Source organism: Parageobacillus galactosidasius (genome assembly GCF_002217735.1).
GTDB classification, from domain to species: domain Bacteria; phylum Bacillota; class Bacilli; order Bacillales; family Anoxybacillaceae; genus Parageobacillus_B; species Parageobacillus_B toebii.
Genome location: NZ_NDYL01000002.1, coordinates 1,323,359 through 1,381,029, shown reverse-complemented (window position 1 = coordinate 1,381,029; position 57,671 = coordinate 1,323,359). Strand labels below are relative to the sequence as shown.

The 57,671-nt window shown below is 42.4% G+C and carries 56 protein-coding genes, 3 pseudogenes, 1 riboswitch and 2 other annotated features (2 of these 62 running past the window's edge); of the genes and pseudogenes, 42 read left to right on the top strand and 17 right to left on the bottom strand.

The genetic code is table 11. The features are described from left to right. The 3 genes from B9L23_RS16520 to ytkD form a co-directional block, all read left to right on the top strand. Positions 1-388 carry the 3' portion of a phage holin family protein gene (locus B9L23_RS16520; protein ID WP_089098035.1) on the top strand. It extends 8 nt beyond the left edge of the window, so 388 of the gene's 396 nt are visible here — the last part of the coding sequence; its start codon lies off the left edge, out of view; its stop codon occupies positions 386-388. A 70-nt stretch (positions 389-458) separates the two neighbouring features. Further along, entirely contained in the window at positions 459-794 is a 336-nt protein-coding gene (locus tag B9L23_RS16515; protein WP_062755062.1) for a hypothetical protein, read from the top strand. Between the two features lie 86 nt (positions 795-880). Further along, positions 881-1,342 (top strand): RNA deprotection pyrophosphohydrolase, encoded by a 462-nt coding sequence (ytkD, locus tag B9L23_RS16510; RefSeq protein ID WP_015864877.1) that lies wholly within the window; start codon positions 881-883, stop codon positions 1,340-1,342. A 14-nt stretch (positions 1,343-1,356) separates the two neighbouring features. On the opposite strand, the gene B9L23_RS16505 is transcribed toward ytkD, so the two are convergent. The 3 genes from B9L23_RS16505 to B9L23_RS16495 are packed head-to-tail and all read right to left on the bottom strand — an operon-like array spanning position 1,357 to position 3,939. Beyond that, entirely contained in the window at positions 1,357-2,166 is an 810-nt protein-coding gene (locus tag B9L23_RS16505) for an ABC transporter permease (RefSeq protein WP_089098034.1), read from the bottom strand. Then, positions 2,150-2,923, bottom strand: a complete 774-nt coding sequence (locus B9L23_RS16500; protein WP_015864875.1) for an ABC transporter ATP-binding protein — start codon at positions 2,921-2,923, stop codon at positions 2,150-2,152. The genes B9L23_RS16505 and B9L23_RS16500 overlap by 17 nt, the downstream gene beginning before the upstream one ends. 17 nt (positions 2,924-2,940) lie before the next feature. Beyond that, on the bottom strand, positions 2,941-3,939 hold the full coding sequence (locus tag B9L23_RS16495; RefSeq protein ID WP_089098033.1) for an ABC transporter substrate-binding protein: 999 nt from the start codon (positions 3,937-3,939) through the stop codon (positions 2,941-2,943). 104 nt (positions 3,940-4,043) lie between these two features. Between B9L23_RS16495 and B9L23_RS16490 the strand changes: the two are divergent. After that, positions 4,044-4,833, top strand: a pseudogene (locus B9L23_RS16490) (alpha/beta hydrolase family protein). Positions 4,834-4,862: 29 nt separating this feature from the next. After that, a complete protein-coding gene (locus B9L23_RS16485; protein ID WP_015864872.1) occupies positions 4,863-5,105 on the top strand; it encodes a DUF2584 domain-containing protein in 243 nt (80 codons plus the stop codon). A 30-nt stretch (positions 5,106-5,135) separates the two neighbouring features. On the opposite strand, the gene pckA is transcribed toward B9L23_RS16485, so the two are convergent. Further along, positions 5,136-6,722 (bottom strand): phosphoenolpyruvate carboxykinase (ATP), encoded by a 1,587-nt coding sequence (pckA, locus tag B9L23_RS16480; RefSeq protein ID WP_062755056.1) that lies wholly within the window; start codon positions 6,720-6,722, stop codon positions 5,136-5,138. 185 nt (positions 6,723-6,907) lie between these two features. Beyond that, positions 6,908-7,022: riboswitch (SAM riboswitch) on the top strand. A 180-nt stretch (positions 7,023-7,202) separates the two neighbouring features. Between pckA and metK the strand changes: the two genes are divergently transcribed. Both metK and asnB read left to right on the top strand, forming a co-directional pair. Further along, complete coding sequence (metK, locus tag B9L23_RS16475) at positions 7,203-8,414, top strand: methionine adenosyltransferase (RefSeq protein ID WP_015864870.1); 1,212 nt, start codon at positions 7,203-7,205, stop codon at positions 8,412-8,414. Positions 8,415-8,616: 202 nt separating this feature from the next. Then, a pseudogene (gene asnB, locus B9L23_RS16470) lies at positions 8,617-9,994 on the top strand (asparagine synthase (glutamine-hydrolyzing)). Positions 9,995-10,169: 175 nt separating this feature from the next. Here the strand turns inward: asnB and B9L23_RS16465 are convergent. Next, positions 10,170-10,688, bottom strand: a complete 519-nt coding sequence (locus B9L23_RS16465) for a gamma carbonic anhydrase (RefSeq protein ID WP_062755052.1) — start codon at positions 10,686-10,688, stop codon at positions 10,170-10,172. 90 nt (positions 10,689-10,778) lie between these two features. Here B9L23_RS16465 and B9L23_RS16460 point away from each other — a divergent pair, with 90 nt between their 5' ends. Then, positions 10,779-11,570: an alpha/beta hydrolase gene (locus B9L23_RS16460; protein WP_089098032.1), complete on the top strand. Its 792-nt coding sequence runs from the start codon at positions 10,779-10,781 to the stop codon at positions 11,568-11,570. A gap of 29 nt (positions 11,571-11,599) precedes the next feature. Beyond that, on the top strand, positions 11,600-12,700 hold the full coding sequence (locus tag B9L23_RS16455; protein WP_062755048.1) for a tetraprenyl-beta-curcumene synthase family protein: 1,101 nt from the start codon (positions 11,600-11,602) through the stop codon (positions 12,698-12,700). 13 nt (positions 12,701-12,713) lie between these two features. Here the strand turns inward: B9L23_RS16455 and mnmM are convergent, their stop codons facing one another. Next, complete coding sequence (gene mnmM, locus B9L23_RS16450; protein ID WP_089098031.1) at positions 12,714-13,286, bottom strand: tRNA 5-(aminomethyl)-2-thiouridylate-methyltransferase MnmM; 573 nt, start codon at positions 13,284-13,286, stop codon at positions 12,714-12,716. Next, positions 13,283-14,245 (bottom strand): tRNA modification radical SAM protein MnmL/YtqA, encoded by a 963-nt coding sequence (gene mnmL / locus B9L23_RS16445; RefSeq protein ID WP_089098030.1) that lies wholly within the window; start codon positions 14,243-14,245, stop codon positions 13,283-13,285. The genes mnmM and mnmL overlap by 4 nt, the downstream gene beginning before the upstream one ends. A 159-nt stretch (positions 14,246-14,404) precedes the next feature. Here mnmL and B9L23_RS16440 point away from each other — a divergent pair, with 159 nt between their 5' ends. From B9L23_RS16440 to B9L23_RS16415, 6 genes are all read left to right on the top strand, one after another. Then, entirely contained in the window at positions 14,405-14,668 is a 264-nt protein-coding gene (locus B9L23_RS16440; RefSeq protein ID WP_062755042.1) for a YtzC family protein, read from the top strand. 14 nt (positions 14,669-14,682) lie between these two features. Continuing rightward, a complete protein-coding gene (locus tag B9L23_RS16435; RefSeq protein WP_062755040.1) occupies positions 14,683-14,850 on the top strand; it encodes a hypothetical protein in 168 nt (55 codons plus the stop codon). A 99-nt stretch (positions 14,851-14,949) separates the two neighbouring features. Further along, entirely contained in the window at positions 14,950-16,143 is a 1,194-nt protein-coding gene (locus B9L23_RS16430) for an MDR family MFS transporter (protein ID WP_089098029.1), read from the top strand. 206 nt (positions 16,144-16,349) lie between these two features. Continuing rightward, positions 16,350-16,582 (top strand) — a binding site (T-box leader). Between the two features lie 72 nt (positions 16,583-16,654). Then, entirely contained in the window at positions 16,655-19,072 is a 2,418-nt protein-coding gene (leuS, locus tag B9L23_RS16425) for a leucine--tRNA ligase (RefSeq protein WP_062755036.1), read from the top strand. 49 nt (positions 19,073-19,121) lie between these two features. Beyond that, the gene (locus tag B9L23_RS16420) at positions 19,122-19,439 is read left to right on the top strand and encodes a rhodanese-like domain-containing protein (RefSeq protein WP_062755034.1); all 318 of its coding nucleotides are present in this window, start codon (positions 19,122-19,124) and stop codon (positions 19,437-19,439) included. A 254-nt stretch (positions 19,440-19,693) separates the two neighbouring features. After that, positions 19,694-19,873, top strand: coding sequence for a sporulation protein Cse60 (locus B9L23_RS16415; RefSeq protein WP_015864857.1), 180 nt, complete (start codon positions 19,694-19,696; stop codon positions 19,871-19,873). 9 nt (positions 19,874-19,882) lie between these two features. Here B9L23_RS16415 and B9L23_RS16410 read toward each other — a convergent pair whose 3' ends face one another. Then, complete coding sequence (locus B9L23_RS16410; protein WP_089098028.1) at positions 19,883-21,157, bottom strand: BaiN/RdsA family NAD(P)/FAD-dependent oxidoreductase; 1,275 nt, start codon at positions 21,155-21,157, stop codon at positions 19,883-19,885. Positions 21,158-21,281: 124 nt separating this feature from the next. Here B9L23_RS16410 and B9L23_RS16405 point away from each other — a divergent pair, with 124 nt between their 5' ends. Next, positions 21,282-22,910 carry a putative polysaccharide biosynthesis protein gene (locus B9L23_RS16405; RefSeq protein ID WP_015864855.1) on the top strand — a complete coding sequence of 543 codons (1,629 nt, stop codon included), beginning with the start codon at positions 21,282-21,284 and terminating at the stop codon, positions 22,908-22,910. Between the two features lie 20 nt (positions 22,911-22,930). Here B9L23_RS16405 and B9L23_RS16400 read toward each other — a convergent pair whose 3' ends face one another. Further along, positions 22,931-23,143: a hypothetical protein gene (locus tag B9L23_RS16400; RefSeq protein ID WP_015864854.1), complete on the bottom strand. Its 213-nt coding sequence runs from the start codon at positions 23,141-23,143 to the stop codon at positions 22,931-22,933. A 111-nt stretch (positions 23,144-23,254) separates the two neighbouring features. Between B9L23_RS16400 and B9L23_RS16395 the strand changes: the two genes are divergently transcribed. After that, positions 23,255-23,977: a pseudouridine synthase gene (locus B9L23_RS16395; protein ID WP_089098027.1), complete on the top strand. Its 723-nt coding sequence runs from the start codon at positions 23,255-23,257 to the stop codon at positions 23,975-23,977. A gap of 180 nt (positions 23,978-24,157) precedes the next feature. Here the strand turns inward: B9L23_RS16395 and B9L23_RS16390 are convergent, their stop codons facing one another. Then, on the bottom strand, positions 24,158-24,379 hold the full coding sequence (locus tag B9L23_RS16390) for a DeoR family transcriptional regulator (RefSeq protein ID WP_015864852.1): 222 nt from the start codon (positions 24,377-24,379) through the stop codon (positions 24,158-24,160). 263 nt (positions 24,380-24,642) lie between these two features. Between B9L23_RS16390 and pepV the strand changes: the two genes are divergently transcribed. The 7 genes and pseudogenes from pepV to B9L23_RS16355 all read left to right on the top strand — a co-directional run bounded on the left by pepV (position 24,643) and on the right by B9L23_RS16355 (position 32,210). Beyond that, positions 24,643-26,055 carry a dipeptidase PepV gene (gene pepV, locus B9L23_RS16385; RefSeq protein WP_081188744.1) on the top strand — a complete coding sequence of 471 codons (1,413 nt, stop codon included), beginning with the start codon at positions 24,643-24,645 and terminating at the stop codon, positions 26,053-26,055. Between the two features lie 83 nt (positions 26,056-26,138). Next, positions 26,139-27,317: an MFS transporter gene (locus B9L23_RS16380; RefSeq protein WP_015864850.1), complete on the top strand. Its 1,179-nt coding sequence runs from the start codon at positions 26,139-26,141 to the stop codon at positions 27,315-27,317. A gap of 16 nt (positions 27,318-27,333) precedes the next feature. Then, a complete protein-coding gene (gene thpR / locus B9L23_RS16375) occupies positions 27,334-27,888 on the top strand; it encodes an RNA 2',3'-cyclic phosphodiesterase (protein ID WP_089098026.1) in 555 nt (184 codons plus the stop codon). Between the two features lie 35 nt (positions 27,889-27,923). After that, positions 27,924-28,877 (top strand): nuclease-related domain-containing protein, encoded by a 954-nt coding sequence (locus B9L23_RS16370; RefSeq protein ID WP_081188742.1) that lies wholly within the window; start codon positions 27,924-27,926, stop codon positions 28,875-28,877. A gap of 255 nt (positions 28,878-29,132) precedes the next feature. Continuing rightward, positions 29,133-29,270, top strand: a pseudogene (locus tag B9L23_RS21200) (RNA-guided endonuclease TnpB family protein); the annotation flags it as partial. Positions 29,271-29,323: 53 nt separating this feature from the next. Beyond that, positions 29,324-31,171, top strand: coding sequence for a type I pullulanase (pulA, locus tag B9L23_RS16360; RefSeq protein ID WP_245842438.1), 1,848 nt, complete (start codon positions 29,324-29,326; stop codon positions 31,169-31,171). A 253-nt stretch (positions 31,172-31,424) separates the two neighbouring features. Next, entirely contained in the window at positions 31,425-32,210 is a 786-nt protein-coding gene (locus B9L23_RS16355; RefSeq protein WP_062755018.1) for a phosphotransferase family protein, read from the top strand. On the opposite strand, the gene B9L23_RS16350 is transcribed toward B9L23_RS16355, so the two are convergent. Continuing rightward, positions 32,181-32,450 carry a YtzH-like family protein gene (locus B9L23_RS16350; protein ID WP_041269962.1) on the bottom strand — a complete coding sequence of 90 codons (270 nt, stop codon included), beginning with the start codon at positions 32,448-32,450 and terminating at the stop codon, positions 32,181-32,183. The genes B9L23_RS16355 and B9L23_RS16350 overlap by 30 nt on opposite strands. A gap of 210 nt (positions 32,451-32,660) precedes the next feature. Here B9L23_RS16350 and trmB point away from each other — a divergent pair, with 210 nt between their 5' ends. Both trmB and B9L23_RS16340 read left to right on the top strand, forming a co-directional pair. Then, complete coding sequence (gene trmB, locus B9L23_RS16345) at positions 32,661-33,323, top strand: tRNA (guanosine(46)-N7)-methyltransferase TrmB (RefSeq protein ID WP_015864844.1); 663 nt, start codon at positions 32,661-32,663, stop codon at positions 33,321-33,323. 78 nt (positions 33,324-33,401) lie between these two features. Then, the gene (locus B9L23_RS16340; RefSeq protein WP_089098025.1) at positions 33,402-34,247 is read left to right on the top strand and encodes a YtnP family quorum-quenching lactonase; all 846 of its coding nucleotides are present in this window, start codon (positions 33,402-33,404) and stop codon (positions 34,245-34,247) included. Positions 34,248-34,308: 61 nt separating this feature from the next. Here the strand turns inward: B9L23_RS16340 and B9L23_RS16335 are convergent, their stop codons facing one another. Continuing rightward, the gene (locus B9L23_RS16335) at positions 34,309-34,605 is read right to left on the bottom strand and encodes a PepSY domain-containing protein (RefSeq protein WP_015864842.1); all 297 of its coding nucleotides are present in this window, start codon (positions 34,603-34,605) and stop codon (positions 34,309-34,311) included. Positions 34,606-34,735: 130 nt separating this feature from the next. On the opposite strand from B9L23_RS16335, the gene B9L23_RS16330 reads away from it, so the two are divergent. From B9L23_RS16330 to ccpA, 13 genes are all read left to right on the top strand, one after another. Continuing rightward, complete coding sequence (locus B9L23_RS16330) at positions 34,736-35,812, top strand: M42 family metallopeptidase (protein WP_089098024.1); 1,077 nt, start codon at positions 34,736-34,738, stop codon at positions 35,810-35,812. A gap of 61 nt (positions 35,813-35,873) precedes the next feature. Next, positions 35,874-36,392, top strand: coding sequence for a DUF84 family protein (locus tag B9L23_RS16325; protein WP_015864840.1), 519 nt, complete (start codon positions 35,874-35,876; stop codon positions 36,390-36,392). A gap of 42 nt (positions 36,393-36,434) precedes the next feature. Next, on the top strand, positions 36,435-36,749 hold the full coding sequence (locus tag B9L23_RS16320) for a thioredoxin family protein (RefSeq protein ID WP_015864839.1): 315 nt from the start codon (positions 36,435-36,437) through the stop codon (positions 36,747-36,749). 16 nt (positions 36,750-36,765) lie between these two features. Next, the gene (locus B9L23_RS16315; RefSeq protein ID WP_089098023.1) at positions 36,766-37,563 is read left to right on the top strand and encodes a DUF1444 domain-containing protein; all 798 of its coding nucleotides are present in this window, start codon (positions 36,766-36,768) and stop codon (positions 37,561-37,563) included. A gap of 17 nt (positions 37,564-37,580) precedes the next feature. Beyond that, the gene (gene ytpR, locus B9L23_RS16310) at positions 37,581-38,186 is read left to right on the top strand and encodes a YtpR family tRNA-binding protein (RefSeq protein ID WP_062755008.1); all 606 of its coding nucleotides are present in this window, start codon (positions 37,581-37,583) and stop codon (positions 38,184-38,186) included. Positions 38,187-38,260: 74 nt separating this feature from the next. Beyond that, positions 38,261-40,474: a DNA translocase FtsK gene (locus B9L23_RS16305; RefSeq protein WP_089098022.1), complete on the top strand. Its 2,214-nt coding sequence runs from the start codon at positions 38,261-38,263 to the stop codon at positions 40,472-40,474. A gap of 47 nt (positions 40,475-40,521) precedes the next feature. Then, on the top strand, positions 40,522-41,631 hold the full coding sequence (locus B9L23_RS16300) for a nicotinate phosphoribosyltransferase (RefSeq protein WP_015864835.1): 1,110 nt from the start codon (positions 40,522-40,524) through the stop codon (positions 41,629-41,631). A gap of 180 nt (positions 41,632-41,811) precedes the next feature. Continuing rightward, positions 41,812-43,113, top strand: coding sequence for a UDP-N-acetylmuramate--L-alanine ligase (gene murC, locus B9L23_RS16295; RefSeq protein WP_062679259.1), 1,302 nt, complete (start codon positions 41,812-41,814; stop codon positions 43,111-43,113). Between the two features lie 326 nt (positions 43,114-43,439). Further along, entirely contained in the window at positions 43,440-43,889 is a 450-nt protein-coding gene (locus B9L23_RS16290; protein ID WP_015864833.1) for a DUF948 domain-containing protein, read from the top strand. Then, a complete protein-coding gene (locus B9L23_RS16285) occupies positions 43,876-44,271 on the top strand; it encodes a YtxH domain-containing protein (RefSeq protein ID WP_081188737.1) in 396 nt (131 codons plus the stop codon). Before B9L23_RS16290 ends, B9L23_RS16285 begins: the two co-directional genes overlap by 14 nt. 5 nt (positions 44,272-44,276) lie before the next feature. Next, on the top strand, positions 44,277-44,609 hold the full coding sequence (ytxJ, locus tag B9L23_RS16280; protein ID WP_062755000.1) for a bacillithiol system redox-active protein YtxJ: 333 nt from the start codon (positions 44,277-44,279) through the stop codon (positions 44,607-44,609). A gap of 357 nt (positions 44,610-44,966) precedes the next feature. After that, complete coding sequence (locus B9L23_RS16275; RefSeq protein WP_015864830.1) at positions 44,967-46,049, top strand: bifunctional 3-deoxy-7-phosphoheptulonate synthase/chorismate mutase; 1,083 nt, start codon at positions 44,967-44,969, stop codon at positions 46,047-46,049. A gap of 414 nt (positions 46,050-46,463) precedes the next feature. Further along, positions 46,464-47,459: a catabolite control protein A gene (ccpA, locus tag B9L23_RS16270; RefSeq protein WP_062754998.1), complete on the top strand. Its 996-nt coding sequence runs from the start codon at positions 46,464-46,466 to the stop codon at positions 47,457-47,459. Positions 47,460-47,520: 61 nt separating this feature from the next. Here the strand turns inward: ccpA and B9L23_RS16265 are convergent, their stop codons facing one another. From B9L23_RS16265 to B9L23_RS16255, 3 genes are read right to left on the bottom strand one after another with little or no spacing between them, the layout of a single operon-like run. After that, positions 47,521-48,711 (bottom strand): acetoin utilization protein AcuC, encoded by a 1,191-nt coding sequence (locus B9L23_RS16265; protein ID WP_015864828.1) that lies wholly within the window; start codon positions 48,709-48,711, stop codon positions 47,521-47,523. Beyond that, positions 48,708-49,352 (bottom strand): acetoin utilization AcuB family protein, encoded by a 645-nt coding sequence (locus B9L23_RS16260; protein ID WP_062754995.1) that lies wholly within the window; start codon positions 49,350-49,352, stop codon positions 48,708-48,710. The genes B9L23_RS16265 and B9L23_RS16260 overlap by 4 nt, the downstream gene beginning before the upstream one ends. Before the next feature lie 34 nt (positions 49,353-49,386). Continuing rightward, a complete protein-coding gene (locus tag B9L23_RS16255) occupies positions 49,387-50,019 on the bottom strand; it encodes a GNAT family N-acetyltransferase (protein WP_015864826.1) in 633 nt (210 codons plus the stop codon). Between the two features lie 173 nt (positions 50,020-50,192). Between B9L23_RS16255 and acsA the strand changes: the two genes are divergently transcribed. Next, the gene (acsA, locus tag B9L23_RS16250; protein ID WP_062754993.1) at positions 50,193-51,908 is read left to right on the top strand and encodes an acetate--CoA ligase; all 1,716 of its coding nucleotides are present in this window, start codon (positions 50,193-50,195) and stop codon (positions 51,906-51,908) included. Between the two features lie 31 nt (positions 51,909-51,939). Here acsA and B9L23_RS16245 read toward each other — a convergent pair whose 3' ends face one another. After that, positions 51,940-54,696, bottom strand: a complete 2,757-nt coding sequence (locus tag B9L23_RS16245; RefSeq protein ID WP_089098021.1) for a transglycosylase domain-containing protein — start codon at positions 54,694-54,696, stop codon at positions 51,940-51,942. Between the two features lie 167 nt (positions 54,697-54,863). Beyond that, positions 54,864-55,084 (top strand) — a binding site (T-box leader). 48 nt (positions 55,085-55,132) lie between these two features. On the opposite strand from B9L23_RS16245, the gene tyrS reads away from it, so the two are divergent. Beyond that, positions 55,133-56,392: a tyrosine--tRNA ligase gene (tyrS, locus tag B9L23_RS16240; RefSeq protein ID WP_089098020.1), complete on the top strand. Its 1,260-nt coding sequence runs from the start codon at positions 55,133-55,135 to the stop codon at positions 56,390-56,392. Between the two features lie 91 nt (positions 56,393-56,483). Here the strand turns inward: tyrS and rpsD are convergent, their stop codons facing one another. Further along, positions 56,484-57,086 (bottom strand): 30S ribosomal protein S4, encoded by a 603-nt coding sequence (rpsD, locus tag B9L23_RS16235; protein ID WP_015864821.1) that lies wholly within the window; start codon positions 57,084-57,086, stop codon positions 56,484-56,486. A 341-nt stretch (positions 57,087-57,427) separates the two neighbouring features. On the opposite strand from rpsD, the gene B9L23_RS16230 reads away from it, so the two are divergent. After that, on the top strand, positions 57,428-57,671 hold the 5' portion of the coding sequence (locus B9L23_RS16230) for a sensor domain-containing diguanylate cyclase (RefSeq protein ID WP_089098019.1). The gene runs 1,634 nt beyond the window's last position; only the first 244 of its 1,878 coding nucleotides appear in the window; its start codon is at positions 57,428-57,430; the stop codon falls past the right edge of the window.

Below are 57,671 nucleotides of genomic sequence, written 5' to 3'. Positions count from 1 at the left end.
GTATGCGTCGATGTTTGGCATTTCGTTAGTTGGGTCGTTCGTTTCATTTCTAATTGGAAGCATGGACTCATTGGTAATGATTTTACTTTGTTTTGTGATAGCAGACTATGTAACAGGACTGATCGCTAGCGCTATTGAAGGAAGATTGTCAAGTCAAGTCGGATTTCGCGGCATTGTCCGTAAGCTGCTTATTTTTGTTTTAGTGGCTGTTTCCCATTTATTAGAGATCGCGATTGGCTGGAACAATCATTTTATTCGTGATGCGATTATCTTTTTTTATATCACAAATGAATTCATCTCCATTGTTGAAAATGCAGGAAGAGCAGGTGTTCCGATTCCATCCTTTTTAAGGAAAGCGATCGAACTTTTTAAAGACGAGATGAACTAATTTTTAGCATAATTTTTTTCCATTCACCCACACTAAACATAAAGAAAGTGATCATAAGGAGATGACAAGTGTGGCGGAACAGCAAAAAAAAACCTATTATGTGTCGATCGCGACGGGAGAAATTTCGCAAGTAAAAACCGCTTCCCCTTGGGATTTTCAAATTGAAGCTACAGATGACGAAATTATTCAATTGCGTGAGTACTTTGATCAAAACTATTCTACAGATTGGCAAGCGTTTTGGCGCGCTCACGTTCCATATGTTCAATATCATTATGATCGTCAAAACGATGCTTATGATGAAACGCTAACGAAAATTTATCAACTCATTTATAAGCTTGGCAACGAAGAAGCAAAGGAACATATTCGTTCGCTTGGCATTCTCTCGGAGGAGACAAAAGATAAATGAGCTGCCAACCATGTTGGCGGCTTTTTTTGTTATGTCATTTGTCAGTATAATAAATAGAGAGAAAAATGGAATGAGGGTATGGAATCATGTATACGTTTTTGGATTACTACGGGAATCGTGTTTGGTTATCGTTTGCTGATCATCCATTTTCCCCATCCCCCGGCCATGTGTGGATGGTTTGCCGCTATCAAGGGCAATGGTTGTTGACGAATCATTCACAGCGAGGATTAGAGTTCCCAGGCGGGAAAGTGGAAAAGGGAGAAACGCCGGAACAAGCTGCGGTTCGTGAAGTGAAAGAAGAAACGGGGGGAATTGTCGGTTCGTTAACGTATATTGGCCAATATAAAGTAGAACCGTCCATCATAAAAAATATATACTTTGCGGAAATTGCAGCGATGGTTAAGCAGCCTTCTTATTTAGAAACAAACGGTCCGGTGTTGTTTCCGGAGTTGCCGGAACATATTCGGTCGGACGATCGGTTCAGCTTTATTATGAAAGATGATGTGTTGCGCTTAGTGTTAGAAGAAATAAAGAGACGTTCTTTATAACGCGGTGAACGTCTCTAGCGATGTTTCATTAATTTTTTTTCGATGATGCTGACAGCTTGATACATAATGGTCGATAAAAGCGCAATGACAAGCAGGCTCATTAAGACAAGCGTAAAGTTAAAAACTTGGAACCCGTAAATAATCATATAGCCAAGCCCTTGTTTCGAGACAAGAAATTCGCCGGTAATGACTCCGACCCACGATAAACCGACATTGACTTTTAACGTAGAAATAATGGTAGGAAACGATGACGGCAATACCGCTTCTTTGAAGCATTGGTAGCGGGTAGCGCCGAATGTTTTTAGCACTTTGAGATAGTTGGCATCCACTTCTTGAAAGGCAGAATAAACGACGATCGTCGTGATGATGACAGAGATAATGACTCCCATTGCGATAATCGAAGTAAATCCCGGACCGAGCGCGACGATGAGAATGGGAGCGAGCGCTACTTTTGGCATGGCATTAAATACGACTAAATATGGATCGAGCGTTTTCGATAGGCGCGGAAACCACCATAGGAGAGCGCCCAAGCATGCGCCTGCCAACGTGCCGATAATAAATCCTAATACGGTTTCAAACAACGTGACGAGCGTATGGGTAATAAGAGAGTGATCCGCAATCTTTTGAGCAAATAAGTTCCAAATCGCTGACGGAGAGCTGAACAAAAGCGGGTCGACCCAGTTATATCTGCTTGCCGCCTCCCATAGCAGGAAAAAGGAGACAAAGATAATGAACTGAAAAAAGCGGATGAGCCGCTTTTCTTTTTTCAATGTGGCGATGTACTGCTGATGAAGAGAACGAACGTGTTCATTTGTTTGTTTCAAGTTGATCAAGCTCCTTCCAAATGGATTGGAATAGCGAGGAAAATTGCGGGTGCTGACGTGCCGCAAATGGAGATAAACGGCGCAATTCATCGGGAACAATAAAGATGCGCGCGATTCGCCCTGGTTTTGCGGAAAACAGAAAAATACGGTCGCTCATCGCAATCGCTTCACTGATATCATGCGTAACAAGAAGCGCAGTTTTTCCGTAATCCTTTAGTGTTTGCCACACTAACTCTTCCAGTTTTAATTTCGTTTGGTGATCGAGAGCGGAAAACGGTTCATCCAAAAGTAACATTTTTGGGTCTGTCGCAAGAGTTCTTACGAGTGCGACGCGCTGACGCATACCGCCTGAGAGCTGATTTGGATAATGTGTTTCGACCCCTTTTAAACCGATGTAGGCAAGCAAATCCAGCGCCCGTTTTTTTGTTTCTTCCGTCAATGTTCCCATGATTTTTAAGCCAAGCAAAATGTTTTCCTCAATCGTTTTCCAAGGAAATAAATAGTCTTGCTGCAACATGTATCCAGCTGTTGGATGAGCGCGGTCCAATTCTTTTCCTTCGACGAAAACCGCTCCTTCTGTCGGCTGGATTAATGCGGCGATAATCGAAAGCAACGTTGTTTTGCCACAGCCGCTAGGGCCGAGAAAGGAGACAAATTCCCCTTTCTCTACTGTAAACGATATATTTTCAAGGGCGATAACGGCTGTTTTTTCCGTAAAATATGTGTGGGAAACGCGGTCAACGGCTAAAAAACTCATATTTTCACCCGCTTTCGTTATTTGGACATCACTTTTTCCGCGAATGAATTATCGACAAGTGTTTCATGATCGATGCGTTTTGGCAATTCACCCGCTTCGTCCATAATGTTTTGCAAATTATTCCATTCTTCTTTGTCAAGAATCGGATTTGTCGCATATGTCCCTTGGCTTTTATAACGATCGACGACTTTTTCGATAATTTGAATATCCGTATCTTTAAAGTAAGGCTGAATTGCTTTTGCCACTTCTGCTGCGCTATGTGTTTCCACCCATTGCTCGGCTTTATAAAGTGCGCGTGTGAATTTTTCGATCGTATCTTTGTTGTTTTTAATAAAGCTTTGTTTTGCCATAAAAGTCGTATACGGGACGTGGCCGGATTCCGTGCCAAATGATGCGACAATATACCCTTTGCCTTCCTGTTCGAAAATGCTTGCTGTTGGTTCAAATAGTTGGACGAAATCACCTGTACCGCTGGCAAATGCGTTCGCGATATTAGCAAAATCGACGTTTTGAATTAGCTTTAAATCTTTATGTGGATCGATGCCATGCTTTTTCAAGACAAACTCTCCGACCATTTGCGGCATACCGCCTTTGCGCTGGCCAAGAAATGTGCTACCTTTAAGTTGGTCCCAAGTAAAGTTTTCAATTTTATTGCGGGAGACAAGAAAAGTTCCGTCCGTTTGCGTCAACTGCGCGAAGTTAATGACTGGATCATTTGTTCCTTGGCTGTAGACATAAATGGATGTTTCTGAACCGACGAGGGCGATATCGGCTCCTCCCGAAAGAAGAGTTGTCATCGTTTTATCGCCGCCCCATGTTGTGGTGAGTTCGACCTTTAATCCTTCGTTTTTAAAAAATCCTTTCGATAGGGCAACATATTGCGGGGCATAGAAAATCGAACGAGTTACTTCCGCAACACGTACTGTCTTTATTTCTTCCTTCGTTTGCTTGTTGCAAGCAGCTAGCGGAATAATAAGAAGGAAGAGAAAAAGCGATATCATAGCAATCTTTTTCATGCAGGGAACCTCCTTGGAAAGGTGAAATGAAACTTACTTCACCTTATCGTATGCGCAAGACAAAAATGTGTGAATGCCTAATGGAAAGGAAGAAATATATGGAGATGGACGGATATATCGTGGATCAATATAGATTTCCTTCCCCCAACCCGCATGTGGATGTATTTCTCGTCACGTATTTATGTCAAGGGCTGAAAATTAAAGGTTTTTTGGCCCAGCCGAAAACACCTGGAATATACGATGGTTTTTTATACTTGCGCGGCGGAATTAAAAACGTCGGGCAAGTGCGCCTATCTCGCATTACACAGTTTGCTTCGTACGGATTTGTTGTCATGGCGCCATTTTATCGAGGAAATCAAGGGGGAGAAGGAAATGAAGATTTTGTGGGGGAAGATCGGTATGACGCCCTCGCAAGTTTCCGCCTTTTGCAGCAGCATCCCTGGGTGAATACAAAACGCATTCACGTATTTGGCTTTTCTCGCGGCGGAGCGATGGCGCTTCATACAGCGATTTTGGAGCCTGCGGTTTGTTCTGTCGTCGTCTGGGGCGGAGTATCTGATATTGCATTGACATATTGGGAGCGAGAAGATTTGCGGAGAATGATGAAACGGGTAATAGGCGGAACGCCAACGAAATATCCAGAGCGCTACCGGTGGCGAACCCCCATTGTATGAGATCGAAAAGATTCAAGCCCCTGTGTTAATCATTCATGGAGAGAAAGATCGAAACGTTTCGATTGAACACGCGTATCGCCTTGAAAAAAGACTAAAAGAGGCAAATAAACAAGTGACGGCATGGTATTTTCCAAACTTTACTCATTACTTTCCACCGAAAGATAACCGCGAAACAGTTCGTCGGTTAACGGAATGGATGAAACGACAACCAAATGTATGATACGATAAAAAGAAAAGGGGTGTGTTTCAATGGGCATGCCGCTGGAATTTCAAACACTCATTGTGACAAAAGGCAAGGAAAAGCGAGTGAAAGACAATCTATTTATTCTAGAAAAGGAAGGGTATCGTATTTATCCGATCGATATTCCGCTTGAAGTGAGAAGAACGTTGCAAAGCGAAGCGAGCGGCCAAGCAGTGGTAAAAAAGTTGGAACTTGCCAACAATCAGACGATTGTAACGTATGAGCTGATTTCGTTGCATTCGATAAACTAAAAAAGGAGGGAATGATTCCCTCCTTGGAAGTTATACGATTGGACCGCCCAGCGCTTCGATTTCCGGAGCGATATGTTTAAACTTTTGAAAGTTTTCCCGGAATTTTGCGGCAAGTTCTTTTGCTTTTTGTTCATATGCTTGCTTATCGGCCCATGTATTTTTTGGCTGCAGCACTTCATCTGGTACACCAGGAATATGAATCGGAATTTCTAAACCGAAAATAGGGTCCTTCACTGTTTCGACATTGTCGAGTTCTCCTTCGACAGCTGCTTGCACCATTGCACGGGTATAGGCAAGCTTTATGCGGCTGCCGACTCCGTATTCTCCACCTGTCCATCCTGTGTTAACGAGGAACACTCGCACGTTATGTTCAACGATTTTTTTACCGAGCATTTCCGCATATTGCACAGCTGGAAGCGGTAAAAACGGAGCTCCAAAGCAAGTAGAGAATGTCGCTTGCGGAGAAGTGATGCCGCGTTCTGTACCCGCCAGCTTGCTCGTATAGCCGCTTAAGAAATGATACATCGCTTGTTCGCGCGTTAGCTTGCTAATCGGCGGCAATACTCCGAATGCGTCTGCCGTTAAGAAAATAATCGTCGACGGATGACCAGCGATGCTCGGATCAACGATATTGCTAATCGCTTGAATAGGGTAAGCAGCGCGGGTATTTTCCGTTAACGTAGCGTCATCATAATTAGGCAGTCTTGTATGCTCATCGATAATAACGTTTTCGAGCACCGCACCGAATCCGATCGCATCAAAAATTTGCGGTTCTTTTTCCCGTGATAAATTGATGCATTTTGCATAGCAACCGCCTTCGATATTAAAGATGCCGCGGTTGGACCAGCCGTGTTCGTCATCACCAATAAGACGGCGGTTTGGATCGGCGGAAAGCGTCGTTTTTCCCGTGCCGGATAGACCAAAGAATAATGCGACATCCCCTTCTTTACCGACGTTTGCCGAACAATGCATCGATAAAATTCCTTGTTCTGGGAGCAGATAATTCATCACAGTGAAAATCGATTTTTTCATTTCGCCAGCATATTCTGTGCCACCGATTAACACGATCCGCCGTTCAAAAGAAATAATGATAAATGTTTCCGATCTTGTTCCATCAACGGCAGGATCTGCTTTAAAGTTTGGTGCGCAAATAACGGTGAATTCCGCTTTGTGTGTTTGCAGTTCTTCCGCTGTTGGGCGAATAAATAGTTGATGTGCAAATAAATTTTGCCACGCAAATTCATTAATGACTTGGATAGGTAAGCGGTATTTGGGATCAGCGCCGGCAAATCCTTTAAAAACAAATATTTCATCTTTTTTCATTAAATAGTCAATTACCTTATTGTATAAGTTTTCGAAAACTTCTTCAGAAATCGGCTGGTTCGTCGTCCCCCAATCGATTTTTGATTTCGTCGAAGCTTCTTCTACAATGTATTTATCTTTTGGAGAGCGACCTGTATATTTTCCTGTCGTTACCGCAACTGCTCCGGTAGCTGTCAACCGACCTTCATTTCGTTGCAACACTTTTTCTACAAGCTGTGCTACCGATAAATTATGAAACACATTTGGCTGTTGTAATAATGTGGTAAGTTTACTTGTCATATTAGCGACTCCCATGTACAAAACCTTCCTTTTTATTGAAATGGTCTCCTTAAAATAGTATAACACATTTTTATTATTAGTCCATACTATTTGTGACAATTTCTTTTCTTTTATTTTTCTCATTTTTGTTCATAAAAAAATTGTCTAATTTTGTTGACTTTCTTTATTTAATTACGATATGATAACTCATTGAACGGATACTCTTATCCCGAGCCGGTGGAGGGACAGGCCCGATGAAACCCAGCAACCGTCACAACTGGAAATGTGTGAAATGGTGCTAACCTGTGGCAAGGCAACGTCCTTGAGCGATAAGAGTGAAAGGAGCAATATGATTGCAATGACCTTTCCTCAAAATTACAGGAAAGGTTTTTTTATATGTCTATGTGTCAAGATATATAAAAGCTATAATAAAAGGGAATGAGTACCGTATCATCTGCAGTTTGCAAGAATACAATATTTAGACGTTCGATTATGAAAAGAGGAGGAAACTGACGAATGTCAAAAAAAAGACGTTTATTTACTTCGGAATCTGTAACGGAAGGTCATCCTGACAAAATTTGTGACCAAATTTCCGATGCCATTTTAGATGCCATTTTAGAGAAGGATCCGAATGCTCGCGTCGCATGCGAAACGAGCGTTACAACAGGGCTTGTGCTCGTAAGTGGAGAAATTACGACATCAACATATGTAGATATCCCGAAAATCGTCCGCGATACGGTTCGCGAAATTGGCTATACTCGTGCGAAATATGGTTTTGATGCCGATACTTGTGCTGTATTGACATCGATTGACGAACAGTCTCCAGATATCGCAATGGGAGTCGATAAGGCGTTAGAAGCCCGCGAAGGTCAGATGACTGACGAGGAAATTGAAGCGATCGGTGCTGGAGACCAAGGGTTAATGTTTGGATTTGCTTGCAATGAAACGAAAGAATTAATGCCGCTTCCGATTTCGTTAGCGCATCGTTTGGCACGCCGTTTGTCAGAAGTGCGGAAAGAAGCCATTTTGCCATATTTGCGTCCAGATGGTAAAACACAAGTAACAGTAGAATACGATGAAAATGGAAAACCAGTGCGTATCGATACGATCGTTGTATCAGCGCAACATCATCCGGAAATTACACAAGAACAAATTGAGCGCGATATTAAAGAACATGTCATTAAGCCGATTGTACCAGCAGAACTGATCGATGAAAACACAAAATATTTTATTAACCCGACAGGCCGTTTCGTCATCGGCGGACCTCAAGGCGACGCTGGCTTAACAGGACGGAAAATTATCGTTGACACATATGGCGGTTATGCTCGCCATGGCGGCGGTGCGTTTTCTGGTAAAGATCCGACAAAAGTAGACCGCTCCGCAGCCTATGCAGCGCGTTATGTAGCGAAAAACATTGTTGCTTCAGGACTTGCGGATAAATGTGAAGTGCAGTTGGCATATGCGATCGGTGTTGCAAGACCAGTTTCCATTTCCATTGATACATTCGGGACCGGAAAAGTATCCGAAGATATTTTAATTGAAGTGGTGCGCAACAATTTTGATCTTCGTCCTGCTGGCATTATTAAAATGTTAGATTTGCGCCGCCCAATTTATAAACAAACAGCGGCTTATGGCCATTTCGGACGCACGGACATCGATCTTCCATGGGAGCGCACTGATAAAGCGGAAACATTGAAAGAGCAAGCTCTTGCGTTAGCAAAGCAATAACAAACAGAAAAGGGAGTTACGTTATGTAGCTCTCTTTTTTTGGCAAAATCAAGGGCAAACGCAACGAAAAAGCATCTGCTTCGACTGATCTACAGAAAAGATTGGCAACAATTTGTTTCAAAAGAGTAAACGAAATGTTATATTCCTATTATGTATGGTATAACCAATAGGGTAAATATAAAAGGAACAGGTGAAACAAAACATGTGTGGGTTTATCGGATGCGTTCATGATGAGCCGAAAATGCCAGACGAACAATGGCAGAAAACGTTCGAAGAGATGAATGATATGATTACACATCGTGGTCCGGACGATCATGGATACTATTTTGATGAATATGTCCATTTCGGGTTCCGCCGCTTAAGCATCATTGATTTAGAAGCAGGTCATCAGCCGCTTTCTTACGAAAATGAGCGGTATTGGATCTGTACGCGTACATATGCGCAGTGATGTGCCGGTTGGTTCATTTTTATCGGGCGGAATCGATTCTTCGCTGATTGCTTCGATTGCGAAGCAGTTTCATCCGAACATCAAAACTTTTTCGGTTGGTTTTGAATGGGAAGGGTTTAGCGAAATTACTGTTGCGGAAGAAACAGCGGAAAAATTAGGTGTCGAAAACATTAGCTACGTCATTTCACCAGAAGAGTACATGGAAGAATTGCCGAAAATTATGTGGCATATGGATGATCCGCTTGCCGATCCAGCAGCTGTTCCGCTTTATTTCGTCGCCCGTGAAGCGAGAAAGCATGTAACGGTTGTTCTTTCTGGAGAGGGAGCAGATGAGTTATTTGGAGGGTACAATATTTATTGCGAACCACAGTCATTAAAAGTGTTTGAACGGATCCCTAACCCGGTAAAATCCGCATTGCGCGTCATTGCCCATATGCTTCCAGAAGGTGTCAAAGGAAAAAGCTTTATCGAACGCGGATTAACTCCGATGGAAGAACGTTACATTGGAAATGCGAAAATGTATAGTGAAGAAGAAAAGCAAGGTTTGTTGAAATCTTACAAACATGGGTTGGAATATACGAAGATTACTCGTCCGTTTTATGAAGAGACAACCCATTATCCACCGATGAATCGGATGCAATATATTGATATTCACACATGGTTGCGCGGAGATATTTTGTTAAAGGCCGACAAAATGACGATGGCCCATTCGTTGGAATTGCGCGTCCCATTTTTAGACAAGGCCGTCTTTGAAGTGGCGGCAAAAATTCCGCCGGAAATGAAAACGGCTAATAATACGACGAAATACATTTTGCGCAAAGCGGCAGAAGGCATTGTTCCCGATCATGTTCTTCACCGCAAAAAGCTTGGCTTCCCAGTGCCGATTCGCCATTGGCTTAAAAATGAAATGCATGATTGGGCAAAAACAATCATCAAGGAAAGTGAAACCGATCATTTATTCCATAAAGATGTGTTATATCGCTTGTTAGAAGAGCATTGTGCCAATAAAGCGGATCATAGCCGCAAAATTTGGACGGTGCTAGTATTTATGATTTGGCATCAAGTCTATATTGAAAAAAAGTATGATTTTTTTCACCTATATAAAAAAGACAGGCATTCCCAGCTTATCTAATCAAGCTGATAGGGTGATGCCTGTCTTCCTATTTGCCTCCCAACATCTTAAAAAATCGACTTTGGATGCTTTTTTATTTCATCAGTCAGCGGACCGGTGAAATAAATATCATCTTGGTCATATCCCATAATAACAACGACGTAATGTTAACCGGTCTGCTCGGCGTTTCCTATTATCATTTATCTTGCTGCAGCGATTTATAATATTGCCCTTTCTCCACATACTCGCGGCGAATTCGCTCCATCTCGCGGACATCTTCGTCAGTTAATTCACGAATGACTTTAGCGGGACGGCCAAATGCGAGCGTGTGCGGCGGAATTTTTTTTCCTTGTGGGACAAGGCTTCCGGCACCGATAAACGCTCCTTCGCCAATTTCCGCACCATCGAGAATAATCGAGCCCATGCCGATTAAAGCGTTTTTTCGGATGATGGCGCTATGTAAAATGACTTGATGGCCGACGGTTACACCATCTTCAATGATAAGCGGATTGTTTGGACTTTGATGTAAAATTGAGTTATCTTGGATATTGACGCGATTGCCGATAATCGTTGGAGCGACATCTCCGCGAATAACAGTATTAAACCAAATGCTTGTTTCTTCCCCGATAACCACATCACCGGTAATGGTGACATAATCGGCAATGAAGGCAGATTCAGCGATCTTTGGAGACTTTCCTTTGTACGGATAAATCATACGCTTCTTTCCTTTCATTTTATAAAATGGTTCAGTATTATTTATTATTGTACAGATAGTGGCACGATTCGTAAACGGAGGAGATTGACGATGTGGAAATGGGAGGCAAATGAAGGAAAAGGAACGGTTGTGATTGTCCACGGAGCCGCGGAGCACCACGGGCGCTATCAATGGTTGATCGAGCAGTGGGTGAAAAGCGGTTATCATGTTGTAGCAGGAGATTTGCCTGGACAAGGGCGGACAACGAGAAGAAAACGTGGACATATCCAATCGTTTGATGAATATATTAATGAGGTGTCCGATTGGATCACGGAAGCCAAACAATTTCATGTACCGGTATTCCTTCTTGGACATAGCATGGGAGGGCTTGTTGTTATCCGTACATTGCAAGAAAAACGCCCTTCTGTACAAGGGGTTATTTTATCTTCGCCATGTTTAGGACTTGTATCGTACCCATCGAAAGGGCTTGATATGTTATCAAGAGTATTAAATTATATCGCGCCATCCCTTTTGATCGATTCAGGATTGTCTGTCGAACTGGCAACAAGAAATAAAGAAGTACATGAGACGGATAAACATGATGAGCTTTATGTGACGAAAGTATCTGTCCGCTGGTATCGTGAATTAGTAAAGGCGATGGAATTGGCTTCTCGCCGTATTCAGAAATTCCCTGATATCCCATTGCTGCTCATGCAAGGCGGGGACGATAAAATTGTCGATAAAACAGCTGTAAAAGAATGGTTTGACCGTTTGCCGATATCGGAAAAAATGTATAAAGAATGGAACAAATTATATCATGAAATTTTTAATGAACCGGAGCGGGAAGATGTTTTCTTATATGCAAAATCGTTTTTAGATACACAATGCCGACTATATCGCTAGACAATGTAAACATATCTGAGGTGAGCCTGTTGAAAATCCCGACACATCCGATCACTCTTATGAAAAAAGTCTATCGCGACGTCTTTCCGGTAGTGCATCGCGAATTAGCCTATTGGAAACAAAGAGCACAAAATATTCCAGACCCGGAACTTCGAAAACAAGCGTTGGCAAGTATTGAAACAAAAACGTTTCACTGTGAAGGAGGCTCCATTTTATCGTTATTAGCAGGGAAGGAAATGGAAGAGTGTATTCGTTTTATTGTCGCTTATCAAACGATCAGCGATTATCTTGATAATTTATGTGATCGAAGCACTTCATTAGATCCGCTTGATTTTCGAGCCCTTCATGAATCGATGCCTGACGCGTTATCGATTGATGCCGAAGTTTCGAATTATTACCGCCATCGTCAAGAACAAGATGACGGTGGCTATTTGCATGACCTTGTACGAACATGTCAAAGTGTTTTAAAGAAAGTGACACATTACGATAAAATTGTTCCGTTTTTGCATGAATTAGCTGGATATTATTGTGATTTACAAGTACATAAACATGTGCATGTAGACGAGCGAGTACCGCGTCTTGAGAAATGGTTTAAACAATATAAAGATCAGCTTCCACCAATGGAATGGTATGAGTTTTCTGCTTGCTCCGGTTCTACGCTGGGCATTTTTTGCTTAGTTGCCTATGCGTTTACAGAAACATTTCATGAGGAAATGGCAAAACAAATACGCGACGGTTATTTTCCTTATATTCAAGGGCTGCATATTTTGCTTGATTATTTTATTGATCAAGAAGAAGATCGTTTAGGAGGAGATTTAAATTTTTGTTTTTATTATCCCGATCAGTCCGTTTTGTTAGAGCGGCTTTGCCATTTTATCGAAGAGGCGGACCGCCATGTGAATCAATTGCCGCATGGGGAGTTTCATCGTCTCATTCATCGAGGACTTCTTGGTTTATATTTATCGGATGAAAAAGTAAAGAAACAAAAAGAACTCCGCCGCCTTGCGAAAAAGCTTATTCGTTTAGGCGGAATCAATTCTTGGTTTTTCTACTGGAACGGGAGAGCGTATCGTCTGTGGCAAAACAAGCTTTTATCATCTTCCAAACAAAAGAGGCTGTCTCTTTCCTAAAGGGACAGCCTTTTTATCGTTTTTCGATGGCAATAATAAAAGGAGGATTGTTTTTTTGATTGATGAATTCATATTTTAATACGTGAGCGCTCTTTTGATCCATTGACTTTACATAATGAAGAAGCGCATCCCGTTCGATGGCGCCTTCCGGATGGCCATGATAAACAACGAGAACGATGATCCCTTCTTTCGCCATAATTTGCATCAATTGCTCAATGGCGCGGATCGTTGAATCAGGTTTTGTTACGATTCGCTTATTACCGCCAGGCAAGTAGCCGAGATTAAACATTGCTCCGGTGATGCGGCCATGATAAATAGAGGGAATTTTTTCGATCAGTTGATCGTGGCTTGCTTGAAATAACGTTACTCGGTTTAACATATTGTGTTCTTGAAGGCGGGCCGATGTTTTCGCAATCGCCTCTTTTTGAATGTCAAACCCAAATACGTGTCCAGATTCTCCAACGCGCTGGGCTAAATAAAGCGTGTCATGCCCGTTTCCGACCGTGGCGTCGACGGCGATATCTCCTTCATTCACCGCAAGATCCATCAATGTTCGGGTAAAAGGAAGGATTTTGGCCAATTTCATTGTTTCATCACTTCTTTTTTGTAATATTTCCCTTGATAGCTGTCGCGGCGTTCAAGTTCCGCATCAATTGCGTTTAATACTTCCCATTTATTGACGCTCCACATTGGACCGATCATTAAGTCGATTGGGCCGTCCCCTGTAATTCGGTGCACAATCATTTCTGGAGGTAAAATTTCTAACTGATCACAGACAAGGTTCACGTATTCTTTAAATGACAAAAATTTGACTAGCCCTTTTTCATATTGCTTTACCATCGGTGTTCCTTTTAACAAATGAAGCAAGTGAATTTTAATCCCTTGAATGTCCATGCTTGCCACTGTTTTTGCTGTTTCCATCATCATATCGTAATCTTCAAGCGGAAGCCCGTTAATAATATGAGCACAAACGCGAATGCCATGTTTGCGAAGTTTTTCAACTCCTTTTACAAAGCATTCAAAATCATGTGCACGGTTAATAAGCATGGCTGTCTGTTCATGAACGGTTTGCAAGCCCAGTTCGACCCATAAATAAGTGCGCTCGTTCAATTCGGCCAAATATTCGACCACATCATCAGGGAGACAATCCGGGCGAGTCGCAATGGACAATCCTACAACTCCGTCTAAGTTAAGGACGGTTTCGTATTTTTCCCGCAATACATCTACGGGAGCGTGTGTATTCGTAAAAGCTTGGAAATAAGCTAAATATTTCCCATCCTTCCACTTTTTATGCATTTTTTCCTTAATGTTATTAAATTGAGTCACAAGGTCATCAGCACGATTGCCCGCGAAGTCGCCAGAACCTGCCGCGCTGCAAAACGTACATCCGCCATAAGCGACTGTCCCATTGCGATTCGGACAATCAAAACCGCCATCAAGAGCGACTTTAAATACTTTATAGCCAAACGTTTGTCGTAAATGATAATTCCATGTATGGTAACGTTTATGATCGTTTGTATATGGAAATGGGTTGAACTGTTTCAAAACAAACAGCCGCCTCCTTATTTAAAATAACATCATTTCAGCATTGTAACATGATTAGCGGGAAAAATCGACTATTGCCAATCATTAACGTGATATTCGCAAAATGAAATGTGCACATTAAAAGATGAAACAAACGATTATACGCTTGGAGGGAACATAATGGCAACGCGGCAATCGGTCGATGAATTTTTGCAGCATTGCGAAGATGTCATTCGCTATGCAAAAGAGCAATATACAGAGGCGCAAAAGCAAGAGCATTATAATGACCTTGAATATACACAAGCACAGCAAATGTTAGAGAGCGCAATCAATGATTTGGCGCATTTAGCGCTTAGCTGTAATGCGCAACAGCGCGAGCAGCTGCATCGGATGCGTTTGCAGCTTCAACAATTGCAAAATGAAATGATTTTGTTTAATCATTAAGGAGGGCGTACGTCGTGAAAAAACGTTCCAAACAAAACAATCCTGAGCAAAAGACGAGAAACGGCATCAACAATCATGATATCGAATTAGGAAAAGATGTTGATCCGGTGAAACAAGCGAAAAAAGCGTACGAACAAACAGGCGGGCAGCCGCAAAAATCGAAACAGCACGTCGAAGAGTAAAAAAGCTTGTCGACAAAGTCGACAAGCTTTTTTATTGCCTTTTTTCATCCATCTACATACAATTTACTTTGTTACTCAAATATTGAAGGAGGATTACATATGCCCCGTGCGCTTTGGATATTAATGATCGGCATGGCCATCAACGTGACAGGGGCTTCTTTTTTATGGCCGATGAATACGATTTACGTTCATGAGCAGCTTGGCAAATCACTCTCTGTCGCTGGAATGGTGCTCATGCTCAATTCCGGAGCAAGCGTGGTTGGAAACTTAGCCGGAGGGCTATTGTTTGATAAAATTGGCGGTTTTAAGTCGATGATGATCGGAATTGTCGCGACGATGTCCGCGCTTGTTGGCCTTGTTTTCTTTCATGGCTGGCCGCATTACGCCATCTTTTTAACGATCATCGGGATGGGAAGCGGGATTGTATTTCCAGTAGCGGCTGCGTATGCGGGAGCAATTTGGCCAGAGGGCGGAAGACGGGCATTTAACGGGCTTTATGTCGCGCAAAATATTGGCGTGGCAGTTGGTTCGGCGCTTGGCGGCGTAGTCGCGTCGTATTCGTTTACGCTTATTTTCCTTGCCAATTTATTGCTATACGCCGTCTTTTGCTTGCTTATCGTGTTTGGATTGCGTCATGTCCGCGCTGTCAAAGCGGCAAAATCAAAGGAGGCCGAAGCAGTGAAAGGAGAGGCGCGGGCCAATTGGTACGCGCTAGTGACGCTTTGTATCGGTTATTTTTTATGCTGGATCAGCTATGTGCAATGGCCGACGACGATTGCTGCTTATACGCAGACACTTCATATTCCGCTGCGGCAATATAGTCTCCTTTGGACAATCAACGGCGCGCTGATTGTATTGGTGCAGCCGCTCTTGTCTGTCGTGATCCGGCGATGGATGCCTTATATCAAGAAGCAAATGCTGGTCGGGTTTGCGATTTTTGTCGTTTCGTTTGCTTTATTGCTAGAAGCAGATTCATTCGTGGAATTAGCCGTTGCGATGGTCGTCTTGACGATGGCGGAGATGATCGTCTGGCCGGCGATTCCAACGGTGGCAAGCGAGCTCGCTCCTGCAGGGAAAGAAGGGTTTTACCAAGGATTTGTCAACAGCACGGCTACCGCAGGGCGGATGGTCGGTCCGGTGCTTGGCGGGTTGATCGCTGATTACGCTGGCATGAAACCACTGTTTTCCGTACTTGTTTTCTTTTCCGCACTTTCGCTTGTCACGACGTTCTTCTATGACCGGAACTTGCCAAAGAAGCAAAGCAAAGGGAAACAAACGCTTACAGTAGGGTAGACATGTTCTCTGCTTCATTTTTTATCTGAAAAAATATGGAGGTTGACAATCCTCATCGAAAACGGCATATATGAGCTGAATCCGCGGGAAATGTGGCATAGAATAGATGAATAACACAAGCGACGCGCGGATATTGACAATCTCTATTTTCCCTACTTGCAATAAAACGACAAATTTTTTAAAATATTATACACGAACAATATCGGTAAATAACGGTGAAAAGGAGTAGTAGTGAACAAAACGGACTGCAGAGAGTTGACGGCTGGTGCGAGTCAACCGAAGTTTGTTCACGAACTCGCCTTGGAGTTGCGAACATGAGCGGCTGTGTGGTTGCCTCGTAATGTTCGCCGTGAATCTGCGTTAACGATATTGAGTGAGCATGCGCTGATGCATGCTAAGAAGGGTGGTACCGCGGGAATTTTCACCTCTCGTCCCTTTTGGGATGGGGGGTTTTTTCATACGTATTTTCGTTAACAATGATGGATATGAAAAAAGAATAGGAGGAAAGACAATGAGCTTTAATCATCGGGAAATCGAAAAAAAATGGCAAGAATACTGGGAAAAAAATAAAACGTTTAAAACGGTCGATGACGATGACAAACCGAAATTTTATGTGCTAGATATGTTCCCGTATCCTTCGGGAGCTGGGCTTCACGTCGGACACCCGGAAGGCTACACAGCGACGGATATTTTAGCACGAATGAAGCGAATGCAAGGATATAACGTGCTTCATCCGATGGGATGGGACGCTTTCGGATTGCCTGCTGAGCAATACGCTCTTGATACTGGAAATGACCCTGCGGAATTTACGGAGAAAAACATTAATACATTCCGCCGCCAAATTAAATCGTTAGGATTTTCGTACGACTGGGACCGAGAAATTAATACGACCGATCCGAATTACTATAAATGGACACAATGGATTTTCTTAAAGATGTATGAAAAAGGATTAGCTTATATGGATGAAGTTCCGGTCAACTGGTGCCCGGCGCTAGGAACGGTGCTGGCAAATGAAGAAGTAATTGACGGAAAAAGCGAACGCGGCGGCCATCCAGTCATCCGCAAACCGATGAAACAGTGGCTGCTTCGCATTACAGCGTATGCGGATCGCCTTTTGGAAGACTTAGAAGAGCTAGATTGGCCGGAAAGCGTTAAAGAAATGCAGCGAAACTGGATTGGGCGCTCAGAAGGGGCAGAAATTCGTTTTGAAGTTGATGGCCATGATGAAACGTTCACTGTCTTTACAACTCGCCCAGATACGCTGTTTGGCGCAACATATACCGTGTTGGCGCCTGAACATCCTCTTGTCGAAAAAATTACAACTCCGGAACAAAAAGCGGCAGTAGAGGCATATTTAGATACAATTAAAAGCAAAAGCGACCTTGAGCGTACGGATTTGGCGAAAGAAAAAACAGGAGTATTCACCGGTGCATACGCGATTCATCCGGTCACTGGCGAGAAGCTGCCAATTTGGATTGCTGATTATGTGTTAATGAGCTACGGTACGGGCGCGATTATGGCCGTGCCAGCACACGATGAGCGCGACTATGAATTTGCGAAAAAATTTAATTTGCCAATCAAAGAAGTGGTCGCCGGCGGCGATATTGCGAAAGAAGCGTATACGGGCGACGGAGAACATATTAACTCCGATTTCTTAAACGGTCTCAACAAAGAAGAAGCGATCAAGAAAATGATTGAATGGCTAGAAGCCAATGGAAAAGGGCAAAAGAAAGTCACATACCGCCTCCGCGACTGGTTGTTCAGCCGTCAGCGCTACTGGGGCGAACCGATCCCGATCATCCACTGGGAAGACGGTACCATGACGCCGGTGCCGGAAGAAGAACTTCCGTTAAAGCTTCCAAAAACGGATCAAATTAAACCGTCGGGTACAGGAGAATCGCCGCTTGCGAACATCGAAGAATGGGTGAATGTCGTCGATCCGAAAACAGGAAAAAAAGGACGCCGTGAAACGAATACGATGCCGCAATGGGCAGGAAGCTGCTGGTATTATTTGCGCTATATTGACCCGCATAACGATAAACAGCTTGCCGATCCGGAAAAATTGAAAAAATGGCTTCCGGTTGACGTGTATATCGGTGGGGCGGAGCATGCTGTACTCCACTTATTGTATGCGCGCTTCTGGCATAAATTTTTATACGATATTGGCGTTGTACCGACAAAAGAGCCGTTTAGAAAACTATTTAACCAAGGAATGATTCTTGGGGAAAACAATGAAAAAATGAGTAAATCAAGAGGAAATGTCGTCAACCCGGACGATATTATCGAAAGCCATGGCGCCGATACGCTCCGCTTATACGAAATGTTCATGGGGCCACTTGAAGCGTCCATCGCATGGTCAACAAAAGGGTTAGACGGGGCGCGCCGTTTCTTAGACCGTGTTTGGCGCTTGTTTGTCGGTGAAAATGGCGAGTTGAATCCGAAAATCGTTGACAATCCAGAAACAGATACACTAGAGCGAGTGTATCATCAAACGGTGAAAAAAGTAACGGAAGATTATGAAGCGCTTCGTTTTAATATAGCGATTTCGCAATTGATGGTATTCATTAATGAAGCATATAAAGCGCCGGTATTGCCAAAAGAGTATATGGAAGGATTTGTGAAACTATTATCACCGGTTTGCCCGCATATTGGGGAAGAACTATGGCAAAAACTCGGCCATAATGATACGATCGCATACGAACCATGGCCAACATATGATGAGTCAAAATTAGTTGAAGAGGAAGTCGAAATTGTTGTTCAAGTAAATGGAAAAGTAAGAGCAAAACTGCGTGTACCTGCAGATCTATCAAAAGAAGAGCTTGAACAGATGGCTATGCAAGACGAGAAAATTCAAGAACATATTGCAGGAAAAACAGTGCGTAAAGTGATTACTGTACCGGGAAAATTGGTGAATATCGTCGCAAACTAATCGCCCCTCCTTTTCTTGAGGGAGAAATGTTTGAAAAGGGGATTGGATGATGGGAGAAGTTAAAGAAATTACAGCAGCAGAAGTAAAAGAAAAACTCGAACGCGGTGAAAAACTAAATTTAGTCGATGTGCGCGAAGATGAGGAAGTGGCGCTTGGCATGATCCCTGGCGCCAAACATATCAAAATGGGGGAAATTCCAAGCCGGCTCGATGAATTCAATAAAGAGGAAGAATATATTTTCGTCTGCCGTTCCGGCCGGCGCAGCGAAATGGTTTGCCGCTATTTGCAGGAGCTAGGCTACCATGTCCGCAATATGGTGGATGGGATGCTGGCATGGGAAGGGGATACCGTTCCGAAAAAATATTAAAGGTCATTGATTATTTGTGAAGATATAAAAAAAGCGTTTGGCTATTTGGTCTGGAAATAGCTGAACGCTTTTTTCTTTAATTGTTTACGTGAAATATAACGATATAACAAATCTTAATGCGGCAGAATGTATGAAAGGTTAGGGAGAGTTCTTTCGCTGATATTCTATTTTTAGGAAAGTGAAGGAATTTCTCTTTGTAAATGGAATGAGTAAATGAGGGGAAACCATAATGGGGGAGGAAGGGAAATAAAAAAATGTATAAAGTAAAATTATTTGATGAAGAGCATGAAAAAGATTTAGAACGCGCGGTGAATGCGTTTTTGGCAGGACTAAAAGAAGGGCAGCTGATTGATGTGAAATATAATGTTGCGATGATGGAATCCGAAGGAGAGCAAATTTATTGCTTTTCAGCAATGGTTATTTATCGGACCTAACGCCATCCGTTAGGTCCGTAAAGCGATTGCGTGGTTGGCTGCGTTTACTCCGGCAAGTCTTCCAGTGACAAGGGCTGCTGTGATGTTATATCCCCCTGTATAGCCATGAATGTCCAAAATTTCTCCGCAAAAGTAAAGCCCCTCCATCAATTTAGAAGCCATTTTTTTCGGATGAATTTCTTTAACGGAAACGCCTCCGCCAGTGACGAACGCTTTTTCTAGCGGCAATGTGCCGTGAACGTGAAACGTAAATTGTTTACAATGTTGAATGAACGTTCGAATTTTTTCGTGCGAAAGCATTCCGGCCGGTGTTTGCGGATCGATATGGCTTTGTTCGAGTAAAAATAATATATATCGCTCCGGTAGCAAGCCTTTCAACACGTTTTTGATCGCTTTTTTAGGCTCTTCCTTGCATAGATGGGCAATGTGCTGAAACAGCTCTTCCTTATTTTGATCAGGAAGTGCGTCAATGCTCATCATAACCGCGTCTTTGCCATGCTTTTTCAGCTCTTTTACGACAAATTGGCTGCAGCGAAGGGCGGCGGGACCGGAAATGCCGAAATGGGTAAACAGCATGTCCATTCGATGGGTAATGATCGGTTTTCCGTTTGGTTTCAGGACGCTTAAAGCGACATCGCGCAACGACAATCCTTGCAGTGTCCGCTCTTGAATAAACGGTTCATTTGATGTAATCGGAACCTCGGTTGGAAATAGTTCGGTGATCGTATGTCCTGCCTTTTCCGCCCAAGCATAGCCATCGCCGGTAGAGCCTGTTTGCGGAATCGATTTGCCGCCAACGGCGACAACAACTGCTTTTGCGCCAATAAATTCGCCTGTTTTTAGCGTTACGCCGATCGTTTTTCCATGCTCGTATTCGACGTTGGCAACCGGTGTGTTGAGCCGAATGTCTACATGCAGCCGTTTTAATTCGTTTACTAACGCTTGTACAACAGATTGCGCGTTATCGGTCACCGGAAACATGCGGCCATGATCCTCTTCTTTTAACTGTACGCCTAACCGTTCGAAAAAGCGGATAATATCTTCATTATTAAATTCAGAAAAAGCGCTGTATAAAAACCGTCCATTTCCTGGAATATGTTTAATAATTTCCTCCACTGGAAGGCGGTTTGTTACATTGCATCGCCCACCGCCGGAAATGGCAAGCTTCCGCCCGAGCTTGTTCCCTTTTTCAATAAGAAGCACTTTTGCGCCCTGTTCCGCAGCGCCAATTGCCGCCATTAATCCCGATGGCCCTCCCCCAATAACAACAACTTCATATGTCATCTTCTTCACTATCCTTTCCTTCTGGATTATAATGGAGCGGGGGAAATTTTCTCGACCTGACCAAAAATATGATAAAATAACATAGTTATTATTTTCAATGTGATCAAATTAGGGAAGGGATGGTATGTCTACCTCAAAATTATTGCGCGGGACGTTTATTCTGACAGCTGGTGTTATGATTTCCCGGATTCTCGGTTTAATTTATGTCATTCCTTTTTATCATCTTGTAGGGGAAGAAGGCGGTGCGCTTTACGGATATGGATATGTGCCGTACCAAATTTTTCTCAGCCTTGCTACAGCAGGACTGCCACTGGCGGTTTCCAAGTTTGTGTCCAAATATAACGCTTTAGAAGAGTATCGTGTCGGTTATGTGCTATTTCGATCGGGATTACGATTAATGATCGTTACCGGCATCGTTTCTTGTGTTGTTTTATATACCATTGCTCCATGGATTGCTCCGTTTGTGATTGATGAACGTGCGAACGTCAATTCTACTGATGACGTCGTAACTGTTATTCGCGCGGTAAGTTTTGCGCTTATTATCGTTCCGGTCATGAGCTTAATCCGCGGTTTTTTCCAAGGCCATGAATCGATGGGGCCGACAGCGCTATCACAAGTAGTTGAACAAATCGTCCGCATCACCTTTTTGTTAATCGGTTGTTACGTTGTGTTGCGCGTATTTGAAGGTTCTCTCGTTACGGCAGTCAGTGTGGCAACGTTTGCTGCATTTGTCGGCGCACTCGGTGGGCTCGCTATTCTTATTTGGTATTGGTGGAAACGAAAGAAGTATCTGGATGATTTATTAGAGAGAGATCGTGGACAAGTCACGCTTTCCTTGAAAGAAATGTACAAAGAATTGTTTCTGTATGCAGCGCCGTTCGTTTTTGTTGGGCTGGCGATGCCGCTTTACCAGTTAATTGATCAGTTTACCTTTAACCATGCGATGGCGAACATAGGGCTTGGGAAAATTTCTGAGCATGCTTATTCTATTTTTAATATATGGGCGCAGAAACTTGTCATTATTCCGGTAACGCTCGCGACATCGTTTAGTTTGACGCTGATTCCAACGATTACAAAGGCGTATGTAGAAAAAGACCGGAGATCGTTGCGAAAATATTTAAACCAAACGTTTCAAGTCGTCATGTTTTTAACATTGCCTGCCGTTGTCGGCATGGCACTTCTTGCAGAACCAGTTTATGCCGCGTTTTATAGCTATGATCCGCTTGGAGAGCAAGTGTTGCGCTGGTATGCGCCAACCGCCATTTTGTTCGCATTGTTTTCCGTGACAGCGGCGATGCTGCAAGGCATTAATCAACAACGTTTTTCGGTCGTCAGCTTAACGATGGGACTTTTTGTGAAACTGTTACTCAATACGTTTCTTATCACAAAATTGGCGACGATTGGCGCGATACTTGCGACGATGTCTGGTTATTTTGTTTCGGTTGTATTTAATTTATGGATTATTAAAAAATACACCAACTACCAATATCAGTTTGTCATGCGCCGCACGATTTTTATTGGAATATTAACGGCGCTTATGTCAGGATTTGTTGCGATTGTGCAGCTGCTTTTGAAATCAATGCTGCATTATCATGGCGGAAGAGTGGAATCGATCGTGATTGTTGCGATTAGTGCGCTTATCGGCGCTGGGGTGTATTTCTTTTTCAGCGAACGGTCTGGGCTGCTTGCCTCGCTGTTTGGAAATCGATTTGCGTTTTTGCAGCGCAGAAAGGAAAAGAAGGCGGTCTCTTAGCCGCCTTCTTTTCTAAAAGATTAAAATTGTTCAAAAGGAAGCCCAAGTCGGCGCTCGACGCGTTGCAAACGGCGGTTAAGGCGATTGAGACGATCTTCATGACGCTGTAACGTCCGTTCGATCCGATTCAGTTGCTGTTGAATGTTTCCGAAACCTCCTGGGAAGCCTGGGCCAAAAGGTTGAGTAGGTTGTTGACGATAATCATCTGTCACTGGAAGATAATAATAATTCATTATGGGCAAATCTCCTTTCTTCTTTTTTCTTTCATAGTGTATGGAAATAGGAAGAATGCGGACTAGACAAACGCCTAATTGAAGCAAATTTTTTAAAAGGTGGTGAAAACATTGGGATTGCGTATTGATAAAATGCTCGCCAACATGGGGTACGGGACAAGAAAAGAAGTAAAAAAATTGCTGAAATCAGGAGTCGTCAAAATTGACGGGGTTGTGGTCAAAGATCCGAAAACACAAGTCAACCCGACGGAGCAGGTCGTGACAGTGCGGGGAAAAGAAGTGGAGTATAAAGAATTTATTTATTTAATGATGAACAAACCGCCGGGAGTCGTTTCGGCGACGGAAGATGTGGTGGAAGAAACGGTTGTTGACCTGCTAGAAGAGGAAGATCGCGTGTTTTCGCCATTCCCAGTTGGGCGTCTGGATAAAGATACAGAGGGGCTTTTATTGTTGACGAATGATGGGCAATTAGCTCATCAGCTGCTTTCCCCGAAAAAGCATGTGCCGAAAACGTATTTTGCCGTTATTGAGGGGGAAGTGACAGAGGAAGATGTGGCGGCATTCCGCCACGGGGTGGTGTTGGATGATGGTTATGAAACAAAGCCAGCGGAACTGGTGGTTTTAAAATCGGGACTTCGTTCGGATGTGGAGGTAACGATCACAGAAGGAAAGTTTCACCAAGTGAAGCGAATGTTCCGGGCGATAGGTAAACGGGTCGTTTACTTAAAACGGATTCAAATGGGGCCTCTTGTGCTTGATCCGTTGCTAGATCTTGGTGAATATCGAGAATTGACGGATGAGGAAGTGGAGATGTTAAAACAATTTCGCCCATGAACCTTCCTCCCTTCACTCCGTTTAGAGGAGGAGAGGCTTCTCTGGGATTAAAGCTGAAAAAAAAGGAACCGCACTTAGGTTCCTTTTATATGCAAACTAATACGTATTCTTTTTTGGCATGTTGAGGCTTATTCTTGTCTCGCTATAACCTCTCACCTTTCTCTCTCTTCTTCGCACCCATTAAGAAGATATTCGTACCTTCTTATTGGTTGTCGTCCATTTGCCTTTGCTAGGGCTGCGAACTAGGTCGTTATACGCTAACACGTTTAAATCACGCTGAATCGTTCTTGGGGTGGTGCCAAACTCATCAACAAGCTCTTGTGTCGTTACGGTTCCTTTCTCACTAATGTACATGTATACGGATTTAATCCGTGTTAGCATACGATGTGTTGAAGGTTTCAAAAAACCACTCCCTATCATTGCATAATTCGCATGGCACAACATCGCTGCTTCTGAGATGAGAGATTATATCTTGCTGTGATTTACTATCATTTTACACGAAAATAGATGAAAAATGCTACCTATTTACCGATATTAACAAAATATTTCAATATTTTTTAATAAGATATTAATATTATCGTAAAAAAAGAAAACTTTGACTTCATTTCTTCGTTTATGTTACGGTTGCAGCAAGAAAAAAATGAAAAAAGAAAGGAAGAATGGCGATGAATATCGATTGGATGGAAGAGGTATTGAAGCGAAAAGAGGCGCTTATTCAAGATACGCAGGCGCTATTGCGCATTCCGAGCGTTCTCGATGAAGAGAATGCAACAGAAGAAGCCCCACTTGGACAAGGAGTATACGAGGCGTTGCAGTTTTTATTGCAGAGGGGCCAAGAAGAAGGGTTTGCGGTAAAAAACGTCGATGGTCTCGCGGGACATCTTGAAATCGGGCAAGGAGAGGAACTCATCGGCGTATTATGCCATGTGGATGTTGTACCACCGGGAGATGGCTGGTCAAGCGACCCGTTTGCTGCAGAAATCCGTGATGGGAAATTATATGCTCGCGGCGCGATTGACGATAAAGGACCGACAATGGCAGCATTTTATGCTATGAAAATTGTGAAAGAACTCGGGTTGCCATTGCAAAAACGAGTGCGTATGATTGTTGGAACAGATGAAGAAAGCAAGTGGCGTTGTGTCGAACATTATTTTAAGCATGAGGAAATGCCGACAATGGGATTTGCTCCGGATGCGGATTTTCCGATTATTTACGCGGAAAAAGGAATTGTCGATATGGATTTGCGCAAGCCATCAATAGGAACACAGGAAGAAAGTGAAATTCGGCTGCAGTCGTTCCAGGCAGGACGACGTTATAATATGGTTCCTGACTTTGCTAAAGCGGTATTGCTCGTTCGTGCAGACCGGCAACAAGAAATCGAACAGCAGTATCGCCAGTTTCTTCATGAAACGAGCATGAATGGAAATGCTGTTGTGGAAGGCAATACCGTTACTCTTCAATTAGAAGGAATTTCCGCTCATGCGATGGAACCAGAAAACGGGAAAAATGCAGGTTTATGGCTGGCGAAGTGGCTATCAGATGTTGCGTTGGATACGCAGGCGCAATCGTTTATCCGTTTTGTGACGGACTATTTCTTTGCCGATTCTCGTGGAAAAGCGTTAGGCATTGCTTACAACGATGAGATTACCGGCGATTTAACAGTCAATGTTGGAATATTATCATATGATGCGCAAGCTGGAGGAAAGCTTGGCATTAACATACGCTATCCGGTCACCAATGATATAGAACAAACGAAGCAAAAACTACAGAACATCGCAGCGCAGCATGGTTTTGCGTTGGAACATTTTAGCGATTCAAAACCGCACTATGTTGATCCAAATCATGTACTTATAAAGACGCTTCAACGCGTATACGAAGAACAAACAGGAGAACGCGCTTCCTTGCTTTCCATCGGCGGCGGTACATATGCCCGTTCGCTGAAAGCGGGAGTAGCGTTTGGACCGCTGTTTCCGGGACGGCCGGATGTGGCGCATCAAAAGGATGAATATATCATGATCGATGATTTATTGAAAGCAACGGCGATTTACGCTCAGGCAATTTATGAATTAGCAAAATGAAAAAATTCTAAACATATGTTACGATAAAGAAAAACCGCTCTTTTTAGGGCGGTGCTTTTTCATGAAAGGATGCGGAATCAAGTATGGAGGCAGCGTTAAAACGAGGGGAATCGACTGGTAAGTCCACATTTTCGTTATTTTATTTCTTTGTATTTTTTGCATTCGGAGCATTATTTCCGCTTTTATCCGTATATTTACAAGAAGTGGTCGGTCTTTCGGGAACAGAAATTGGAGTCATTATGTCCATAAGTCCAGTCACAATGATTTTTGTACAGCCGATTTGGGGAATGATTACCGATTATACACGTAAACCGGTTTTCGTTCTGACAATCGCACTATTAGCTACTTCATTCATTGGACTAATGTATTCATTTGTGCATGAATATCATTGGCTTATTGTCATGGCTGTTTTACTGGCATCCGCCCAAAGCGCGATCGTTCCGATTTCCGACAGCATTACGCTTCATTATGCGCAAAAGAATGGCGAAAAGTATGGATCTATTCGTTTATGGGGATCGATCGGCTTTGCTGTTGCCGTACTGATTGGCGGGTGGCTATCAGACCGCATTGCGCTTGTTGTCATTTTTTATTTGTTTTCGTTTATGCTAATACTGTCCGGCTTGCTCGCCAGCCGGCTTCCAAAAGAAAGCCAAACGATGAAAGCGGAAGCGCTGCGCGGTATGGCGCAGCTGTTTCGAATTCCTCATTTTGTATTATTGTTGCTCGCTACTTTCTTTATTTTTGGTCCTATTTTAGCGAATAACTTTTATTTTGGGATATTCATTAAACAGCTTGGTGGTACGTTGACGGGAATAGGCTTGGCGTTTTTATTGGCGGCGGGAAGTGAAGCCCCATTTATGAAAATGACAGATGGACTTATTCATCGGTTTGGGATGGTTCCACTTTTAATGTTTGCTACTGCTGTATCATGTTTACGTTGGCTGTTTTATTTTTTCGAGCCGCCGCTCTTTTTCGTATATATGACAACGATTGTTCAAGGTCTTTCCGTCGGCTTATCTATTCCCGCGGCGCTTCAATACGTACGTGATGTTGCGCCAAAACAAGTAAGGGCGACAGCAGTATCCCTTTATTCCGCCGTAGGCAATGGGTTAGGCGTTTGGTTTTGTACATTTATCGGTGGATATATGCTTGAACGTTATCATATTGGGGCTATATATTTATTTTTCAGCATTTGCACGTTTGTCGGCATGCTTTCATTAGTGTGCATTCATTTGCTGAATAAGAAAAAAGCTTCGGCATAAGAAAAGGTGGAGAACGATGAAAAAAACGCATTATTTTATCGCTATCCCTATCGCTAGCGAAGTAAAAAAACAGATTTCACAATGGAGAGATGGAATCGTTTCCCATTTTCCATTTCGTTCATGGGTGCATGAAGAAGATTACCATATTACATTAGCATTTTTAGGATACGTTCCACCTGCAAAATTGGACGCGATATGCAAAACAATGACGCAAGTGGCAAAGCGCCACGCTCCATTCTCATTATCCTTATCAGAAATACATACATTTGGAAATCGAACAGCGCCGAGGATTTTATGGCAAGGGGTGGAAAAAGAAGAAAAACTATTTGCCCTGCAACGCGATGTGTATACCGCCTGTATCGATATCGGATTTTCTTTAGACAAACGGCCGTTTACCCCGCATATTACGATTGCTCGCAAATGGCAAGGAAATGAAGAGTTTCGCTTAGATGCGCTTAAACAGAAATCAAGAGTAACGGCGACCTTTTCCGTTCATGAAATGGTGTTATATCAAACCCATTTAGAGCGAACACCAAAATATGAAGCGCGCGCTTTGTTCCCGCTTTTCTAAAAGTAAACTTCTTATTTGAAGGAAGTGTTGTGAGTGTGGGCCAATTAATAAAGCTTCAAGACTATATTTCTAGGTATGAAACGGATGTGTACCGCTACACAAGTGAATTTATTCGTCTAAAGAAAAAACAATGGGAGCAGACGAAAGAACAATGGGAAAACAATAGAAGGAATAATGATGCTCCTCAACCGGATGAAACGTGGGAATGGTTAATAGAAAAACCGTCATTGTTGGAGCGGATGAAAAAATGGTTTCGCCGTTCTTCCGTATTGGAAGAAGCAACAGAATCGCAAGTAAATGATTGGAACGAAGAAGAGAGCTTGTCGACCATGATTGCGGAAGCAAAAAATATAGATGAATTAAAAATTTTATTTTTGGAAAATATGTTCGAATTGCAATTAAAATGGGCAAGCTCTACGATATGGTATGAATCGAAGGTAAATAAAAAGTTTTACTATGAAGAAAGGTTGAAATATTTTTTACAGCGTTTTCCCGACACATATTTATGTTTATACAAACCCGTATTTTTGGTCAAAAGCGCTCCGGTCGAATTAGATGTCATTTTATTAAGTCCGACCACAACATGGTGTATTACGTTTGCCGAAGGGGAAAAAGATAATATTATCATAGCGTCTTCAGACCGTTTTTGGACGGAAATAACGAAGCGGGAAGAAAAGAAAAAAATCAATCCGGTTATCGCTTTGCAACGAATGGAAAAAATAGTGGCAGATATATATAAACAGTACCATATTGATTTTCCTATCAAAAAAGCAGTGGTGAATCGTTATGGCTATATCGATGATCACCGTACTTTTAGCAATGTGCAGTTTATTGACAAACGAAATTATGAACGTTGGTTTTCGTCTTTGCGGGAATTAACGATTCCGTTGAAGCATGTGCAATTAAAAGCGGCATCTTTTTTGTTGCGCCATTGCTATAGTCACTATGATATACGAACAAATTGGAATACGGATGAAGAAAAGGTGTAAAGCTAATTACACCTTTTTTATCTTAATTAGGCGAGAAGACTCCCACTTCAACGAAGCGAAGCGGAGTAAGTGGGAGATGAATCGCCTTAACTATATTTTGCTGAAAATAGGATAGATTCAGTAAAATATAGTATCATATAGTTAGATGGGAGGTGAAAAAATGTATTTTTGTATCAAACAACAGCTAAATGGTTTGACCAAAGAAGAATACTTGACTCTTCGAGAACTGTGCCATATTGCCAAGAACATGTACAACGTCGGAAGTCTGGCAAACTAATCAATGCTGATGTCAATGGCGCATTAAACATCTTAAAGAAAAGTAAAGCTGTAGACCTGAGTGTCTTATGCTCTAGCGGCGAAGTGGACACGCCTCAAAGAATAAGGATTGCCTAAAGCAGTCAAACTTCTTTGGAAGCCCCCACTTCAAATTTTCGCTAGAAAATTAAGTGGGGGTAGTTCACGACGGCGATTTAGGAGTTGCGTATACGCAGGAGCAAACAACCTTCAAAGTTTGGGCGCCTACGGCAACGGAGGCAAAAGTAAAGCTGATTGACCCAAAAACAAAAAAAGCCGACTATATACCGTTAGAACGATTGGAAAAAGGAGTATGGACGGCGACTGTATTCGGTGATATGGAAGGGATCTATTACACATATGTCGTATGTGTGAACGCTGTTTGGCGTGAAGCCGTGGACCCGTATGCGGTTGCTGTTTCGGTTAACGGGGAGTATGGGGTTATTATCGATTTAGCGAAGACACGCATCGAAAAACCATCCGTCCCTCCGCTTTCATCCCCAACTGACGCGATTATTTATGAAATGCATATCCGTGATTTTACGATTCATCCGGAAAGCGGTATTATGCATAAAGGGAAATATTTAGGGTTGACCGAACTGGAAACAAAGGGGCCAAATAATACGACAACAGGGCTTTCTTATTTAAAAGAGTTGGGCGTCACTCATGTAGAATTGCTCCCATTTAATGATTTTGCCGGAGTGGATGAGCGCCATCCATTGCAGCAGTATAATTGGGGATACAATCCGCTTCATCATAACGCTCCGGAAGGGAGTTATGCGACCGACCCGAATGATCCGTATGCTCGTATCCGCGAATTAAAGCAGGCGATTCATACGCTGCAAGCACAGGGCATTCGTGTCATTATGGATGTTGTCTACAATCATGTTTATATGCGCGAGCAGTCTTCATTCGAGAAAATCGTTCCTGGATATTATTTCCGCTATGATGCATACGGCAATCCGGCTAATGGCACCGGAGTTGGAAACGATATTGCTTCCGAACGAAAAATGGTGCGGAAATGGATTGTAGACTCGGTGCGATTTTGGGCGGAAGAGTATCATGTCGATGGATTTCGCTTTGACTTAATGGGGATTTTAGATATCGAAACAATGAAAGCGGTTCGTGAAATGCTTGATACACTCGACCCGTCCATTCTTGTACTCGGAGAAGGATGGGATTTGCCGACACCGCTTCCGTCCGAACAGAAAGCAACGATGCAAAACGCGGAAAAATTGCCGCGTATTGCCTATTTTAACGATTATTTCCGTGACAGTGTCAAAGGAAGCACATTCCATCTGTTTGATCGAGGATTTGCACTAGGCAATTCCAATGATGGCGAAAAGGTGAAAGTGGCGATTAGCGGAAGCGTTCGCAAGAAACACGGGCTGTTTCTTCATCCAACCCAAACGATTAATTATGTCGAGTCACATGATAACCATACGTTTTGGGATAAAATGGAGATCGCTAACGGTTATGAAGATGAACAAACGAGAAAAAAGCGGCAAAAATTAGCGACAGCGATCGTGCTGCTTTCGCAAGGAATTCCGTTTTTGCATAGTGGACAGGAATTTTATCGGACAAAGCAAGGAGTAGAAAATAGCTATAATGCTCCCGATTCGATTAATCAAATCGACTGGAAACGAAAGAGCGAGCATGAAGACGATGTCCGCTATGTTCAAGGGCTTATTCAGCTCCGAAAGTCCCACCGTGCTTTCCGATTTACTACCGAAGCAGAGATAAACAATCACCTTTTTTTCCTTGAGCACGTGCCATCATCCATCATCGCATACCATCTTCGCGATGTACAGCAATATGGACCTTGGCGCGATATTATTGTTATTCACCATAATCAAGAAGAAAAACAATCTGTTTTTCTACCTGATGAAGAAGAATGGCATGTCATTTGTGACGGGATTCACAGCGGAACGGTTCCACTGTTTTCCGTGCGTAAACAAATAAACTTGGCTGGAATTGGGACATGGGTGCTTGTGAAATAAACATAAACATATCTTTCCTATTTTTTACAAAACACACAAAACATTTGCAAGATGTGGCGATATTTCAGTATAATACAAGTAAAATAAACGAGCAAGAACGGAAACTTGGATGTCTTTTTGTTTGCGGAAAATAAAAATGTGAATTGACGAAAAAAAGCTCTTCCATATAAAATCTAGTAAGACAGCTATTGTCTGAAAATACGAAATCAGGTGATGCTGTCTCTTATTTTTTTAAGTCGAAGGTGAACTTGCTTTGGAACAGTTACTAGGAAAGGAGTGGGACATCACTCCTGCTGGCGGCACAACTGGAGATGCGTATTTTGCGGAATATGAGGGGAGAAAGTTGTTTTTAAAACGGAATTCTTCGCCATTTCTTGCGGTTTTATCAGCGGAAGGCATCGTCCCAAAACTGATTTGGACGAAGCGAATGGAAAATGGCGATGTGTTTACCGCTCAACAGTGGTTGAACGCAAGGGAATTGAAGCCACAAGATATGGGAAGTGAACAAGTGGCGAACTTATTGCGGAAAATTCATCGTTCCAAAGATTTAGTAACAATGCTGAGAAGGTTAGGAAAAACGCCATTACTGCCAGAGATGATGATGGAAAAACTAAAAGAGCAATTCACTCCCCATTCATTTGAGGAGCCGTTAGTGGAACAGGCACTCGATTGGCTTGAACAGCATATGTCTTCACTTCAATGTGATGAGTATGTCGTCTGCCACTGTGATATTAACCATAACAACTGGCTGCTTGCTGAAGATGGAAAATTGTACTTAATTGATTGGGATGGTGCGATGATTGCCGATCCGGCCATTGATATCGGGATGTTGCTTTATTCCTATATTCCTGAAGAAAAATGGGAAGATTGGCTCGAACTTTACGGCCTTAAGTTAACCGATGATTTGCGTTTTCGCATGAAATGGTATACTATAGCGCAAACCCTTCACTCGCTTATATGGCAAAAAGAAAAAAATGCAAAAAAGGAAATGCAACAGTCGCTGCATTTCCTACGTAAGCTGATTGACCCACTCCGATAATTGCTGTTGATGGGATAAAATGTGAGAGTTTAAATCAGCGCTATACTTTCCGTTTTGTCCGTATGTGTAAATGTTTGGAAGCACGCTTTTTATTTTCGGATGCACTTGTTCATTTCCCATCAATGATTTTACGAGCCGTTCGATTTGTTCACATTCGGAGACGGTGCCGCAGCAGTCAGCTTGATGTTCCGATAAAATATCTTTTAATATGGTGATTTGATGCTCGTGATTTAGTGGCAACACTACCACCATCCTTTGAAAAAGTATGCTATACATTTATAATATGCGCAGATATAGGGGGTTTTATCATTCGTTTTTCGCAGTCGTACGCACGGCTGTGTTTTTTTATGGCGAAAAAGTTTTGTCCCAGGCGTTGATAAATGAGCTTGCATATTTGTGCTTATTCATGATATCGTTGACAACGATAAACAAAGAAACAGAGGTGTCCGTATGCGTCTACGTAATAAACCATGGGCAAAAGAAAAAATTGCTGCATATCCGCAATATGTTATTCCAAATCCAGAAGAACATAAAGGAAGATGGAATGAGCTATTTGGCAATGATCACCCAATTCATATCGAAATTGGTACAGGAAAAGGAAAATTTATTACAGAAATGGCGAAAGCAAATCCAAACATTAACTATATTGGTATTGAACTGTACCCAAGTGTACTTGTCTCTGCATTAGATAAACTCATTGAAAATGAATTGCCGAATTTGCGTTTATTAAATGTGAATGCGAAAGATTTAACGAATTTTTTTGCGGAGGGAGAAATCGAACGCATTTATTTAAACTTCTCCGACCCATGGCCGAAAAAACGGCATGAAAAGCGGCGATTAACGTATCGTGCGTTTCTTGAGTTGTATGAGAAAGTGTTAGTGGATGAAGGAGAAATTCATTTTAAAACCGATAATCAAGCCTTTTTTGAATATTCGCTTGTTAGTTTTTCACAATATGGATTAGTGCTGACATACGTAAGTTTGGATTTACACAATAGTGATTTTGAAGGAAATGTGATGACGGAATATGAAGAAAAGTTTTCAGCAAAAGGAAATCGCATTTACCGATGTGAAGTAAAATATCCGCCAAAGCATCAAAAGGCTGGTCTTTGAAGAAAAGACAGCCCTTTATTTTTTTGTTTTCGAAATATTTGCAGAAATGATACACTAAAATAGCGAGGTGATGGGGAAATGGAACAATTGCAAATTGGAAAAATTAAAATGACATGGTTAAACGGAGGGGTAACACATTTAGATGGTGGAGCAATGTTCGGAGTTGTGCCGAAGCCGCTTTGGTCGAAAAAGTATCCGTCTAATGACAACAATCAAATTGAATTGCGTACCGATCCTATTCTCGTACAAGTGAATGGAAAAAATATCTTGATTGAATCAGGGATTGGCAATGGAAAATTATCGGATAAACAAAAACGGAATTTCGGCGTAACGGAGGAATCAAAACTCGAACAGTCTCTCAACGAGCTGGGGCTGTCGACGGATGATATTGACATCATTCTAATGACACATATGCATTTTGATCACGCTTGCGGCTTGACAAAATGGGAAGGAGATCGGCTTGTTTCTGCTTTTCCGCGCGCGGAAATTATTACGTCACAGAGAGAATGGGACGAAATGAGACAACCAAACATTCGCTCGCGTAATACATATTGGAAGGAAAATTGGGAACCGATCGCCGAGCAAGTCATCCCATTTGAAAAAGAGAAAGAAGTAGCAAACGGGATCAAAATGGTACATACCGGAGGACATAGTGACGGGCATTCGATTATTTTGATCGAATCAGATGGAGAAATGGCGATTCATATGGGTGATTTGTTAGCGACGCACGCCCATCAAAATGTATTATGGGTAATGGCATATGATGATTATCCAATGACATCGGTTTTTGAAAAACAAAAATGGATCCCATATGCGGTCGAAAAACAGGCGTGGTTTACGTTTTATCACGATGCGTATTATCGTGCGCTAAAGTGGGACGAGGACGGAAACATCATCGCCCATGTTGATCGAAACCGCCTGTGATTTTGATCCATTGAAAATGGAAAGGGATGCCTCCTGTTGGGATGGGGGCACCCGTACGGTCTTAAAGCGGTTTCGTTTCGATGATGGTTCCCGTATAGGCGTCGATGACAAATTCGTATTGTTCATGATCACGGCAGACGCCTCCTTTGTACACCGTGTAGATGATATTGTTTTTTTCGTATGTTTCCGGATTTGTTTGAATCCATGAGCCGCTGATTGGCGCTTGTTGCAAAAAGGCTGCTTTGGCTAGTGAAAGTGCTTTTTCCGAAGAAATCATTCGCTGTTTTCGCTTCGTTTCAACGACGTATGCCGCGATAAATCCAACGGCCATACCAGCTATAAATTTTTTCCAGTTCATTAGTAGAGACCTCCGCAGTTTCTTGTCTACCGTTTAGTATATCCGATTTCACCAAAGAATGTAAGGAAAGTGGAAAAACGTTTACTTGTTCGTTACAATAAAAATGATTAGAAAAAAGGAGTTAAGAACGATGAATGTAGAAACGCTTCGACTGTTTCAAACATTGACCGAATTGCCGGGAGCACCAGGCAATGAACATGCGGTGCGGAATTTCATGCGCAAAGAGCTGGAAAAGTACGCGGATGAAGTCGTACAAGACCGGCTTGGCAGCATCTTTGGCGTCAAACGCGGCGATGAAAACGGTCCGACTGTGATGGTCGCGGGGCATATGGACGAAGTCGGCTTTATGGTCACCGCTATTACCAATAACGGTATGATTCGTTTTCAGCCGCTTGGCGGCTGGTGGAATCAAGTATTGTTAGCACAGCGCGTACAAATCATTACCGATCATGGTCCAGTTGTTGGAGTGATCAGCTCGATTCCGCCGCATTTGTTGAGCGAAGAACAACGAAACAAGCCGATGGAGATCAAAAACATGCTCATCGACATCGGTGCTGATGACCGTGAAGACGCGAAAAAAATGGGGATTAAACCAGGACAACAAATTGTACCGATTTGTCCATTTACCCCAATGGCCAATCCGAAAAAAATTTTGGCAAAAGCGTGGGACAATCGTTATGGCTGTGGATTGGCGATTGAATTGTTGAAAGAGTTGAAGGATGAGAAACTGCCAAACGTGCTATATTCAGGTGCTACTGTCCAAGAAGAAGTCGGGTTGCGCGGGGCGCAAACCGCCGCAACCATGATTCAGCCTGATATCTTTTTCGCGTTAGACGCAAGCCCGGCGAACGATATGACCGGAGACGCGAAAGAATTTGGGCATCTTGGAAAAGGGGCGCTTGTCCGCATTTATGACCGTTCGATGGTGACTCATCGCGGTATGCGTGAATTTGTATTAGATACGGCGGAAACGCACGGCATTCCATATCAATTTTTCGTTTCACCGGGTGGAGGAACGGATGCCGGAAGAGTGCATATCGCCAACAGTGGAGTGCCTTCTGCCGTGATCGGTATTTGTTCCCGTTATATTCATACACATGCGTCGATCATTCACGTCGATGATTATCAGGCAGCAAAGCAACTGCTTATTGAACTTGTAAAGCGGTGTGATAAAGCAACAGTCGATGCAATTAAGAAAAACAGCTAATCAATATGAGAAGTCTTGTTTGACAAGACTTCTCTTTTTCCGTAAAAAGGAGTGGGAAGCATTGAAAATCATTGCCATTGGCACAACGAATCAAGCAAAGGTGGCGGCCGTCCGCAGCATTTTTTCTTCGGAACATTATACCCTTGTACCGACGGATGTTCCATCGGATGTTTCCGCCCAGCCGATTTCCGACCACGAAACGCGTCAAGGAGCGATAAATCGAGCTAAACACGCGCTACAAAAAGAGAACGCGGACATCGGCATCGGTTTGGAAGGCGGTGTGATGGAGATAGACGGAGAGTTATGGCTTTGCAATTGGGGAGCGCTTGCCGACCGTGATGGCACCGTTATTACCGCCGGCGGAGCGCGCATTCCGCTTCCTTTTGAAGTGGCAAAAGGAATTCGTGCTGGCAGAGAACTCGGAGATGTGATGGCGGAATATACAGGAGAAAGAAACATCCGCCATAAAGAAGGAGCGATCGGTGTTTTTACAAACGGTTATGTCGATCGTGCCGGCATGTTTCGACATATTGTTCAGTTATTAGTCGGTCAGTATGAATTTTTTTGTCAAAATCACTGATTCGCGATATCATAAAAAAGACATAGAAAGGAGTTTTTATCAATGAAAACGATTGAAACAGCAGCACAATATGAGGAAGTGAAAAAAACAAAAAAAGCAATATTCGTTTTTTCTGCCGATTGGTGCCCGGACTGCCGATTTATTCAACCATTTTTGCCGGAAATCGAGCAGGCTTTTTCCGAATATGAGTTTTATTACGTTGATCGCGACCAATTGCTCGAAGTATGTCAGCAAGAAAACGTTTTTGGCATTCCAAGCTTTATTGCTTATGACAACGGCAAAGAGTTAGGCAGATTTGTCAGCAAAGATCGCAAAACGAAAGAGGAAGTTGAACGGTTTATCCAGAGCTTGTCATAATATAGGGGGCATATCCATGGATAGTAAACAAATGTGTGAGGAAATAAAAAAAAGGCTTGCCCGCGATGATTGGACGTTTCAATTTGACCGAAAAAAGGATACGCTCCGCATTGAAGATAAAGAAACGAAAAAAGGGGTAACGATTTCGCTTCCGGGTGTCATTGCGAAATGGCACGAACAAAAAGACGAAGCGGTTGACGAAATTGTATATTACGTTGAACAAGCGTTAAATACCATGCATGAAAAACATACGCTTTCCGGCAAAGAAAAAGATATTTACCCGGTTATTCGCTCGACATCGTTCCCGACGGAGACAAAAGAAGGCATTCCGCTTCTTTATGATGAACATACGGCGGAAACCCGCATTTATTATGCGCTTGACTTGGGCAATACGTATCGGCTGATCGATAAAAAGATGATAGAACAAGAACAATGGAATGAAGAACGAATAAAAGAAATTGCTCGTTTTAATGTCCGTTCGTTGGATGTTCATGTCAAAGAAGACAAAGTAGCCGGAAATACGTTTTATTTTGTGAATACAAATGATGGCTATGACGCAAGCCGCATTTTAAACGAGCCATTTTTAGCGAAAATGAAAAAGAAAATAACGGGAACGATGGCGCTTGCTGTGCCTCATCAAGATGTGCTGATTATTGCTGATTTGCAAAATGAAGTTGGATACGATGTGCTCGCGCAAATGACGATGAGCTTTTTTGCGAGTGGACGAGTGCCGATCACCGCTTTATCATTTTTATATGAAGATGGAGAACTCGAACCGATTTTTATTTTAGGAAAAAATTATCGCAAAAAATGAAGAAAGGATGAGTGGGGATGAACGTATTTTATAACCGTCAAGGAGTCGGCGATGTACTTCTCGTTTCATTAAAACCGATTCAGCCAGATCAGCGGGCGTTTGAAAAAAAAGGAGACGTTGTCCGCATCTTTGATGAAAAAACAGGAGAAACAGCAGGATATAATATTTTTCAAGCTTCTACTTATCATCATTTTGACGGTAACGGCTTATTGGAGCTGAACGAGGAGCTTGTTTCTGTCATTAACAATATATTAGAGAAAAACGGCTGGAACGAAACGATTGAAGCCGATCTTTCTCCAAAATTTGTAGTTGGTTATGTAAAAGAGAAAAAGAAACATCCGAATGCGGATAAATTGAGCGTATGCCAAGTGGACGTCGGAACAGAAGTATTGCAGATTGTATGTGGTGCACCAAATGTGGAAGCAGGGCAAAAGGTCGTTGTCGCCAAAATCGGTGCGGTGATGCCAAGCGGACTTATTATTCAGGAGGCAGAATTGCGCGGTGTTCCTTCGTACGGGATGATTTGTTCCGCGCGCGAATTGGAATTGCCAAACGCTCCGCAAGAAAAAGGCATTTTAGTATTATCCGATGAATATGAAGTGGGTCAGCCATTTACTTGGTAATGCGATGATAGTCACTAGATGGATTCTAGTGACTTTTTTTCCGAAACGAATTTAACTGAAAGAGTGATTGAGCGATGAAATGGTTAAAACGATTCGTTCGTTATTTGCTGGAAACAGAGGAAGAAGAACAATACGTTTCGTCGCAGAAAAAACAGAGGGAGAAACTTTCTTCTTCCCAATTGGACGTAAAGGTGGCATATCAATATCCAAAAGGAAACTTCCGGTTTCCGCTTATTCCAGATGAACCAACATCGAAACGCCGTCATTCATCATTTCGGCAAGAACATCATGAACGTGTTTCTTCTGTATGGAATTCCGATCATTTGCCAAGGCGTGTAAAGGAAAGCCAACAAGACCATTCGGCAGATTCAGAAAAAAAACGGTTCCGGCCTTCTGATGTGCTGTCTCCTGTTTATGGATATAAAAGAGTAACGAAAAAGAACGAACCTGTAATAGAATGGGAGCTGCCATCTAGCTCCATAGAACGTGCAACAGATCTATTGCCATCTGTACCGGAAGAAAAAGTAGATGACATCAATGATCCGATACCAACGCCGTCGGAACGATTAGAAACAAGCGAAAAAGAATCAGTGGACAACGCTCCTCAAGAAAAAGAAGATGGATTCCAATCACCAAAAGGAAAAGAGGAAGAACAAATCGAAACGATCGCGGCGGAAAAGGAGACGAATTTACAAGAAACGGAAGCAGCAAAAAAAGAAGAGACAAAGACGGATATGCCCGAAAACGACCATCATGCGAGCAAACAATCATCCCATTCGACACGTTCTCGCATTCCATACAATGTTATTATGCTAAAACAAGATCGGAAAAAGTGGGAAGAAAAAAGACAATCTGCCGCAAGCGGGTATCAATTCCCGTCCTTATCGCTGCTAGAGAGTCCCAAACGAAGCCAAGAAAGCGATGAGCAATGGATTCGCGAGCAATGTGAACGTCTGAATCGAACATTTGCCAGCTTCCATATTGGCGCCAAAGTGGTCAACACAACACAAGGGCCAACGGTAACGCGGTTTGAAGTACAGCCGGACCTAGGGGTAAAAGTAAGCAAAATTACGAATTTAGCAGATGATATTAAGCTAAATTTAGCAGCAAAAGATATTCGGATTGAAGCGCCGATTCCGGGAAAACGCACCATCGGTATTGAAGTTCCAAACTTGAAAAGCCGGCCTGTATGGATTCGGGAAATTTTAGAAAGCGATGCGTTTCGAAACAATCCATCCCCGTTAACGGTCGCGCTTGGGCTTGACATATCGGGAGCGCCAGTAGTAACAGATTTAAAAAAGATGCCGCATGGATTAATTGCCGGAGCGACCGGTTCAGGAAAAAGCGTGTGTATTAATGCAATGCTTGTCAGTTTGTTGTACAAAGCTGCTCCACATGAAGTAAAATTGCTCCTGATTGACCCAAAAATGGTGGAACTCGCTCCATATAATGATATTCCGCATCTTGTCAGCCCGGTCATTACGGATGTGAAGGCAGCAACGGGAGCGCTAAAATGGGCGGTGGAAGAAATGGAGCGGCGGTATGAACTTTTCGCCCATGCAGGTGTCCGTGATATTCAAAAATACAATGAGCTCGTGAAACAGAAAAACAGTCCAGAACATCATCTCCCGTATATTGTTATTATCATCGATGAGCTCGCGGATTTAATGATGGTAGCGCCGGCGGATGTCGAAGAAGCGATTTGCCGCATTGCGCAAAAGGCAAGGGCGTGCGGAATTCATTTAGTTGTTGCGACACAACGCCCATCCGTTGATGTGATCACCGGGTTAATCAAAGCGAATATCCCGACAAGAATCGCCTTTTCTGTCTCATCCCAAGTCGATTCACGGACGATTATCGATACGAATGGTGCGGAAAAACTGCTCGGACGCGGCGACATGTTGTTTTTAGAAAATGGATCATCGAAAACGGTACGTGTTCAAGGAAATTACGTATCTGATGAAGAAATTGAGCGGGTAGTGGCCCATGTGAAAACGCAGATGGCGCCGTCTTATTTGTTTCAGCAGGACGATTTTGCCAAAAAGACGGTTGCTCATCATGAGGAAGATGAGCTTTTTTATGAAGCTTGTGCATTCGTTGTGCAACAAGGAGGAGCTTCTACGTCGAGCTTGCAACGTCATTTTCGCATCGGCTATAATCGCGCAGCCCGCTTAATAGAGATGATGGAAGAACAAGGAATCATTTCTGAAGCACGAGGCAGCAAACCGCGAGATGTATTAATTACTGAAGAGGAATTGGCGAATTTGCAAGAAAATAGTATGATATGATAGAAATGTGTTATACATCACATGAAGACATAGGCGAGGGAGCAGCGATGAAGGAAATCGAATTAAAATTACAAGGGAAAATTAAACGATTAACGAATAAAACGTTTAAATTTGATGAGCGGATTCGCGACGGCTGGTTTTCCGCCGTTTATTTTTTAAAAACGCGTGAAATTGTCAAAGAGTTTTGTCCAAATAATATTGTTACGATGCAATTTTTTCAAAAGGAACATGCTGTATTATGTGGAACAGATGAGGTGATCGCACTCATCAAAACATTTGCTGACGAACCTGAGAAGTTAGAAATTTATTCATTAAAAGACGGGGATAAGATCAGTCCATTTGAAACCGTATTGACCATTACTGGCCCGTATCAAAATTTCGGGTTTTTAGAAGGGGTTATTGACGGCATTTTAGCCCGGCGTACGTCAGTGGCGACGAACGTTTACAATGTCGTGAAAGCGGCGGCGTTATCGGGTGTGCAAAAACCAATTATTTTTATGGGAGACCGCGACGATCATTACACTCAACAAGCCGGCGATGGCTATGCGGCGTTTATTGGCGGTTCAACGGCGCAAGCGACTCATGCGATGAATGAATGGTGGGGGAAACAAGGAATGGGAACAATGCCGCATGCGCTCATCCAGTTATTTGACGGCGATGTTGTTGCGGCGGCAAAGGCGTATTACCAAAAATATCCGGAAGATGACTTAATTGTGCTTGTCGATTACAATAATGACTGTATTACCGATGCGCTTCGCGTTGCCCGTGAGTTTGGCGATAAATTAAAAGGGGTTCGCGTCGATACATCGAGAACGATGATTGACCAATATTTTATTCGGCATCCGGAAGTGCTCGGAACGTTTGATCCCCGCGGCGTCAATCCACCGCTTATTTTTGCGCTCCGTGAAGCGTTAGATCGTGAAGGATTCCACCATGTGAAAATTGTCGTCAGCGGCGGATTTAATGAGGAACGCATTATCGAATTTGAAAAGCAAGGCGTGCCTGTTGATATGTATGGCGTCGGCAGAAGCCTTCTTAAAATTCATATCGGCTTTACCGGCGATAATGTATTGTTAAACGGAAAGCATCAGGCGAAAGCAGGAAGAAGATATCGGCCAAATCCACGCTTAGAAAGAGTCGATTTGTCGGAAATATAAAGGTTGCTGATAGAAAGACCGTCCCATTCGTTTTCTTTTTGGACGTACTCATAGTTTTTAGAAGCAAACAATGTTATAATGATGAAATATGAGAATACATATGCCAAATGAAATAAATGGCAAAACTAGATGAACGTCATATACTGTCTTACAGATAGACGATTGTTGGAGGGCTTAATTATGACAGTTTACCATTTTGTTGGCATTAAAGGAACAGGAATGAGCGCTTTAGCGCAAGTTCTTCATGATATGAACTATACGGTCCAAGGTTCAGATGTCGAGAAGCGTTTTTTTACCCAAAAAGCATTAGAGGAGCGGGGAATTCCCATTTTGCCCTTTAACAAAGAAAATATTAAACCGGGCTATACGGTGATTGCAGGCAATGCTTTTCCTGAAACGCATGAAGAAATACAAGCTGCTCATGAATTAGGAGTGCCTGTGATCCGGTATCATCGCTTTTTAGGGGAATTTTTGCAAAAGTTTACAAGCATTGCGGTTACGGGATCGCACGGAAAAACATCGACGACTGGCTTGCTTGCACATGTGATGCAAGGGGTGCATCCAACATCATATTTAATTGGTGATGGAACGGGAAAAGGGATAGAAGGAAGTAAATATTTTGTATTTGAGGCATGCGAATACCGCCGCCACTTCTTATCCTACTTTCCAGATTATGCAATCATGACAAATATTGATTTTGATCACCCTGATTATTTTGCCAATATCGACGATGTATTTTCAGCGTTTCAAGAAATGGCGCTGCAAGTGAAAAAAGGGATTATCGCTTGTGGGGATGATGAATACTTACAAAAAATTCAAGCAAAAGTGCCGGTGTTGTTTTACGGATTTGGGGATGATAATGATTTCCAAGCGCGCAATGTGGTGAAAACAACAGAAGGAACAGCGTTTGACGTGTTTGTCCGCAATACGTTTTTTGCTTCGTTCGAAATTCCGCGCTTTGGCGACCATAACGTATTAAATGCGCTTGCCGTCATTGCGCTTTGCCATTATGAAGAGATGGATGTCCGCATTATTCAAGAACGATTAAAAACGTTCCAAGGCGTAAAACGCCGTTTTAGCGAAAAAGTGCTTGGCAATCAAATTTTGATTGATGACTATGCGCATCATCCGCGGGAAATTATCGCAACGATTGATGCGGCGAGACAAAAATATCCGGGGCGCGAAATTGTTGCGATTTTTCAGCCGCATACGTATACGCGAACACAAACGTTTTTGCGGGAATTTGCGGAAAGCTTGCAGCAAGCTGACCAAGTATATTTATGTGATATATTTGGCTCTGCGCGCGAGCATCATGGCAAATTATCGATTCATGACCTGCAGGCGCAAATTCCGAATTCCCGTCTCATTCAAGAAGATAATACATCTATATTAAAACAGCATGAAAACGCGGTATTAATTTTTATGGGCGCAGGAGATATTCAAAAGTTTCAAGAAGCATACGAGCGGACGGTTCACTCATAATTTGGTGCTTTTTAGTAAAAAAAGAAAAACGAGCTAGGCATCCACTTGCCGGCTCGTTTTTTATCGCCAAATTTATCAGCTCACATTGTGAATAAATAAGCATGTCTCGTAGGAAATTTCACCGCCTCGATATCCTGAAGGCTGCTTATTATGACCATGCCGCGATGAATGAGCGTTATGCAATGCCCTTGTTGGAAATGGAAACATTGATTTCGCATCATTTTTTGAATGAATATACTTGCAGGAATTTGTCGGATGGATGTCGAACGTTTGAAAAGGGAAAAATGTGGAGAACCCAAAACGGCTGCTAGCAAGGAGGAAATTAAGTGGAAATCATTTTATATGCCAGCATCGCGTTGATTGCCATCTCTTTTTTCATATTAGTCATTTATATCGCAAGGACATTAACGGTATTGCAGGAAACGATCCGACGCTTAACGGCGACCATTGACCATTTAGACAAAGAAGTGCAGAGCATTACGACGGAAACGGCACAGCTGTTAAAGAAAGCGAATGCGCTTGCTGATGATGTTCAGAAAAAAGTGGAAGGATTGAATTCGCTTGTCCATGCCGTAAGTGATGTCAGTTCTACCGTTCAGTCGTTCAACCATTCGCTGCAACAATTTTCTTCCTCTGTGACAAAGAAAGTAGATGCATACCAAGAAAAAGTAGTAAAAGTAATGCAATGGGGAAATGCTTTTATGGAAATATGGGAAAAATGGAAGGAAAGGAAGCAAAAAAAGACGAAGGAGGCTATATTTGATGGCAAAAAATAATGGAGGATTTTTGTTAGGAGCGATTGTCGGCGGAATTGCTGGTGCGGTGACGGTGATGCTATTGACAAGCGAAAAAGGAAAACAATGGCTCGCTGAAATCAATGAAACAGGAAAATTAGAGCCGATGAAAACAACAGCAACAGAATGGTTAGAAGTCGCCAAAGAAAAAACGAAAGAAGTAACGAAATTTATTCCAATTGGAAAAACGGACGAGAAGCTATCTTCTTCTGAATCTACAACAACGTCGGAAACATCGGTCATCCCGATTTCGGTGCCAGCGAGCGAAAAGGATAAAGAAAATATAGAAAAATTGTTGAAAGAAGCAGAAGAAGCGTTCCATGATGCGGAGCAAAAACTGCAAAAACAAAATGAAACGGAGTGAGCAAAGTGGGAAAGAAGAAACTGGAGACGATTGAACAATTTCAAGAAGTGTTAAAAGAGGGGAAACGGTTTTTATTCATCAAACATAGTCTTACATGCCCAATTAGTCAAGCAGCGTTTCAAGAGTATGAAAAATTCTCAGCCGACTATCCGGAAGTGGATACATATTATTTGTTTGTGCAAGAGGCGCGTCCACTTTCGAACTATATCGCTGAAACGTTTGGTGTGAAACATGAATCTCCGCAAGCACTTTTGTTTGAAAATGGATCTGTCGTGTGGCATACATCGCACTGGAATATCACATATGACTCTCTAAAAAAAGAAGTAATACAAGCATGAATGGCGTCTTTGGCCGAAGACTCCATTTCTAACATATAGCTGTAAAAGACATGCACCTCCAAGCGTTTACGAAAGGATGGTGCATGTCCTTTTTTATTGTCCATTGGCGTTTGTTTCCGAGTGATTCAGACACTTTTTATGCAATTCTCATAAAATATCTTATGCAATTTCTTATAAAATACTTTATTGCTTAAAAGCGTTTAATAAATAAAGTATTTTTTGATGACAACTGCTTCTGTTTCCATTATAATAATGACTAATTAAAAAATAATAACCACAAAGTCCGTGACTGGAGTCATCCGGATAAGGTGGAAAACGGTTTTGAACTAAACTGCACGAAAGAAAGGATGGGAAAGCATGAGCAATAAGAGATTAGATGAGCTGCGGGCAAAGGTGGATGAGATTAACTTACAAATTTTAAAATTAATTAATGAACGAGGGAGACTTGTTCAAGAAATTGGAAAAATCAAGGAAACGCAAGGAACATATCGTTATGACCCAGTGCGTGAACGGAAAATGCTTGATTTAATTTCTGAGCACAACGATGGACCATTTGAAACATCGACATTGCAGCATATTTTTAAAGAAATTTTTAAAGCTGGTCTTGAACTGCAAGAAGATGATCATCGTAAAGCATTGCTTGTATCGCGCAAGAAGCATCCGGAAAATACGATTGTTGATGTAAAAGGCGAAAAAATTGGCGACGGCAACCAATATTTTGTGATGGGACCGTGTGCGGTCGAAAGTTATGAACAAGTTGCGGCTGTTGCAAAAGCGGTGAAGAAACAAGGATTAAAACTTCTTCGCGGCGGTGCGTACAAACCGAGAACATCGCCATATGATTTCCAAGGACTAGGCGTGGAAGGATTAAAAATTTTAAAACGAATTGCCGATGAGTTTGACTTAGCTGTGATTAGTGAAATTGTCACCCCTGCGGATATTGAAATAGCGCTAGACTATATTGATGTGATTCAAATTGGTGCGCGCAACATGCAAAACTTTGAGCTTTTAAAAGCGGCAGGCCAAGTGAACAAGCCAATTTTGTTAAAACGCGGGCTAGCGGCAACGATTGAAGAATTCATTAATGCGGCAGAGTACATTATGTCGCAAGGAAACGGTCAAATTATTCTTTGTGAACGCGGTATTCGCACATATGAGCGCGCGACAAGAAATACGTTGGATATTTCTGCGGTGCCAATTTTAAAGAAAGAAACACACTTGCCTGTATTGGTTGATGTTACTCATTCAACAGGCCGTCGTGACTTATTAATTCCTTGTGCGAAAGCAGCGTTAGCAATTGGCGCGGATGGAGTAATGGCAGAGGTACATCCAGATCCAGCGGTTGCATTATCGGATTCGGCACAACAAATGGATATTGCTCAATTTAATGAATTTATGGAAGAAATAAGAGCGTTCCAGCGGCAAATGGTAAAAGCATAATAGAATTCAACGTCCCCCTTCAGCAATTCTCTGAAGGGGGAATTTTCTGTTTACTGCCATTTGGGTTGTGATGTTTTTTGGAATGTACGTTTCGCTTTCCAAGATGTAACGCGGATTTCCTGAACTAATTTTCGTGAATGCATTATTTTATGAGAATTTGTGTTCGGTTGCAAAATATATCGGAAACGGAATGGAAATGGACCATAAAGTTTATCATTGTTCATAGGTTGGGTATGATATACATAGAAAGTTTTCCTCAATATTAGTGAATTGTTTGTGAAAACATTTGCAAAATAGTTGCCAATTCGTTGCGATTCATCCATAATGTATCGTATGATATTTTTGCATAAACGGATATTTGTTGTTATGAAAATAACAATCGATGTTTATTTATAAAAAAGAGGAGTGAAATCAATGAATGTAACGATTTACGATGTGGCACGAGAGGCAAACGTGTCGATGGCGACCGTGTCTCGTGTCGTGAATGGAAACCCGAATGTGAAGCCATCAACAAGAAAAAAGGTGTTGGAAGCGATTGAACGTCTAGGCTACCGGCCAAATGCGGTTGCACGGGGACTTGCTAGCAAAAAAACAACGACCGTTGGGGTTATTATTCCTGATATTTCTAGCATCTTTTTCGCGGAATTGGCACGTGGAATTGAAGATATTGCCACGATGTACAAATATAATATCATTTTAAGCAACTCTGACCAAAATAAAGAAAAAGAATTGCATTTGCTCAATACGATGCTCGCTAAACAAGTGGACGGCATTTTGTTTATGGGTGGAAACATTACCGAAGAGCATGTCAATGAGTTTCAGAAATCACCTGTGCCAATCGTGTTAGCCGCAACGATTGAACCAAATAATACCATTCCATCAGTCAACATTGATTATGAACAAGCTTCCTTTGAAGCGGTTACTTATCTTGTAGAAAAAGGAAACAAGCGGGTCGCCTATGTGACGGGACCGACGGATGATCCAATCAATCAAAAGAAATTGGCGGGCTACCGTCGCGCTTTAGAAACGCATGGAATAGCCTATGACGAAGAGCTTGTAATTGAAGGAGATAACTCCTATGATTCCGGCATTGAGGCATACGAAAAAATCGCTGAATTAGCCGAGAAGCCAACCGCTGTTTTTGCTGGAACTGATGAAATGGCGCTTGGCATTATCCATAGCGCGCAAGATCATGGCGTTCGCATTCCGGATCAATTAGAAGTGGTCGGTTTTGACAATACACGGCTTGCGACAATGGTTCGTCCTCGTTTAACGACGGTAGTGCAGCCGATGTATGACATCGGTGCGGTTGCGATGCGTTTATTAACTAAATATATGAATAAGGAAAACGTCGAAAACCATATCGTCGTGCTGCCGCACCGTATTGAATATCGTGACTCAACGAAATAACGAAAAGGGGCTATCATTTTTGCTAAGCCCCTTTTTGTTTTTTTATGAAGATGATAAAATATCATTTATTAGAAATAGTTTGATCGGTTGATTTTTGTCGCTGACTGCGAATTGGATATAACGCTTTTTCTACCGTTTGAGCATTTTTTTCGGTAATTTCCGCTTTTCGTGGAATCGGTGGATATAGTGGTTCCGGATCATCCCATTCTTGCGGCAATGGGACAGGAGAACGCGATTGCCATTTATCAAGCCATGGCTTCGGTAATTTTCCGGAAATATTCGATTGTTCTGTCATTTCTAGCCAAATAAGCGCCCATGCCCGCGGAACGACGCGCCAAATATCGTAACCGCCGCCGCCAACTGCGATCCAACGCCCGTCACAATATTCGTGAGCGATTTGATGGGCGAGTTTCGGGATTTCACGGTATGTTTTCATCGTTACGGACAAATGAGTAAGCGGATCGTAATAATGAGCGTCCGCTCCGTTTTGCGTGAAAATCACATCGGGCCGGAAAAATTCCGCAATTTCTCGAAGCGCTTGTGTATAAGCGTCAAGCCATGATTCATCTTCTGTAAACGCATCTACTGGAATGTTAAATGAGTACCCATATCCTGCCCCGTGTCCGCGTTCATTCACACCTCCTGTTCCGGGAAATAGGTAGCGGCCTGTTTCATGAATGGAAAACGTACATACATTTGGATCATCATAAAATGCCCATTGGACGCCGTCTCCATGATGGGCATCCGTATCAACGTAAAGAACGCGGAGTCCGTATTTTTCTCGAATATACTTAATGGCGACAGCGCTATCATTGTAAACGCAAAAACCGGATGCTTTGCCGCGAAAGCCGTGGTGAAGCCCTCCGCCTAAACTTAACGCATGCTTTGCTTTTCCGGATAGCACATAATCGACTGCAGTTAATGTGCTTCCTACCAACAAAGCGCTTGCCTCGTGCATATTTGGGAAAATTGGCGTATCTTCTGTCCCTAGTCCGTAGTTTAAGGCTACCTGTTCAGGCAACTGGCCTTTTCCAGCTGCTTTGACCGCTTCAATATATGATTGATCATGAATTAAGGCAAGTTCTTCGTCCGTTGCGACTCTTGGTGTGACAATTTGTTCATCTTCTAATGCATTCATCGCGCGCAATAAATCGTATGTGAGTTTAACGCGAAGTTGGTTAAACGGGTGCTCATCATGAAATTTATACCGAAGGAAATCATCACTGTAAATAAATACACAATCTTTTTTCATGACGAAACCCCCGGTAAGTTTGGCCATAACACCGTATAGCCAGCATTTTTTAGATCGTTAATAATTCCAATCGGATTCATTGTCTGCACGCGGAAGACAAGAATTTGGTAGTTTTCGTCTTCGTCAGGATATAAAAGAACGCTGGAAATATTCGTATGTCTTTTGGCGATAATAGCGGCCGCTTTGCTTAACATGCCGCTTTCATTAGGCACTTTCACTTCAATTTGTGAACTAGGTTGATGTGCCCCCGTAAGCTGAATAAGCGTATATAATAAATCTGTTTCCGTCACGATGCCGACAAGTTTGCCGTCTTGGACGATAGGTAAACAGCTGATTTTATGCTCGTAAAACAGCGCTGCTACTTCTTCCACAAAATCGAGCGGATGTCCGACGATGACGTCTGTTTTCATAATCGTGCTGAGCGGTTTTTGTAAATCTTCGAGATGTTCGTGAAGACGAAAAATAGAAGGGCTTGCATCGCGAAGATCTCGATCTGTTACAATGCCGATAACATGGTTTTCGGCATCAACAATCGGAATATGGCGAATGCGCAGTTGTCGTACTAACTGAATCGCTTCTGCAATCGTATTTGTCGGCTGGAGTGTAACGACAGGAGTTTTCATAATTTGTTCGACAATCACTGATTCCTCTCCCCTTTGTTGTCAAGAAAGATTTTTAATACATGTACCGATTCATAAAGCGAAGGCGATCGAATTTTTGGATAGATTCTTGATCGACCCGTTTGCCGATGCGAACCATTAAGCAGTTAGCCGGATGGGAACAAATTTCAGGATCATCCGTTGCATACCAAACAAGCCCGCCGGCGTTCATCATTTTCTCCATTAATTTCCGGTATTCCCATACATTTAACCCCGTCCCTTTTAAATCCCAATGCCAGTAATATTCTGTTGTAATAATAATGTAATCTTCCATTGCATCATCCATCATCGATACAATCAATAAATTTTTTCCTACCCCATAACCGCGAAACTCCGGGATGACTTCAATTGCGCCTAACTCGATTAAATTTTCCATGTTTCCTTGTGACCAACGTTCAAGCGGGTCGGGATAAAGAAACGTAACATAACCAACAATGGTTTGGTTATGACGGGCGATAATGATTCTTCCTTCTGGCAGCTTTGCGATTTCAATGAGTGCTTTATGTTGCTGCGGCGGCTGGCGGAATGATGTCAAATCGTGATGAAATTCGTAACTTGCTAGTTTTTCAGCAGATACTGGCCCCTCAATAATTAATGTCCCTTTTGGGGTTTTTAATTCTTTCGCATTATACGTTTTTTTATGTTCCATAGAGCACCACCTAGATTTGTCTTTCTGCTAACATTATACATGAAAAAACGACTGGAAGCCCGGTTTCAAAAAAAGTTCACAAAAAATAAAAAGAAAATTTTTAAAAAATTGAGAATTCATAAGAGATATACTATAATAGGACTGTAACCACTTACATAAGGGGGAGTCAGAGAATGAAAACGGAAGTACTACCGGTCATACAAGGGGACTATAATTTAAAAAATTATGAAGAAACATATAAAAATTTTGATTGGAAAGAAGTAGAAAAGGAATTTTCGTGGTTTGAAACAGGCCGGGTCAATATGGCGTATGAAGCGATCGACCGCCATGCGGAAACGTTTCGAAAAAATAAAGTAGCTCTCTATTACCGTGATGCATCGAGAAATGAAAAGTATACATTCAAAGAAATGAAAGAAATGTCCAACAAAGTTGCAAACGTGCTAAAACAAGTAGCAGAGATTGAAAAAGGAGACCGCGTATTTATTTTTATGCCGCGCTCTCCGGAATTGTATTTTTCTGTATTAGGAATCATTAAAACAGGCGCGATTGTTGGTCCGCTGTTTGAAGCGTTTATGGAAGGAGCGGTGCGCGATCGGCTTGAGGATAGTGGAGCGAAGGCAATCATCACGACACCGGAACTGTTGCCGCGGGTTCCAGTCAATGATCTGCCTGAGCTGAAATACGTTTTTCTTGTCGGGGATAACATTGTGGAAGAAGGTCCGTATATTGACTTAAAGAAACGAATGAACGAAGCGAGCAAACATTTTGACATTGAATGGGTAGATCGCCAAGATGGACTTATTTTGCATTATACATCTGGTTCTACTGGAAAGCCAAAAGGGGTTTTGCACGTTCACAATGCAATGATTCAACATTATCAAACAGCAAAATGGGTGCTTGATTTAAAAGAAGACGATATTTATTGGTGTACAGCTGACCCTGGTTGGGTAACGGGAACGTCATATGGTATTTTCGGTCCTTGGTTGTGTGGCGCTTCAAGCGTCGTTATTGGAGGACGTTTTAGCCCGGATGCATGGTATCAAGCGATTCAAGATTTCGGCGTAACCGTGTGGTATAGTGCACCAACGGCATTTCGCATGTTGATGGGAGCCGGCGATGAAATTGTCAAAAAATATGATTTAAGCTCACTTCGCCATATTCTCAGTGTTGGAGAACCATTGAATCCAGAAGTCATTCGCTGGGGGATGAAAGTATTCGAGCGACGCATTCATGATACATGGTGGATGACAGAAACAGGCGCTCATCTTATTTGTAACTATCCTTGCATGGAAATTAAGCCGGGGTCGATGGGGAAACCGATTCCTGGTGTAAAAGCAGCCATTGTTGATGATCAAGGAAATGAGCTGCCGCCATATCGTATGGGCAACTTAGCGATTAAAAAAGGATGGCCGTCGATGATGAAAACGATTTGGAATAACCCACAAAAATATGAATCGTACTTCATCGGCGATTGGTACGTTTCCGGCGATTCCGCCTATATGGATGAAGACGGATATTTCTGGTTCCAAGGTCGTGTCGATGATGTGATTAATACATCTGGGGAACGTGTTGGTCCATTTGAAGTAGAAAGCAAGCTAGTGGAACATCCAGCGGTGGCGGAAGCCGGGGTTATCGGTAAGCCAGATCCGGTGCGCGGGGAAATTATTAAAGCGTTTATTTCGCTTCGGGAAGGATATGAACCATCAGAGGAATTGAAAGAAGACATTCGCCAGTTTGTCAAAAAAGGATTGGCGGCACACGCAGCGCCGCGGGAAATTGAATTCCGCGACAAACTGCCAAAAACGCGAAGCGGAAAGATTATGCGCCGCGTCTTAAAAGCTTGGGAACTCAACTTGCCGACAGGGGATTTATCGACAATGGAAGACTAAGAAAAAAGCTGATCGATATGATCAGCTTTTTTTAATGGTTCTTCGAAGGGCTATCTGATGTTTTCTTTTTTCCTTGATTTTGTACAGCGGCATTTTGTTCAGAAATGATGTTCGATGGTGGGGATTCATTGCCGCTTATATCTACTGCTGTCACATAATATGTTGCTTTTGGCTGTAGATTGGAAAATGTTAAAGATTTTCCAGCTTTAACGATAGAGACAACACGAAACGGCGCTCCTTTTTGTTCCGCACAATATACACGATAGCCAATGACGTCGTTTTCGTGGTGCGGCTTCCAACTTATTGTTTCATTGGTTAGTTGGACGGTAGGCGGGTCTGGACGTTTTCCGTTTTCTTTCATTTCGCTAACCAATAATGTTCCGTTCCACTCGGCGGAGTTTATATTGTAGATTCCTAGTTCTTTGAGCAATTTTTTATTAAGTATGACCCCGCTTGAAACAAACTCGCTCGGCGTTGTATTAAGCGCGATGTACCGTTTGCCGTTGACTTCAACAAAGCGTCCTTCGATTAAATATTGGTCCTTACTTTGCTTTGGGGTGAATTTTGTATTATATAAATCATAGTTGACTAATCCAGCTTTTTCGCATAAATCAGATGGAACGAACCCTGAAACTGTACAATATGCACGACGGACGATGCCGCCTGGCATATTGAATCGCGTTTTTGGAGCGATTAGCTGCGGCTTTACATCATAAGCCGCATTCATTAGTTGTGCCCATAATAGCTGGGTTCGTTTGCTATAGGATAACCCTTTATATTTTAGCTGCAGCGGTGCCGGAGTATCATATCCCATCCAAACGCCAAATGTAACGTTCGGATTTGTTGCAACAAACCATGAGTCCTGATTATTTTGTCCTGTTCCCGTTTTCCCAGCCCAATCCGCTTGGAATTTTAAATAATACGGGAGAGAGGACGCTGTGCCGTGTCGAATAACGTCTCTCATCATATCAATCATTAAATAAGATGTTTGTGGAGAAAAGACGGGAACGGGCTTACTTTGATGTTCGTAAATGACTTGTCCATCTTTCGATACAATTTTTTCAATTAAATACGCATCGATAAATGTTCCGTAATTCGCAAATGTGGCATAGGCGTTGACATTTTCTTCTACTGTCACTCCTTTATTCGTTCCTCCGATCGCCAAGGCGACGTGGTTTTCTTCTGTTTTTGCCACACTGGTAATGCCCATTTTGTGCAAATATTCTACTGGATGTTGATTCATGATCTTCATATATGTTCGAATCGCAGGAATGTTATAAGAATACTGCAAGGCGCGTCGAGCGGTGACTAAACCGTGTGTTTTTCGGTCCGCATTTTTTGGAGTGTAATAACCTTTACCTGTCTTGATGCGTAATTCTGTGTCTGGGATGACGGAACCGGGCTGAATAATGCCCATTTCCATTGCTGGCGCATATACGAGCAGCGGTTTCATTGTCGAACCGTTTGATCGATATGCTTGTGTGGCGTGATTGAGCTGCTCTCGCCCGTAATCTCTGCCGCCGACAAAGCTAATAATTCTCCCTGTCTTATTTTCAATAAGGATTGCACCGACTTCGACAGGTTCCCGCTTTGCAACCGTTTTGCCCGTCTGTTGATCTTTTACGTATTGAATAATGTCGTCGCCGTAATATTGATAATTTGCAACTACTTTTTGCATGCGATCGTAAATATTTTTGTCAATCGTTGTGTAAATGTTATACCCGTTTTGGCGAAGCTGTTTTTCTGCTTTTGCTAAATAGCGTTCATAAAGAGATGCGTCTTGCCATAACTGCTGTTTCTCATACCTATCTTTTTTGGCTAAAACTTCCGCTAGCGCTTCTTTCGCACGCTTTTCAATTTCCATCGTGAGCCACGGATATTTCTCAAACGGTGATGGCTTCGGTGGCGCAAAATGTTTGGCGATATCATATTGCAGCGCTTCTTTATATTGCTTTTCGGAAATATAGCCTTCCTGTTTCATGCGTGTTAACACCGTTTTCATGCGATGCAATGCTGGGGATAAATCTTTTTTCACTTTTCCATCGCTTGTAAATGGCGTATAAACGAAAGGGCTTTGCGGAAGGCCGGCTAAAAATGCTGCTTGGGCTAGATTTAAATCTTTCGCATTTACTCCAAAAACGCCTTGGGCCGCTGCTTGGATGCCGGCAATGTTGCGCCCGGATGAGTTTCTGCCGAATGGAACGACATTTAAATATGCCTCTAAAATTTCATTTTTGCTAAAAAATTTTTCGAGGCGAAGCGCAAGCAATATTTCTTTCGCTTTCCGTTCAAACGACGCTTCATTGGTTAATATTTGATTTTTCACAAGCTGTTGCGTTAGCGTGCTTCCGCCTGTTTGCATTGCAGAGTTGGTAGCTTCTTGAAAAAGCGCCCGGATAATTGCTTTTGGAACAATACCGTGATGTTCGTAAAAATATTCGTCTTCTGTTGCGATTATTGCTTTTATGACGTAAGGGGAAACATCTTTCAATTTTACTTCTTCTCTCTCTAAATCCGTGCGGAAATTTCCAAGATAAACGTTATTGGCGAAGTAAATATGCGTTGTTTCCTCATAGTTGTAAATATCTGTTTTCATTTCTTGATACGAAGGAAGCGGCATATCTTTTACTAAAAAAGCAAAATATCCGGCGCCAAGACCGACCGCAAAGCAAATGGCGCATAGTGCGAAAATAAGAAAAATAAGAAAAAGATTCCAACATACTTCATATGTAATGAGAAAATAGCGCCATGCTTTCTTTAGGGAAAACGTTTGTTTTATATGCTCCATGGGCATTCCCCCTATATAAACAACAAATAAATGTAAACACAGTATATCATATTTTTTGTTGAATATTGCGGCTTTTTGTCATTTTTCTTTCATTATAAATGCGATTTGATTCGGTTTGACAAATTTATGAGAGTATGATAAAAACATGTATATCAAAAACGATATACATAAAAGCGATGACAGGAACGAGTAGTGTTTATCTCCCTGTTTCAGAGAGCTAGTGGTTGGTGTGAACTAGCACATAGATAAACACGAATTACCTCCTCGAGCAGCTTTTGCGAACGGATTGTCCAAGTAGCAAAAGACGGCATTTGCCGTTATCGAAATGAAGTGAGAAAGCGCTATGCTTTCTAAGTAGGGTGGTACCGCGATGTCAATCGTCCCTTCAGTTTAAGGGGCGATTTTTTTATGAAAAAATAAAAAAGGGGTGGATCAAATGGACTTGTTGCAAGAGTTGGAATGGCGCGGATTAATTAACCAAGTCACGGATAAGGAAGGGCTTCAGAAATTACTAAATGAGGAAAAAGTGACGCTATATTCCGGATTTGACCCTACGGCGGACAGTTTGCACATCGGACATTTATTGCCGATTTTAACGCTGCGCCGATTTCAGCTAGCTGGCCATCGTCCAATTGCGCTTGTTGGCGGTGCGACCGGGCTAATCGGAGACCCAAGCGGAAAAAAAAGCGAGCGTACATTAAATGCAAAAGAAACGGTGCAACAATGGAGTGAACGCATTAAAGAACAATTGTCAAGATTTTTAGATTTTGATGCGAAAGAAAATCCGGCGAAAATCGCCAACAACTATGATTGGATTGGTTCGCTTGATGTGATTACTTTTTTGCGCGATGTTGGAAAAAACTTCGGGCTAAACTACATGCTGGCGAAAGAATCGGTGCAATCGCGCATCGAGACAGGCATTTCGTTTACGGAGTTTAGCTATATGATTTTACAATCATTGGACTTCTTAAAACTTTATCAAAACGAACAATGTCGTTTGCAAATTGGCGGCAGTGACCAATGGGGAAATATCACAGCAGGATTAGAGTTAATCCGAAAAACGGAAGGAGATGCAAAAGCGTTTGGATTAACCGTTCCGCTTGTTACCAAAGCAGATGGAACAAAATTCGGGAAAACAGAGAGCGGAGCCATTTGGCTTGATCGGGAAAAAACGTCTCCATATGAGTTTTACCAATTTTGGATTAACACAGACGACCGTGATGTCATTAAATATTTAAAATACTTTACGTTCTTATCGAAAGAAGAAATTGAAGAGCTAGAAAAACAATTGCAGAAAGCTCCGGAACAGCGTGCGGCGCAAAAAGCGTTAGCCGAAGAAATGACGAAACTTGTCCATGGAGAAGAAGCCTTGAAGCAAGCGATTCGCATTTCGGAGGCGCTCTTTAGTGGAAGTGTGTCACAATTAACAGCCGAGGAAATTGAACAAGGGTTTAAAGACGTTCCTTCTTTTGAATATGAGGGAGAGGAAGTTCCGTTAGTGGAACTCCTTGTCATGGCGAAGATTGTGCCATCGAAACGGCAGGCGAGGGAAGATATTACAAACGGAGCGATTTACATCAATGGTGAGCGCATACAAGACGTCAATGCAGTGATTACAAAAGAAAACCGCATCGAAGGACGTTTTACCATCATTCGCCGCGGAAAGAAAAAATATTATTTAATTCGCTACCAATAAAAAAACCCGGGAAGACCGGGTTTTTTTATTGGTAGATGATCACAAAACAGAAAAAATCCCTCCAGAATCATATCTGAAGGGATGCGGCGCATTAACGAGAGTAGAACTCAACGATTAATGCTTCGTTAATTTCTGATGGCAATTCGGAGCGTTCAGGTAAACGAGTATACGTGCCTTCAAGTTTTTCAGCATCCAATGTTAAATAATCTGGTACGAAGTTGTTCAATTCTAATGCTTCTTTAATGACTTGAAGGTTGCGAGATTTTTCGCGGACAGAAATCGTTTGGCCAGGTTTCACGCGATAAGATGGAATGTTTACACGGTTTCCGTCAACTAAAATATGGCCGTGCGTTACAAGCTGACGAGCTTGGCGGCGAGTACGCGCAAAGCCTAAACGGTAAACAAGGTTGTCTAAACGTGATTCTAAAAGAATCATAAAGTTTTCCCCGTGTTTACCAGGCATTTTGCCAGCTTCTTCAAACGTTTTGCGGAATTGACGTTCGTTTACGCCGTACATATGGCGAAGTTTTTGTTTTTCTTGCAATTGCAGACCATATTCCGAAAGTTTTCTGCGTTGACTTGGACCATGTTGACCTGGTGGGTAAGGACGTTTTTGCAACTCTTTACCTGTACCGCTTAAGGAGATTCCTAGGCGGCGAGAAATTTTCCACGTTGGACCTGTATAACGAGCCATTCAATGCTCCTCCTTTTGCTTTTATTTCGGGTAAAATAAAAGCAGGCGTGCGTCAACAATTATGGCCATTTTGTTTTCATGTATCCTCGCTCTAGCAGCTAAGAGTTACACGATACACCTCGTTATCGAGGAACAAAATGGAACCATAAAGGTGAGCACTAAGGCTGCTATATTTTACACAAAGGCTATTATATGACTTTTATAGGGCAAAGTCAATATTTTTATTTTCCTTATTTCGAGATAATATGATATAATAAAAGATGTAATTTTTTGAAAAGTTTTGTATATACTCCATTCTAAAACTAACTGGAATGAGAACATCAGTTTAGGTGAAAAGGGCGATGAAATTAGAAGAAGAAAAAGTGTACGGAGCCTTTAAACAAAAATTTTTTCATTGGTTTTTATCGTATGATGATTATGAGAATTTTTCCAATGTGATCACAGAATTGCTGTTACTACTCAAACAGGAGCTTATGATAAAGCAAGCTGCTTTTTTTGTGTTTGATCCTTTAAATAAATCGTTTTATCCGGAAGCAATCACGAAATCAGAAGAAAGTCACTCTCCTTTCTGTCATCAAATTCTGC

Bases quoted from the DNA above. Each gene is read 5' to 3' on its own strand.
- metK (WP_015864870.1), top strand. From the start codon at position 7,203: ATGTCAAAAAAAAGACGTTTATTTACTTCGGAATCTGTAACGGAAGGT.
- ytpR (WP_062755008.1), top strand. From the start codon at position 37,581: ATGAACGTATTTTATAACCGTCAAGGAGTCGGCGATGTACTTCTCGTT.
- B9L23_RS16245 (WP_089098021.1), bottom strand. From the start codon at position 54,696: ATGGAGCATATAAAACAAACGTTTTCCCTAAAGAAAGCATGGCGCTAT.
- B9L23_RS16315 (WP_089098023.1), top strand. From the start codon at position 36,766: ATGGATAGTAAACAAATGTGTGAGGAAATAAAAAAAAGGCTTGCCCGC.
- B9L23_RS16440 (WP_062755042.1), top strand. From the start codon at position 14,405: ATGGCAACGCGGCAATCGGTCGATGAATTTTTGCAGCATTGCGAAGAT.
- B9L23_RS16465 (WP_062755052.1), bottom strand. From the start codon at position 10,688: ATGATTTATCCGTACAAAGGAAAGTCTCCAAAGATCGCTGAATCTGCC.
- B9L23_RS16340 (WP_089098025.1), top strand. From the start codon at position 33,402: ATGGAACAATTGCAAATTGGAAAAATTAAAATGACATGGTTAAACGGA.
- mnmM (WP_089098031.1), bottom strand. From the start codon at position 13,286: ATGAAATTGGCCAAAATCCTTCCTTTTACCCGAACATTGATGGATCTT.
- B9L23_RS16305 (WP_089098022.1), top strand. From the start codon at position 38,261: ATGAAATGGTTAAAACGATTCGTTCGTTATTTGCTGGAAACAGAGGAA.
- B9L23_RS16485 (WP_015864872.1), top strand. From the start codon at position 4,863: ATGGGCATGCCGCTGGAATTTCAAACACTCATTGTGACAAAAGGCAAG.
- B9L23_RS16430 (WP_089098029.1), top strand. From the start codon at position 14,950: ATGCCCCGTGCGCTTTGGATATTAATGATCGGCATGGCCATCAACGTG.
- pepV (WP_081188744.1), top strand. From the start codon at position 24,643: ATGAATATCGATTGGATGGAAGAGGTATTGAAGCGAAAAGAGGCGCTT.
- B9L23_RS16320 (WP_015864839.1), top strand. From the start codon at position 36,435: ATGAAAACGATTGAAACAGCAGCACAATATGAGGAAGTGAAAAAAACA.
- B9L23_RS16410 (WP_089098028.1), bottom strand. From the start codon at position 21,157: ATGACATATGAAGTTGTTGTTATTGGGGGAGGGCCATCGGGATTAATG.
- B9L23_RS16265 (WP_015864828.1), bottom strand. From the start codon at position 48,711: ATGAAAAAAGATTGTGTATTTATTTACAGTGATGATTTCCTTCGGTAT.
- B9L23_RS16255 (WP_015864826.1), bottom strand. From the start codon at position 50,019: ATGGAACATAAAAAAACGTATAATGCGAAAGAATTAAAAACCCCAAAA.
- murC (WP_062679259.1), top strand. From the start codon at position 41,812: ATGACAGTTTACCATTTTGTTGGCATTAAAGGAACAGGAATGAGCGCT.
- B9L23_RS16420 (WP_062755034.1), top strand. From the start codon at position 19,122: ATGGGAGAAGTTAAAGAAATTACAGCAGCAGAAGTAAAAGAAAAACTC.
- acsA (WP_062754993.1), top strand. From the start codon at position 50,193: ATGAAAACGGAAGTACTACCGGTCATACAAGGGGACTATAATTTAAAA.
- B9L23_RS16300 (WP_015864835.1), top strand. From the start codon at position 40,522: ATGAAGGAAATCGAATTAAAATTACAAGGGAAAATTAAACGATTAACG.
- ccpA (WP_062754998.1), top strand. From the start codon at position 46,464: ATGAATGTAACGATTTACGATGTGGCACGAGAGGCAAACGTGTCGATG.
- B9L23_RS16415 (WP_015864857.1), top strand. From the start codon at position 19,694: ATGTATAAAGTAAAATTATTTGATGAAGAGCATGAAAAAGATTTAGAA.
- leuS (WP_062755036.1), top strand. From the start codon at position 16,655: ATGAGCTTTAATCATCGGGAAATCGAAAAAAAATGGCAAGAATACTGG.
- B9L23_RS16405 (WP_015864855.1), top strand. From the start codon at position 21,282: ATGTCTACCTCAAAATTATTGCGCGGGACGTTTATTCTGACAGCTGGT.
- ytkD (WP_015864877.1), top strand. From the start codon at position 881: ATGTATACGTTTTTGGATTACTACGGGAATCGTGTTTGGTTATCGTTT.
- B9L23_RS16285 (WP_081188737.1), top strand. From the start codon at position 43,876: ATGGCAAAAAATAATGGAGGATTTTTGTTAGGAGCGATTGTCGGCGGA.
- B9L23_RS16380 (WP_015864850.1), top strand. From the start codon at position 26,139: ATGGAGGCAGCGTTAAAACGAGGGGAATCGACTGGTAAGTCCACATTT.
- B9L23_RS16460 (WP_089098032.1), top strand. From the start codon at position 10,779: ATGTGGAAATGGGAGGCAAATGAAGGAAAAGGAACGGTTGTGATTGTC.
- B9L23_RS16495 (WP_089098033.1), bottom strand. From the start codon at position 3,939: ATGAAAAAGATTGCTATGATATCGCTTTTTCTCTTCCTTCTTATTATT.
- pckA (WP_062755056.1), bottom strand. From the start codon at position 6,722: ATGGGAGTCGCTAATATGACAAGTAAACTTACCACATTATTACAACAG.
- tyrS (WP_089098020.1), top strand. From the start codon at position 55,133: ATGGACTTGTTGCAAGAGTTGGAATGGCGCGGATTAATTAACCAAGTC.
- B9L23_RS16500 (WP_015864875.1), bottom strand. From the start codon at position 2,923: ATGAGTTTTTTAGCCGTTGACCGCGTTTCCCACACATATTTTACGGAA.
- trmB (WP_015864844.1), top strand. From the start codon at position 32,661: ATGCGTCTACGTAATAAACCATGGGCAAAAGAAAAAATTGCTGCATAT.
- B9L23_RS16330 (WP_089098024.1), top strand. From the start codon at position 34,736: ATGAATGTAGAAACGCTTCGACTGTTTCAAACATTGACCGAATTGCCG.
- B9L23_RS16400 (WP_015864854.1), bottom strand. From the start codon at position 23,143: ATGAATTATTATTATCTTCCAGTGACAGATGATTATCGTCAACAACCT.
- B9L23_RS16275 (WP_015864830.1), top strand. From the start codon at position 44,967: ATGAGCAATAAGAGATTAGATGAGCTGCGGGCAAAGGTGGATGAGATT.
- thpR (WP_089098026.1), top strand. From the start codon at position 27,334: ATGAAAAAAACGCATTATTTTATCGCTATCCCTATCGCTAGCGAAGTA.
- B9L23_RS16335 (WP_015864842.1), bottom strand. From the start codon at position 34,605: ATGAACTGGAAAAAATTTATAGCTGGTATGGCCGTTGGATTTATCGCG.
- rpsD (WP_015864821.1), bottom strand. From the start codon at position 57,086: ATGGCTCGTTATACAGGTCCAACGTGGAAAATTTCTCGCCGCCTAGGA.